The organism is Burkholderia paludis, assembly GCF_000732615.1.
GTDB classification, from domain to species: Bacteria; Pseudomonadota; Gammaproteobacteria; order Burkholderiales; family Burkholderiaceae; genus Burkholderia; species Burkholderia paludis.
Genome location: NZ_JPGL01000007.1, coordinates 113,812 through 171,482 on the forward strand (window position 1 = coordinate 113,812; position 57,671 = coordinate 171,482).

The following is a 57,671-nucleotide window of genomic DNA, read 5'->3' on the forward strand; positions in this document are numbered from 1 at the left end:
CGTCGCATGGACGGCCGGGCTGGCCGAAGCCGCCGTGCGCCCGGATGCGCCGTCTTCGGCCTCCCGCTGCTGCCGGCTGATCGTCGACCTTCGGCGCCAGCTCGCCGCGCTGCCGCGGGTCGCCGTGCGCCTGCGCAGCCGGCCGCCCGCCGACCGCGTCGCGGCGCAGGCAGCGGCCGTCCGCGCCGCGTATCGACGCGGCGACGTCGCCGCGGCGCTGGCGCTCGCCCGCGGCTAGGTTCGCGACGGCCCGCCGGCCGTCGCCGTCACGGCTCACTCGACGTTGTCCGACACGTCCGTCATGCGGATCATGTGCGGCCGCACGCCGTCGTCGTCCACCGCCGCCTCCTTCGGATGGATCAACGCTTCGAGCCGCGCCTTGGTCGCGACGAATTCGGGCGTATTGACCTGCGACGCATCGCGCGGCCGCGGCACCGGCACCTCGATCAGTTCCTGCACCGCGCCCGGATTCGCCTTCAGCACGAGAATCCGGTCCGCCAGCAGGATCGCCTCGTCGAGATCGTGCGTGATGAACAGGATCGTCACGTCGATATTGCGCCAGATGTCGAGCAGATGCGCCTGCATCCTCGCCCGCGTCTGCGCGTCGAGCGCGCCGAACGGCTCGTCCATCAGCAGGATGCGCGGACGGTTCGCGAGCGCGCGGGCGATCGCCACGCGCTGCTTCATCCCGCCCGACAACTGGTGCGGATACACGTCCGCGAAACGCGTCAGCCCGACGAGATCGAGCCACTGCAGCGCTTCGCGCTCGGATTCGCCGCTGCCGCTGCCGTTCATCCGCAGGCCGAACATCACGTTCTTCTTCACGGTGAGCCACGGGAACAGCGTATAGCCCTGGAACACCATCCCGCGATCGGCGCCCGGCCCCTGCACGGGCTTGCCGTCCAGCAGCACCTCGCCGCTCGTCTGCGCGTCGAGCCCGGCAAGGATCCGGATCAACGTCGACTTGCCGCAACCGGACGGGCCGATCACGCACACGAACTCGCGCCGGTACGTACGGAAACTGATGTCGTCGAGTGCGACACATTCGCCCTGCGGCGACCGGAAACGCTTGCCGACATGGCGCACGTCGAGTATCACGTCGCGGCTTTTCAGCCGCGCGAAGCGCTCGCGCACCGCGTCGGATTGCATCAGGTAATCGGGAACGGCTTGCGGGTTCTGCATGATGGTCTCCGCGGAAATCGGTCGATGGGGGCGGGTCAACGGGCGTCACGCTTTCAGCGTGCGGTCCCACGGAAACAGCTTGCGGCCGAGCAGCGCGAGCACGATGTCGGTGCCCAGCCCGATGATTCCGATCATCAGGATCGCCGCATAGACGTTGTCGAAATGCTGGTAGCGCGCCTGCTGGCTGATGTACCACGTGATGCCCGAGCTCGTGCCGACCAGTTCGGCGACGATCAGGTAGGTCCACGCCCAGCCGAGCAGGATCCGCTGGTCGCGATACAGGTCCGGCAGCACGCCGGGGATCACCACGTGGGTGAGCAGCTTCAGTCGCTTCGTGCCGAGCGTCATCGCGGCCTCGAACAGCCCGTATTCGAGCTTGCGCGTCGTGTTCGCGACGATCAGCACCTGCTGGAACAGCGTCCCGATCACGATGATCGCGACCTTCGGCGCGTCGTAGATGCCGAGCACCGCGACCATCAGCGCGCCGAACGCCGGCGCGGGCAGGTAGCGGAAAAACTCCAGGAACGGCTCCTGCAGCCTGGCGAGCGCACTGAAGGTGCCGCAGACGATGCCGAGCGGCACGCCGATCGCGGACGAGATCGCGAAGCCCCAGAAGATGATCCGGATGCTGTGCCACAGGCTTTCGTGCAGCCATACGCCGTCGCGCGATGCCGGCGGCGTCGTGAACGCCGTGTAGAACGCGCGCAGCACCTGATGCGGCGCAGGCAGGTAGACCGGGTTCGCGCGCACGCCTTCGGGCACGGCGGCATGCGTCGCGCGCGCATGCGCGAGCTCGTCGTCGAACACGTCGCGGTCGATCTGCATGCCGGGCTGGAAATAGTCGACGCTTCCCGGGTTCGTGATGCGCATTTGCGGATGCCAGACGAACGGCACATAGCTGATCAGGCACCAGACGGCGAACGGCAGCAGGAAGGACGCCGCGCCGAGCGTCCATTTGCCGCGCGTCGTCAGCTCGCGGCGCACCGCGAGCCATCCGGTCGTGTTGCGGGTCATTGACATGGGAATCTCCGTATCGTTTCGGTTGCCGGTCGCGCGGATGCCGACAGGCCGCGCGACCGGGTGTGCATTGCAGTGCGCCGGTCGCGCCGGTCGCGCCGCCCGTGGCGGTCGCGCGGCAACGCCGCCGGGCGCCGCAGCAGGGTCGAACGCGCCGTCGTGCTCATGCGACCGCCTCGGCGGCGCCGGTCGTCATCACCATCAGCCGCTGGCCGGCCACCACCGCCGCGCCCGGCGCGCAGTCGATCGTCTCGATCGTGCCGTCGTCCGCCGCCGTCACCGTGACCTCCATCTTCATCGACTCGACGATCGCGACGGCCTGCCCCGCGCTCACGCGCTCGCCGGCTTCGACCAGCACCTTCCATACGCTGCCGGACACGTCCGCCGCAATCGCGCGCTGCGTATCGGCGAGCACCCCGGCGTCGCGCGCGGCTTCCGGATCGCCCGACGTCGCGTCGCCGACGTATTCGGCATGGCCGGCCGCCCGCCACCGTTCGCGTTCCGCTTCGAACGCCGCCTGCTGCGACGCCTTGAACGCGGCGATCGAATCCGCCTCGTCGCGCAGGAAGCGGTTGTACTCGCCGAGATCGAACACCGATTCCTCGATCTCCAGCCCCGCCCGGCCCGCGATGAAATCCGCGCGCAGCGCCGCCAGCTCGGCCTCGCTCACCTCGTGAAAGCGGATCTCGTCGAAGAAGCGCAGCAGCCAGGGCTTGCCGGCTTCGAACTCGCGCGTGGTCCGGTGACGGTTCCACATCTGGACGGTGCGGCCGACGAACTGGTAGCCGCCGGGCCCCTCCATCCCGTACACGCACAGGTAGGCGCCGCCGATACCCACCGCGTTCTCCGGCGTCCAGGTCCGCGCCGGGTTGTATTTCGTCGTCACGAGCCGGTGACGCGGATCGAGCGGCGTCGCGACCGGCGCGCCGAGATACACGTCGCCGAGGCCCATCACCAGATAACGCGCGTCGAACACGATGCGCTTCACGTCGTCGATGCTGTCGAGACCGTTGATCCGGCGGATGAATTCGATATTGCTCGGACACCACGGCGCATCGGGCCGCACCGACTGCATGTAGCGCTCGATCGCGATGCGCGTCGACGGGTCGTCCCACGACAGCGGCAGGTGCACGATGCGGTTCGGCACGCGCATGTCGGCCACGTCGGGCAGTTCGCGCTCGGCCGCCTGCAGGTGCGCGAGCAGCGCGGCGAGCGGCAGCGCCCGGGCGTCGAACTGCACCTGCAGCGACCGGATGCCCGGCGTCAGGTCGAGCATGCCGGGCAGCCGGTGCGCGTCGAGCCAGCACATCAGCGCATGCACGCGAAAGCGCAGGTTCAGGTCGAGCGCGAGCGGCCCGTATTCGATCAGCACGTTCCGGTCGCCCGAGCGCCGGTAGACGACGCCGATGCCGCCCCCGGCCGACGGGTCGCGATCCAGCACGCAATCGTCCGGCGCGGCGCCGGCCGCATGCGGGAGCGCGTCGACGGCCGTCCCGGCCGACACGCGGGCGCGGACGAACTGCACGGTATCGCCCGGCCGCAGTTGGCCGAGCTTCCACAGCTCGTCGCGCACGACCGTCACGGGGCACACGAAGCCGCCGAGGCTCGGGCCGTCCGGGCCGAGGATCACCGGCATGTCGCCGGTGAAGTCGACCGCGCCGATCGCATACGCGTTGTCGTGAATGTTGGACGGGTGCAGGCCGGCCTCGCCGCCGTCCGCCCGCGCCCACTGCGGCTTCGGGCCGAGCAGCCGGACGCCGGTCCGGCTCGAGTTGTAATGGACCGTCCACTGCGTGCGGTACAGCATCGCGATGTCGTCGCTCGTGAAGAAATCCGGCGCGCCGTGCGGGCCGTCGAGCACGCCGAGCGTCCATGCGTGCGTCAGCGCGGGGATGTCGGCCGTGGCCAGTGTCGCGCCGGCGTCGCCGCGCCCCGCATCGGCATCCAGATGCAGCACGTCGCCCTTGCGCAGCGCGCGCCCCGCATGGCCGCCGAACTGGCCGAGCGTGAAGGTCGCCTTGCTGCCGAGCGTGTCGGGCACCTGCAGCCCGCCTTTCACGGCCAGGCACGCGCGCACGCCGGCGCCCGTCACGCCGCCCAGCTTCAGCACCGCGCCCGGCCGCGCACGCAGCACCTGCCAGAACGGTGCGGGCTCGCCGTCGAGCGTGGCCGCGAGCGGCGCGCCGCCGAGCACGAACAGCGCCCCGGTATTGAAGCGCAGCGTCGCGCCGACCATCGTGAACTCCAGCCCGGCCGCGTCGCGCGCATTGCCGAGCAACGCGTTCGCGAGATCGAACGCGCGATCGTCCATCGGCCCGGACGGCGGCACGCCGACGCTCCAGTAGCCAACCCGCCCGGGCGTCTGCTGCACGGTGGTCTGCACGCCGCCGTCGAGCACGTCGATCGTGTGAGGCGCGAACGCGAAACGGGACAGGAAGGCCGTGGTCGCCGCGCCGCGCGCGAACGTGTCCGAGCCGGCGATCGCGCGCAGATAGTCGAGATTCGTCTCGATCCCGTACAGCCGGGTGCGCGCCAGCGCGTCCTGCAGCGCGGCCAGCGCATCGCGCCGGGTATCGCCGCGCACGATCAGCTTCGCGAGCAGCGGATCGTAATGCGCGCTGATCTCGGTGCCCGCGTCGATCCATCCGTCGACCCGCACGTCGTCCGGAAACGCGACGTGCGTCAGCAGCCCCGCGCTCGGCAGGAACTGCTTGTGCGGATCCTCGGCGTAAAGCCGTACCTGGATGCTCGCGCCGCGCGGCGCGACGGCGAGCGTGTCGAGCGGCGGCAGATCGCCCTCGGCCTGCAGGATCATCCATTCCACGAGGTCGATGCCCGTCACCGCTTCGGTCACGCAATGCTCGACCTGCAGCCGCGTGTTCACCTCGAGGAAGTAGAACCGGCGCGCCTGCGCGTCGAACACGAATTCGACCGTGCCGGCCGACGCGTAGCCGACCGCGCGGGCAAGCCCGACCGCGCTCGCGTGCAGCGCATCGCGCTCCGCGTCGGTCAGGCCCGGCGCGGGCGTTTCCTCGATCACCTTCTGGTTGCGCCGCTGCACCGAGCAGTCGCGTTCGCCGAGCGCGATCGCGCCGCCCCGGCCGTCGCCGAAGATCTGCACTTCGATGTGGCGCGCATGCTCGACGAACTTCTCCAGATACACGCCGGCATGCGCGAAATTCGCGCGGCCGAGCCGCACCACCGATTCGAACGCGGCGTCGAGTTGCGCGGCGTCGCGACACAGGGACATGCCGATCCCGCCGCCGCCCGCGGTGCTTTTCAGCATCACCGGATAGCCGATCGCGTCGGCTTGCGCGCGCGCCGCCATTGCGTCGTCGAGCAGGCCCGTGCCCGGCAGCAGCGCGACGCCCTGTGCGGCGGCGAGTTCGCGCGCGGTGTGCTTGAGGCCGAACGCGCGCATCTGGTCGCCGCGCGGCCCGATGAAACGCAAGCCCGCGGCTTCGCATGCGTCGGCGAAGCCGGCATGCTCGGACAGGAAGCCGTAGCCCGGATGCACGGCTTGCGCGCCCGTCCCGCGCGCGGCGGCGAGGATCGCCGCGACGTTCAGGTAGCTGTCCGCCGCCGGCGCGGGGCCGACCCGCACGGCTTCGTCGGCGAGCGTCACGTGACGGGCGTCGCGGTCGGCGTCCGAGTAGATCGCGACCGACGCGATCCCGAGCCGCTTCAGCGTGCGGATCACGCGGCACGCGATTTCGCCGCGGTTCGCGACGAGGACCTTGGCGAATCTCATGCGGCCTCCCAGATCGTGAGGCGCACGGGCGTCGGGCGGTAGCCGTTGCACGGATTGTTGAGCTGCGGGCAGTTCGAGATCAGCACCGTCACGTCCATCTCCGCGCGCAGCTCGACGTACTTGCCGGGGGCGGAAATGCCGTCCTCGAACGTCAGCCCGCCGAGCGGCGTGACGGGCACGTTCATGAAGAAGTTGACGTTGCCGACGAGGTCGCGCTTGGTGAGCCGCGCGCCCGCGCCGCACGTGCAATGCACGATCGCGTTGAGGAAGCTGTCGCGGCAGTTGTGCATGTGGCGCGTATCGGGCGCGTAGCGCACGGTGTTGCTCTCGGCCGCGCAGGCGCCGCCGAGCGTATCGTGGCGGCCGCAGGTATCGGCAACGATCGTCGCCATCGGGTTGCCCCGGTTCGACAGCAGCACGCTGCCCGCGCTCAGGTACAGGTTGCGCTGCGCGCGGATGGTGTCCTGGGCGCTGTAACGCTCCCCGGTGTCGTCGGACCGGTAGAACAGCGTGTCGACGGCCTGGTTGCCCTCCAGATCGAGGATGCGGAACACCTGCCCGCGCTTCAGGTCGTGCAGCCACGGTTCGCCGGCGTTCAGCGTGGTGTCGTGGATCGCGTCGCGCGTGTCGAGACGGCTTTCGATGATCGGCATGGCCAGGCTCCTCATGCGAACAGGCGGTCGGTGTTCGCGAAGCCGCGCGTGTTCTCCGCGCAGGCGCGGCGGCACGGGTCGTCGCCGGGCGCGGCGCCGTCGGCCGGATACGCGCGGTACGCGATCAGCTTCACGGCCCCGGGCGCATAGTCCGGGCGCGGATCGAGCGGATGCGGCGCGGTCGAGAACGCCGCGAGCGTGTTCATCTCGAAGCGCAGGTCGACGGCGCTGCCCGCCGGCGAATGTCCGGCGACGAAATCCAGCGTGCCGTCGTCGCGCGTGTCGAGCCGGCTGAAGAAGTTGACGTTGGCGGCGAGATCGCGCGCCGACAGCCCGTATTTCGCGAGTTCGAGCACGAGGCTGTCGCGGCCGTTGCGGATCATCGCGTTGCGATCGGCCTGGTAGGACGTCGTGCCGTACTTGTGCGCGAACAGCCGCGCGTCGCCGACGCCGCCGAGCGGGTCGTGCCAGCCGAGCGTGTCGGCCGTGATCGACGCGATCACGCGCCCCATGTCGGTGTACAGCGCATGGCCGCGCGTGAGATGCGCGGTGTGCTGCGCCTTCAGCGTATCGGCCATGTTGTAGCGCTCGAGCGGGTCTTCGTGGCGATGAAACACGGCGGACAGGTTCGCGCCGCCGTCGACGTCGACGACGCGCAGCGCGAGACCGCGGCGCAGGATGCCGGACCAGTGGGTTCCGGCGGGGATCAGCGTTTCCCACACGACGTGCGGCGGCGGGGCAAGGACGGCTTGGGGGCTCGGCGACATGGCGGCTCCGTGGATCGGTTGGACAAAAGGCGTGAGAGGGCGACCGAACGACATCGCGACCTCCCGGGCTTTTATCCCTCCGTGGAGCCTCGCCGTTTCCTCGCAGCGAGGAAGGGGCAAGACCGGATTGCTCTCGGACCAGCCGTCGCGCGACGCGAACGCCGCACGACCGGAACCCTAGCGATCCTGAAGATGATGCAAATTGCTTCGCACCTCTCGGGCAACCACCAAGCGAGTTGCGTGCCAGCTATCGCTCGACGGCTGCTCGACGGCTGCGCCGTGGCGCGCACACGCGGGCCGCGCCCGTCGCGCACGGCCACCGCCTGCCCTCGCGGCGGGCGTGCGGCGCACCACGCAAACGCGCTCGCGCACCGGCGCAGTGCGCACCGCGCCCGCCTGCGCGGCACGATCCGTCGTGGCACGGGCATTGCTGGATGCACGCACCTTCACTTGAGGCCCCCCAGTCATGAACAAGCTCGACCTGCTCCGGCGTGCGCTGAGCGCGCTCTTTTCCGTCCGTTTCATCGAACTGCAGCGCGCCGTGCGCCGCCGCTGAACCACGCCGTCGCGCGCCGTTGGCACGCTTCTCGCTCGGCATGACGCCGAGAGGTGCGGCGGCGTCGCATCTTAGGGGTGCTAGGGTTCCGGTTCATCGAACGTCTGGTCCGAGAGCAGCCCGGCGCGGCTTCGTCCGATCGCGAGACCGGATGCGCACGTGCTACACGGCGGGACAAAAGCCCGGGAGACTGGCGATGGCAACGGCCGTCGCGCCTCTCCGTGGCCGCCCTGTTCGTTCCGCTTCCGCAGGAACCGGCCACGCGGCCGGACCGTGCATGGGCACGGTCCGTATCGACGATCCCGATCCCGGTCTCCTGGAGAACAACGATGACCCGTCCCGCCCCGGCCCCTCGCCACCTGCTGTCCTTCCGTTTCGTCCGTCACGTACTGGGGGCCGCCGCCGCGGCCGCCACCCTGCTGGCGACGCCCGCCGCGCACGCGGCCGCGCCGCTCAGGATCGGCTACAGCGACTGGCCCGGCTGGGTCGCCTTCCAGGTCGCGCTCGACAAGGGCTGGTTCAGGGAAGCCGGCGTCGACGTCGATTTCGAATGGTTCGATTACTCGGCGTCGCTCGACGCGTTTTCCGCCGGCAAGCTCGACGCGGTTGCGGCGACGAACGGCGACGCCCTCGTGACGGGCGCGGCGGGCGCGAAGAACGTGATGATCCTGCTCACCGACTATTCCGCCGGCAACGACATGATCGTCGCCAAGCCGCCGCTGCGCAGCGTCGAGGCGCTCAAGGGCCGCAAGGTCGGCGTCGAACTCGGCCTGGTCGATCATCTGCTGCTCGAAACCGCGCTGCAGAAACACGGGCTGAAGGACGGCGACGTCACGCTCGTGAATGCGAAAACCAACGAACTGCCGCAGGTGCTCGGTTCGTCGGCCGACATCGCCGCGGTGGCGGCGTGGCAGCCGAACGCCGGCGAGGCGTTGAAACGCGCGCCGGGCGCACGCGCGATCTTCACGTCGGCGGATGCGCCGGGGTTGATCTACGACGCGATCACGGTCGCGCCGGCGAGCCTCGCCGCGCGCCGGGCCGACTGGGGCAAGGTGATCAAGGTCTGGTATCGCTGCGTCGCGTACATCAACGATCCGAAGACGCAGGCCGATGCGGTCAGGATCATGTCCGCGCGTGTCGGGCTGCCGCCGGAACAATATCTCCCGCTGCTGAAGGGCACCCACCTGCTCGACGAGGCTGCCGCGAAGCGCACGTTCCGCAAGGGCGACGGGCTCGATTCGATCTACGGCTCGACGCGCAACGCGAATGCGTTCAACGTGCGCAACGGCGTCTACAAGCAGTCGCAGGACGTCGACGCGTATATCGATCCGCGCCTGGTCGCGCCGCATTGACCGGCGCCGGGCCGCGCGTCGGGCGCCGGCCCGGCTGACGAAGGCGCACGCGCCGGCTCCCGTCGCCGCATCCCGGGTGCGCGTCGACGCCCGGGTGCGGCCGGCGGCGATCGCCGCCGCACCGTCGCGACGGCCCGCCGGACACGACACGGCCCGATCGGCATCGCCCGTTCGATCGCGCCCCTCCCGCCCTCTTTGCGTCCGATTGCCGGCCGAACGACGGCCGGTTGCCGCTGCGCGATTCCATGCGAATCCGCAGAGGACCTTTCCTGTGCAACGCCTTAATCGAACTCCGCACGATCTCCAATAATGGCCGCTCGATCCGCCGGCCACCGGGCCCGGAGGAAAAACGATAAAAACTCCTATGCATTCCTACAAAATGAACAAGCACGCCACCACTCACGCCGCGGGGACCGCCATTGCCGCCTGCCTGACCGCCTTCGCGCCGGGGGGCGCACAGGCACAGAGCAGCGTGACGCTGTACGGCCTGATCGACACGTCCATCACGTACGCAACGAACCAGCGCACGCATGGCGCAGGCTCGCCGGGCAGCGGCACGGTCGCGATGACGAGCGGCGCACTGAACGCGTCGCGCTGGGGGCTGCGCGGCCGCGAGGATCTCGGCGGCGGGATGGCCGCGGTGTTTACGCTCGAGAACGGCTTCTCCGGCACCACCGGCGGGCTGTCGCAGAAAGGCGTCGACATGTTCGGCCGCCAGGCATGGGTGGGCGTGAGCTCGAAGACGGCCGGCACGCTCACGTTCGGCCGCCAGTACGACCTGATCCTCGATTTCGTGACGCCGCTCGGCGCGTCCGGCCCCGGCTGGGGCGGCAACCTCGCGGTGCATCCGTACGACAACGACGATTCGAACCGCAACCTGCGCATCAACCAGGCGGTGAAGTACACGAGCCCGACGTACCGCGGACTGACGTTCGGCGCGATGTACGGGTTCTCGAACACCGCCGGCCAGTTCTCCAACAATGCGGCCTGGAGTGCCGGGGTGTCGTACGCGAACGGGCCGCTCAAACTCGGCGCGGGCTACCTGAAGATCAGCCGCGATCGCAACTCGCCGAACCCGAACGGCGCGCTCAGCACGGTCGACGGTTCGGCGACGATCACGGGCGGCAACCAGCAGATCTGGGCCGCGGCCGGCCGTTATGCCTTCGGGCCGCATTCGGTCGGCGCCGCGTGGTCGCACTCGACCACCGACGGCGTGACGGGCGTGCTCCAGGGCGGCAGCATCGCCCCGCTGAAGGGCGAATCGCTGGTGTTCGACAACTTCACGGTCGACGGCCGCTTCTTCGTCACGCGCGCGTTGAGCCTCTCGGCCGCGTACACGTACACGATGGGCCGCTTCGACACGCGCACGGGCCAGACGCGCCCGAAATGGAACCAGGTCGTCGCGCAGGCCGACTACGCGCTGTCGAAGCGCACGGACGCGTACCTCGAAGGCGTCTACCAGAGCGTGAGCGGCGGCAACGGCAATCCCGCGTTCAACGCAACCGTCTGGACGCTGACGCCGTCGGCGAACAGCAACCAGGTCGTCGTCGCGCTGGGGCTGCGCCACAAGTTCTGATCGTGCAGCCTGCGCGCGGACGCCATCCGTTCCGCGTGCAGGCCGATCGCTGCCCGCATCCGGAAGTCATCGGCGTGCCCTGGCCCCTGAGCCCGCGCACGCCGAAACCTCGCTTTCGGACGGGTTGGCAACCGCCCGGCGACTGGCCGGGCGGTTGCCCTCGGGCCCGCGCCATCCCACGGCTCGGCCCACGATCTTGCAAGGCGCTCGTTCCGGAACAAGCGCCCCGTGATGCAGAACCGCTACGCGCCGCGCGACACGCTCACGTCGCCGCAAGCACGCGCGACCGGTCGCGCCCCGCGCCGCAACATGCGGCGCGACGACCCGCGCCCGCCGCGCCGGCGTCGTACCCGCTACACCCGCTCGGGAGCAGGAATGCCCTCCCGATCATCGCGCCGACGCAAAAAATGCGAAGCAACTGGTCACGTTGCGACATTTTTCCTAATCTGATTGCAGCGACGCCGTGCTTCGGCGTTCCGGCCGCAACATGCTTTCATCCGGCTTGTCGCACATCGCCGGCAGACGAACCCGCATCACGCCGGCGAGGCCCGACCGTTCGCGCCGTCGCGGCCGGCGCGCGTGCGCGGGTCACACGCGCCCCGCCATGAACGCAGTCAATCGCTGGAGACGAACGATGAGCAAATTGAACCGATTTGCGGTCCTGGCAGCCTTCGTACTGCTTGCCGGCTGCCATCACGCGGCGAAAACCCCCGAGAATGCCGGCATGGCGCAGACGCCGTCGCGCGAAGCCGTCGCAACGGTGATGGCCGACGATCTCGACAATCCGAACAGCCCGCTCGCGAAGCGCAGCATCTACTTCGATTTCGACCAGTACTCCGTCAAGCCCGAATACCAGTCGCTGCTGCAGGCGCATGCCGACTACCTGCGCAGCCATCCGTCGCGGCACGTGCTGATCCAGGGCAACACGGACGAGCGCGGCACGTCCGAATACAACCTCGCGCTCGGCGAGCGCCGTTCGCAGGCGGTGGCGAGTGTGCTTGAAACGCTCGGCGTGCCGGCCGCGCAACTCGAGGCGGTCAGCCTCGGCAAGGAAAAGCCGGTCGGGCTCGGTCACGACGAGGAGTCGTGGGCCCAGAATCGCCGGGCCGATCTCGTCTATCGCTGATCGCGCGCGGCTGTACGCCGGCGGCCCGGGAGGATGAGGCGGCGGCGACTGAAAAGCCGCCGCGCGAGGTCGGGCGGCACATCGCGCGCGAGCGCCGGACACCGGCCGCCTCGCGCGCGCTGCCCGCTCCGGGCGCGACTTAACGCATGGCCTTCACGTCGGCCGGCGTGACGCTCGCGGGCTGGCCGCCCCACGTCGCGCGCAGGTAGTTCGCGAGCTGCGCGAGTTCGTCGTCGCTCAGCGTGTGCGCGAAACCCGGCATCGGCTGCAGGTTTTCGAAGCCCGCAAACTTCTGCTCGCCGATGCCGTCGAGCATCGCGACCAGCAGGTTGCGCGGGTCGCCCTGGCGCACTGTCGAATTGCCGTTCATCGGCACCGCCACGTGCGGCTTGCCTTCGCCGTTGAAGCCGTGACAGCCGGCGCAGACCGCGAGATAGACCGAGCGTCCGGCCGCGAGCTGCGCGGCGTCGGCCGACACCGGCTTCACCGGTTGCGGCGCGGGCGGCGTATCGCCGAGCAGGTACACGGACAGCCCGCGCAGGTCGTCCTTCGTCAGGTACTGCGTGCTCAGGTGCACGACCGGGTACATCTCGCCGAACGCCGAGCCTTGCGGCGCGATGCCGACGCCGAAGAACGTCTGCAGGTCGGTGCCCGTCCAGCCGCGCGCGGCGAGACCGGCCGGCGTGATGTCCGGCGCGGCCACGCGGCCGAGCGCGGCGCCCGCGAACGGCTTCGCGCCGTCGAGCTGGCCCGTGAACGCGCGCGGCGTATGGCATTCCGCGCAGTGCCCGAGCGCGCCCGCCAGGTAGCGGCCGCGCTGCCAGTCGGCGGACTGGCCGGCCGATGCGTCGGGCAGGCTGTCCTTCAGGAACAGCATGTCCCAGAAGACCATCCCGAAGCGCAGGTTGTAGGGGAACTTCAGCTCGTGTTCGCGGTTCTCCTGCGCGACCGGCGTGACGGTCTTCAGGTAGGCGTACATCGCGTCGGAATCGGCGCGTGTGAGCTGCCGGTACGACGTGTACGGCATCGACGGATACAGCCGCTTGCCCGGCGCCTTGCCGTCATGCAGCGCCGCGTAGAAATCGTCCGCGCTCCAGTTGCCGATCCCGTGATCCTTGTCGGGCGTGATGTTCGAGCCGTAGAACGTGCCGAACGGCGATTCGAGCGCCGCGCCGCCGGCGAACGGCGCGCCGTCCTTCGCGGTGTGGCAGGCCGCGCAGTCGGCGGCCTTGACGAGATAGCGGCCGCGCGCGACCGGGTCGGCGCCGGGTGCGCCGGACGCCGCGCTCGAGGCCGGCGCGTCATGGCCGCCGCAGGCGGCGAGCAGCAGCGCGCTGGCGGCCGCGAGCGCGGGCAGGCCCGCGGCCCGCGCGACACGATGGGCGAATGTGCGTTTCATGCGGCGTCCTTCACGAGTCCCGGCGTCGTCAGCACCACATCCTTGACGGCTTCGTAGTAGCGGACATAGCCCGTGCAGCGGCAGATGTGTGCATCGAGCGCCGCGGTGATCGTGCGCTCGACGTCGGCCTTCGCGATCGGCTCGCGCATCAGGCGCTCGATCAGCACGGTCGCCGCGTTGACGAAGCCCGGCGTGCAGTAGCCGCACTGGAAGCTGAAATGCTCGAGGAACTTCTGCTGGATCGGCGACAGCTCGACCACTTCGCCCGCGTCGTTGCGCTTCGCGTGCCCTTCGATCGTGCGGATCGAGCGGCCGTGGAAGAAGTGCGCGCCGGTGATGCAGGTGCGCATTTCCTCGCTCGTGCCGTCCGGCTTGTCGACGATCACGACGCATGCGTGGCAGATGCCCTGCCCGCAGCCGAGCCGCGAGCCGGTGAGGCCCGCATATTCGTGCAGGAACTCGATCATCATCAGCCCCTCGGGCACCTGCATCGGGCCGACGGACTTGCCGTTGATATTGACCGACAGCGGCTTCTGCTGGAAGCGGACGAGCGGACGCTCGACCGCGGCCGGCGCCGGCGCCGGCGCCGATGCCGATGCCGATGCCGATGCCGATGCCGATGCCGGTACGGCGGACGCCGGCATGGCCGGCGCGGATGCCGGAGCGGCCGAAGCCGCGCCCGGCGCGGCGGCGGCGCTCGCCGCCGACGCTGCGGTTTGGGCGGTCGTCATGCGAGCACCTCCTGAATTTTTTGCGGGGTCACCGGCAGATCGGTGAAACGATGGCCGATCGCGTGCGCGATCCCGTTCACGATCGCGCCGACGACGGGAATCATCACCACTTCGGCGACGCCCTTCGGCGGATCGGTCTCGGACAGCGGCGGCAGCACGTCGCCCGTCTGGGTCCAGACGGCGACATCGGACGCGCGCGGCAACTGGTATCGGTTGAAGTTCCACGTGCCGTTGCCGGGGCCGTCCTCGTAGAGCGGCAGGTATTCGTGCAGCGCGTGGCCGATACCCATCGCGAGGCCGCCCTGCAACTGGCCCGACACGAGTTGCGGCGAAATCTGGTTGCCGCATTCCATGATCGAGTGGTGCGTGAGCAGTTCGACCTTGCCGGTCGCTTCGTGCACGGCCAGCTCGACCAGCGTGCCGACCGCCGTGTAGTACGTGACGGCCGCGTTGTTGCGGCTCGTCGGCGGAATGAACACGCGCTTGCGGTCCAGCACGCGATAGCCGTTCGCGGTCTGCGCGAGCGAGCCGCGCATCGCGGTCGCGCCGGCGGGCGCGGCGGTGCCGGGCACCGGGCCGTTGTCGCCCGTCCTCGGTGCGCCGACGCGCAGCGACAGCCCGTCGATCGGCAGGCGTTCGATTGCGCCGCCCACGTCGAACTCGGCGTCGGTCCACTGCCAGCGGTTGAACACGTGCACGACGGCGCCGGTCGGCAGGCCGAGCGCGTGCGCCTGCTTCGCGAGCTGTTCGAACGTCAGCGGCTCGAGGCCGTCGGCGGTCAGCTTGCCGTCGACCCAGCGCGCATCCTCGATACGGATCGTGTACGGCGCAGCCTGGCCGCCGCCGAGGCCGCGCGACCAGATCGACATCGCGGCCGGCCACAGCCCGTAGCGGAACACCGCGCGCGCGGCTTCGCGCGTGCTGTGCGTGAAGTAGTACGCCGAGTTCGTCGCGCTCGACGGCGACGCATAGCCCGGCGACCAGCGCGGGTTCGCGCTCAGGCGATCCTGGTCGGCCTGCGACATGAGGTAAGGGTCGCCGCTCGTCTCGACCGGCAGGTCCGGCCACTCGGTCACGGCGACCTGTACGTCGGTCGCCGGGCGGCCGAGCCATTTCGCGACCGCGACGGCCTGCGACGTCGACATCCCGGTGCCGATCTCGGCCGCGGTGTGCCGCAGCGACACCTTGCCGTTCTCGTCGAACTCGACCTTCGCGAACGACGCTTCCGCGCCCGTGCCGAAATCCTTCTGCACGCACGCGAAGCCGACGCCGTAGCGCCTGCCCGGGTTCGCCGCCTCGAATTCGGCCTTGCGCGCGGCGCGGCGCGTCCACAGCGGATGCTGTTTCGCGCGCTCCAGCACTTCGTCGACGCGCAGCGCGCCGGCGGGAATCGCGCCCTGCGTGTTCTTCATCCCCGAACGCAGCGCATTGCGCAGCCGGAAATCGATCGGGTCGATGTTCAGTTGCGCGGCGATCTCGTCGACCGCCATCTCGGTCGCCGCCATGCTCTGCAGCGTGCCGTAGCCGCGCGCGGAACCGGCGTCGATCGCGCGCGACGCGATCGCGACCGCGGCCAGGTCGCTCTTCGGGAAGTAGTAGATCGACTGCGCGGCCGTCGCGCCGACCATCGCGACCGACGGCGAGAAGTTGCAGCGCCCGCCGCCGTTCGCCTCGAAGTCGCCCTTGAACGACTGCAGCAGGCCCGTGTTGCGGTCGACCGCGATCCGGTAATGCATCTTGAACGCGTGACGCTTCAGCGACGTCTGGAACTGCTCGTAGCGGTCGTTCGCGAAGCGCACCGGACGGCCGTCCGCGTACAGCGCGCAGACGAGGCCGTAGAACGGCACGTTGAAGTGATCCTTGGAGCCGTAGCCGACCGTGTAGCACGGATGCACGAACAGCTTCTTCACCGGGAAGCGGCATTTCGCGACCATCGCGGCCGCGTTCTCCGCCACTTCGAGCGGCGACTGGGTCGGCACGACGAGGTGCAGCGACTGCGTCGCGGCGTCGTACCAGCAGTTCGCGTTGTCGGGTTCGAGCGCGGACGTGTCGACCGACTGCGTGTTGTACTCGCGGTCGAACACCAGCCAGTCGGCCGACGGACGGTCGAGCTCGGCGGCGATCTGCCCCGCGAGGAACATGCCCTGCTCGTCGAGCTTGCCGTGCTCCTTGCCGTCCGGCCACACCGGCAGGTGCTTGCGCATCATGCTCGGGAAGATCGGCGCGTCCTTCAGGCTCGAATAGACGTCGTCGTCGTAGGCCGTCTTGCCGCCCACGCGCACGTAGCGGAACGTGCCCCACGGATCGCGCTCGAGCGGGCCCGTGACCGCGCCGTAGCGGATCACGTCGTCGCGGAACTTGAGCGCGTTCTTCGCGAAGCGGAAGCGCGCGAAGTCGTGGTAGATGAGGATCGCGACCGCCTGGCCCAGATACGCGGGCGTCTTGCCGGCAGGCAGCAGCATGTCGTCGCCGTAGAACGCGGGGAACGCGATGCCGTCGCGCGCGAGATCGTCGGCCGTGACCACGCGGTCCGGCTGCAGGTCGTCGCCGAGCAACGCGAGGTCGAAGCCCGCGTACGCGCGGTCGGCCTGCGTGACGCGCAGGATCAGCGCATGCGACTGCTGCTGCGGCCAGTGCGGCATGTCGGCTGCGCGCACGTCACGGGCGAACACTTTCGAGCCCGTGACCTTCGCGATGCCGTCGATGCGGAATTGAGGGATGCCGGTGACGCTATCCCATTTGACGGGAGTGAGGAGTTTTTCTTCGAAGAGCGCCGCGAATGCGCGGCTGCCCAGGGGCGCGACGTACACTGCAACGCCCGCCAGCACGCTGGCTTTCAGAAACCCCCGCCGTGACAGGCCGTGGTTTTTCATTGGGGGGAACCTCCTGATACGGCTCGGACGGCGATCGGATGTCGCGACGTTCGGAGCGGCGCGCATTCTGGCATTGTTCTCGATATATCGCCTATAGTATTTCTCGCATGAAATACTTATTGGATTACTTATAACGGTGCGCAGCCGGGCTGCGACAGCCGGTCGCGGGGCGGAATTCTTCGACGCGCCTCGGGTTCGCCGCCGTTTCGACGGTGCCGGACACGCACTGCACGCATACCCGCCACGCACTGCGGCGGGTTCCGCCGTCGCCGAAACCCGCGCCGTTCCCGACGATGCCGCGAGCGCGCCGACGCCTGCGCAAGCCGCTCGCGGGCGCGGTTCGCGACGGCGGCCGGCGGCGCTCCCGCTCCGCATTTGTTTCATGGTAATGTCGTGCGCATCCGGCTTGGGCGGGCTTCCGTCATGCGCCATGCGGGCGCCGCCAGCCATCGCGACATCGTGTCGAGGTCAAAAACCATGGCAGTCAGGGCGTCTCTCCTGCACTCCGTTCTCGCCACTCCCCCCTCCGGCAATCACCGCGTGACGGCCGCGCTGCGCCCGTCGATGCTCGTCACCCTGTTCGAGGACGTCCGCCCGATGGCGCTGTCCGGGCTCGCGAGCAATTTCGTCGCGGCCGTCGCGCTGATCCGGCTGCAGCAGCTCTGGTGCCTCGCGTGGCTGATCGCCGACGTCGGCCTGCTCGCCGCGCGGCTCACGATCGCGCGCACCTACGCGGCCCGGCGCGACGCCGGCGACGACCGCCCCGAATACTGGGCGATGCGCTATGCGCCCGTGTCGCTCGTCGCGTGCTTCGTGCTCGGCCTCGGCGTGATGGGCTGTCTGCAGGCCGTCGACGTCGAACTCGGCACGCTGTCGGTGATGGTCGCGGGCGGCGTGTTCGGCGGGATCGCGTCGCGCAATTCGGCGCTGCCCCGGCTCGCGATGACGCAGGTCACGCTCGGCGTGCTGCCGATCGGCGCGGGCGCGCTGCTGGCCCACCGGGCCGGCGCGTGGCTGCTGCTGCCGCCGCTCGCGATCTATCTCGCGGCGCTGCGCACGGTCGTCCAGCGTCACTATCGCGTGCTCGTCGCGCTGATCGCCGCGCGCCAGCGCAATGCCGAACTCGTCGCGCGCTTCGACGCGGCGCTCACCTACATGCCGCACGGCCTGTGCGTGATCGACGGCGAGCACCGCGTGATCGTCGCGAACCGGCGCACCGCGCAACTGTTCGGCTCGCCGCGCGAGATCATGCTCGATACGCCGCTGCCGGAGGTCGTCGCGGCGCTCGGCCCGACCGCCGCGACCGATCCGGGCGCTATCGCCCTCGCCGCGCAGTGCGGGATCTGGCTGGCCTGCGACGAGCCCGTGCCGCTCGAGATCGCGCTTCCGGACGGCCGCCAGCTCGAACTGACCCGCCACCGCGTGCCGGACGGCAACGCGGTGATCATCGTCGAGGACGTCACCGCGCGCCGCCGGACCGAGCAGCACATCCGCCATCTCGCGCGACACGATGCGCTGACCGGCTTGCCGAACCGCCACGAGCTGCACGCCGGGCTCAAGCGGATGCTCGCCCGCCGGCCGCGCATGCCCGGCCCCTCGCTCGCCGTCATGTATCTCGACCTCGACGGCTTCAAGACGATCAACGACCGCTTCGGCCACCAGGCCGGCGACGACGTGCTCACGCAGGTCGCCGAGCGGCTCGGCAAGACGCTGCCGCACGGCGAGCTGGCCGCGCGCATCGGCGGCGACGAATTCGTCGTCGCGATCGACGACACGACGATGCAGGCGTGCTCGATTCTCGCGGCGCGCATCATCCGGCAGATCTCGGCGCCGTACACGCTGTCGGTCGGCGAGCGCGTCAGCCTCGGCATCAGCATCGGCATCGCGCTCGACGACGGTCACGGCTCCCCCGACGAACTGATCCGGCAGGCCGATAGCGCGCTGTACGACGCGAAGTCGGCCGGCAAGGGCATCTACCGCTTCTATTCGAGCGGCAGCCACCCCGTCGCGCCCGTCGCCGCGCGCTGAACCCGCCGCGCAAGCGCCCCGTCGACCGGCGTTGGCCGCCGGCCGCCGCCGCTCACGATGATTCAATTCTGAAACGTCCGGCGCGACCGCGCGCGTGTCACGTGACATGTTCCGTAACATCGCCACGCCAGGTCGACGAAATTGAACGAAGATAGGCGCGGGATCAACGGAATTTCCGGAAATCCTCGACTGGCATCCTTATTGCTCCTTGATGGGGAAAGAACACCTCAGGGAGCCCAACATGAACACCGTCGAAGTCCTCAGCCGTGCCGAAACGATCGATGAGATGGAAGTCATCGACGGCGCATCGCTGATCCGCCGGCTCGTTTCCGAGCGCCGCCTGCCGCCCGCCCGCGAGGCCGCGTGCGTCGACAATCCGCCGCTGACGCTGTACGGCGCGTTTCGCCAGGGCGTCGCCGATCACGGCGCGCGGCGTGCGAATCCGTATCGCGCCGGCAGCCGCTTCTGGGCGCTGTGGGAAGAAGGACGTCTCGAAGCTGAAACATCGGGCCGCTAAGCCGGCGAACAGGCGCCGGCCCTGTCGCGGCAGGACGCCGGCGCGAAACATGGCGCGAACGCGGCCGGCCGGCGCACCGGCCCGCGTTCATGGCTGAAACATCGTGCGAGGCGCCGCGTGCCTTCCGCAACCGCGGCGCATCCGTGCACATCCCGGTTGACGTCGCTCGACGCTGCGCACACCCGGCCCGGCGCGCGGCGGGTGTTTCCCGATAAGATGGCGGCTTCCGTTCAGCGAACGATGCCGCCATGACCGTCTCCTCCTCACACCGAAACCCCATCCACTGCGAGATCGATCTCGACGCGCAAGGCAAGCACGCGGGATACCTGCGGCTGCCGCATTCCGTGCACCGCTCGGCCTACGGCTGGCTGCCGATCCCGATCGCGTCGATCCGCAACGGCGACGGGCCGGTCGCGCTCGTGATGGCCGGCAACCACGGCGACGAATACGAAGGCCAGATCATCGTGTCGCAGCTGATGCGCGAGATCGAGCCCGAGATGGTCAGCGGGCAGTTGATCCTGTTGCCGATGGCGAATTTCCCGGCGGCGGACGCGGGCCTGCGCGTGTCGCCGCTCGACGAAGGCAACCTGAACCGCAGCTTTCCCGGCGATCCGGCGGGCACGCCGACGCAGATGATCGCCCACTACATCGAGCATGTGCTGCTGTCGCGCGCGCAGTATCTGGTCGACCTGCATTCGGGCGGCAGTTCGCTGCTGTACCAGGGCGGCAACATGCTCGCGATCGATCCGCTCGACGCCGACGAAGCCGCGAAGCTCAACGGGCTGCTGGTCGCATTCGGTTTGCCGAATGCGTTGCTGCATGCGCCGAACCCGGTGCATTCGGCGTCGGCCGCGCGCCGGCAAGGCGCGATCTCGATCGTCACCGAACTCGGCGGCGCGGGCATGGCCGATCCGTCGCTGATCCGGCTCGGCCGCCACGGGCTGCTGAACTACCTCGGCCATATCGGCCTGCTGAGCGGCGCGCTCGTGCCGGACGCGCCGCCGACCGTCACGCGCTTCATGCGCGTCGACGGCGACCGTCACTTCGTCTATGCGTACGAGCGCGGGCTGTACGAGCCGCTCGTCGAGCTTGGCGAGCAGGTCAAGGCCGGCCAGCCGGCCGCGTGGGTGCACTTCCCCGATACGCCGCTGCGCGAGCCGATGCTGCACCGGTTCAAGGGCGACGGCGAAGTGGTGTGCAAGCGCGTGCCCGCGCAGGTCAGGCGCGGCGATTGCCTGTTCCAGCTGGCGGAATTGTCGGCGGCGCCGAGCGTCGTCGGGCCGTGAGCCGGAGCGTGCCGTTCGATGCGTCGCGACGTTGAAATGCGCGGCGCGTGGTACGGCACGACTGATCGGCGCGACTGGTGACATTCCTGATACTTTTCAGGATTCGGGATCGATCCGCGGTCGCGCCGGATGTAGAGGGTGACTTCTTCCCGGCCTACGTCGAATCCGTCCCGGATTCACGAACACCATCCGACGCAGCGAAGCTGTCGACCGCTTCGCGCGGTGCATCGGCCCGCCGACGTTACAGGCACGCCTCGTCCGGCCTCTTGAGTCCCGCAACGGGTATTTCAGCGAAACGGTCGACGGGATTCGACGAACAGCGGCGTACCGACCTGGTTCGCTGATTCAAAAGAACAGAACGACCCGATCGCATTCCGCCTATGGCGATCCGCCGGCTGCACGGCGGGCGTCGTATCGGACATCGAATCCGCACCGCAGGCGGCACGCTAATTGCAAGCGACTCTCATTTCCAATAGCATCCGGTCGAGCACCTGAAACCAACATCATCGACACATATTCCATAGGAATGCTTGTCAATGAGAGAGCTGAACGCAAGTGAAATTTCAGCGGTTGCTGGAGCGGGACTTGTCGGTACCGTCGCAGGAAGTATTGCCGGGACTGCCGTGGGCCCCGAAGTCGGCGCTGGAATCGGTGCGGTCGTAGGTTCCGTCGTTCCTGGTATCGGCACAGTCGGTGGAGCCATCGTTGGCGCTGGCATTGGCTCGGTCTACGGATCGATGGTTGGGGGCGCGCCGGGGGCATACGTGCCGAGCAAGATCCAGGATGAAGGTTGGGCCGCTTTTTTCGGACCCTCTTTTCGCCCTCGATTTGAAGGCATGTGGGGACTGTCGGACTGGCTTCGAAGTCATTTCTGACCCATCGCCCCAATCAAGAGCGCGGGCTCGATCCCATTCAGTGATCGAGAAAACACCCGGCCCATCCCCACACTGACGGGATGGGTCAATTTTGCGCTCCCGATTCAAGCGTCTTGAAAAATCGCCCGACTCTCGTTACCCGACAAGATCACGATTTCCAATCGGCATGCCGCCTTGCAGAGCCATACACGCGACCAATCCCGGAGTCATCGAACCGATACGGCCATGAAAGAAAACGCTCCCCGAGAACAATTCCTGATCGCCTACCTCGTCGCCGGAACGGCTCTGGTTGCGCTGACATCGACAATCTTCGCGATCTGCGAACCTGCGTTCCTCAGCGACTATCTGGGCGGATCGGCAATGTGTCTTGCAGCGTGTTTCCTCGCCCGAAAATTCATCCAGTCAACACGCGGACGTTTTATCGACATCAGCAGGTATACGACTTCAGCATCGATGGGGGCCGTCGGCCTTGCCGTCATCATGTCGGCCGCCGGAATTCTATTGAAGCTTGCCAGCGGAACACCGGTGTTTCTGTTTGTCGTGCCGGCCACCCTTGGAGCGGTGATCCACGATATCGGAAGCCTGCGACGATATCCGTGATCGACGGTCATCCGCGATATCGCCGGCAATTTCCGCCCGGCCCGACGAGAGTCCGTCCATGACATCGACAATTCGCGCCTTGAGTACGCTTGGCGTGCGACCCTCGACGCAAGCCCTTTCCGCCCCACCCCACTCCCGCTGCAAGCCTTCTGACGCTCGCCGCGAAATCCTTATCGAAATTGCTTCGTTCGCCTTTGCCGGCCGCGCCGCTAACGTGTTCGAAACGGCGGCGGCCCGCCACCTGCACCGCAGGATGCGCACCCGCCTCCGCCACCACGACAACCGCGCCGCGATAACGGAACAGACCGGACGGGCCGCGTGCCCGCAACCGGCAACGAACGTCCGCATCGCGCGCCCTTCGCGATGCCCATGGCCACGAACGACCGCCTCATCGACACGACGCCGCTCGATCTCCGCGCGCAGCCGCTGATCGACGCGCTGATCGACGAGTATTCGACCCGCTACCACGCATACCGCCCCGACAGCCGCGCGTCCGCGCGCGACGAACTCGCCCGCTATCCGGCCGAACTGTTCGCCCCGCCCGACGGCGCGTTCGTGCTGCTGCTGCGCGACGGCGAAACCGTCGGCGGCGGCGCATTCAAGCGCTACGACGCGCAGACCGCCGAGCTGAAACGCATCTGGACCCGTACGGACCTGCGCCGCCAGGGCCTCGCGCGGCTGATCGTCGACGCGCTCGAACTGCGCGCCGCGCAACAGGGCTATCGCCGCATCTACCTGACCACCGGCTTCCGCCAGCCCGAAGCATGGTCGCTGTACGACCGCACCGGCTACACGCGGTTGTTCGATTCGGCGATCGAGCCCGAAGCGTATTTTCATTTGCCGTTCGGCAAGGACCTCGCCGATCCCGCGCGCACGTCCACGCTCGCCGATCTGTGGGCGCCGTTGCCCGAACCCGTGTCGCCGCGCTGACCGCGCGACCGCGCTGACTTTCCCGGATTCCGCTCTCCACGACAGGACGTTCCCATGCAACGAGCCGTATCGCTCTCTTCCCGCGCCGCACGCACGCTGGCCGCCACGCTGATCGGCCTGACCGCGTTCGCCGCGGCCGCCGCCACGTTCGACCTGAGCCCCGAGCAGCGCGGCCGTCCGCGCGGCATCGCCGATGCGGCCGTCGAACGCGCGGTGCCCGCGTCGTTCAGGTTCGCCGAGCCTGACACGCTGACGATCGGCATCGCGCCGAGCCTGCCGCCGATCAGCTCGTATGCGACCGACGCGCGCACGGTGATCGGCTTCGACGCCGACGTCGGCCAGCTCGTGTCCGACAGCCTCGGCCGCAAGTTGAAGATCGTCCCGCTCGCGTGGGCCGACTGGCCGCTCGCGCTCGAATCGGGGAAGGTCGACGCGGTGATCTCAAACGTGACCGTCACCGAGGAGCGCAAGCAGAAGTTCGACTTCTCGTCGTACCGGCGCGACCTGGTGGGCTTCTACGTGCGCAACGACAGCAAGATCCAGGCGATCCGCGAGCCGAAGGACGTCGCGGGGCTGCGCGTCGTGACCGACGCCGGCACCAACCAGGAAAAGATCCTGCTCGCGTGGGATCGCGAGAACGTCGCGCACGGGCTGAAACCCGTGCAGATCCAGTATTACGACGATCAGGCGATGCGCATCGTCGCCGTGCAGTCGGGCCGCGCCGACGTCGTGTTCAGCGTGAACTCGGTGCTCGCGTACCAGAGCGCGCAGCAAGGCAAGACGCGGCTCGTCGGCGCGATCAGCGGCGGCTGGCCGCGCACGGCCGACATCGCGATCGCGACGCGTCGCGGCAGCGGGCTTGCCGAACCGCTGACCGTCGCGCTGAACGGGCTGATCAGGAACGGCCGCTACCAGCAGGTGCTCGACCGCTGGAACCTCGCGTCGGAAGCGATCGACCAGTCGCGCACGAATCCGCCGGGGCTGCCGAAAAGCTGAGCGCCGCCCCGCCCATCCACGCCATACGCAGGACGCCGCCCACCATGTCTTATTCGCTTTCGTTGCTGGACAAGAGCCCGATCGCCGACGGCGCAAGCGCCGCCGACGCGCTGCGCTTCACGACGACGCTCGCGCAGCGCGCGGAACAGCTCGGCTACGCGCGCTTCTGGGTCGCCGAGCATCACGGCGCGCCGGGCTTCGCAAGCTCGGCGCCGGAAATCGTCGTCGCCCACCTGCTAGCGCATACGTCACGCATCCGGGTCGGCTCCGGCGGCGTGATGCTGCAGCACTACAGCCCGTTCAAGGTCGCCGAGTCGTTCAAGCTGCTGGCCGCGCTCGCGCCGGGCCGCGTCGATCTCGGCGTCGGCAAGGCGCCCGGCGGGCTGCCGCTGACCACGCGCGCGCTGCAGTGGTTCCACGACAAGGCGCGCAAGCCGGGCTTCGAGGGCCAGCTCGCGGAACTCGACGCGTTTCTCGGCTGGGGCGTCGCCGAGGATCATCCGCTTGCCGGCGCGGTGGCGCTGCCCGTGCCGCCGCAAGCGCCCGAGCGCATCCTGCTCGGCGCCTCGCCGGACAGCGGCGCGCTCGCCGCGCGCCACGGCTGGCGGTTCTGCTACGCGGGGCACTTCAACGGCGACGACGCGAATCTCGAACGCTCGCTCGAGGCCTACCGCAACGCAGGCGGCACCCGGTCGCTCGTCGCGCTGTACGCGGTCGCCGCGCCGACGCGCGACGAAGCCGAACGGCTGATCGGTCCGATGAAGATCTTCAAGCTGCAGCTCGCGGGAGGCCCGAGCTTCAACCTCGCCAGCGCGCAGGCGGCCGCCGAATTCGCGCGGCAAAGCGGCGCGTCCGACTACCGGATCGACGAGCTGCGACCCACGGTTCTGGCCGATACGCCCGAGCGCGTGCACCGCGCGCTCGACGCGTTGAGCCGGCGGCTCGACGTCGACGCGTTCGTGATCGACTCGCCGGTGACCGATTACGCGGCGCGGCTCGCGTCGGCCGAATGGCTCGGCGGCGCGCAGTCGGCCACGCCGTTGCAGGCGGCCCTCGCGGCCGACAATTCCCTCAGCCCTGACCAGAACGCGTGACACGCCCATGACCACCCGACGATCGATCCCCTTCGGCCTGATGCTGCAAGGCGCAGGCAGCCACATGAATGCCTGGCGGCACCCGAGCAACCCGCCGGACGCGAGCATCAACCTCGATTTCGCGATCGGCGTCGCGCGCAAGGCGGAAGCCGCCGGCATCGCGTTCGCGTTCGTCGCGGACGGCCTCTACATCAACGAGAAGTCGATCCCGCACTTCCTGAACCGCTTCGAGCCGCTGACCGTGCTGTCGGCGCTCGCGGTCGCGACGAAGAAGATCGGTCTCGCCGGCACGATCTCGACGTCGTACAGCGAACCGTTCACGGTCGCGCGCCAGCTCGCGTCGCTCGACGCGATCAGCGGCGGGCGCGCGGGCTGGAACGTCGTGACGACGCCGCTCGAAGGCACCGCGAAGAATTTCGGCAAGACGCATCCCGATCACGCACTGCGCTACGAGATCGCCGACGAATACCTCGACGTCGTGCAGGGCCTGTGGGACAGCTGGGACGACGATGCCTTCGTGCGCGACCGCGCAACCGGCCGCTTCTTCGATCGCGACAAACTCCACACGCTCGATCACCACGGCCGCTTCTTCCAGGTGGCGGGCCCGCTGAACATCCAGCGCTCGCCGCAGGGGCAGCCGGTGATCTTCCAGGCCGGCTCGTCCGACACCGGCATCGGGCTCGCGGGCAAGTACGCGGATGCGGTGTTCACCCATTCGCCGTCGCTCGACGAGACGGCCGAGTTCACGCGGCGCGTGAAGCAGAGCGCGATCGAGCACGGGCGGCAGGCCGGCGACGTGAAGATCTTCCCCGGCATCGGCCCGATCGTCGGTCGCACGGCCGCCGAGGCCGAGGACAAATACCAGGCGATCCGCGACCTGTTGACGATCGACGAAGCGCTCGCGTATCTCGGCCGCTATTTCGATCATCACGATTTCACGCAGTACGCGCTCGACGCGCCGTTCCCGGAACTCGGCGAAATCGGCCGCAACAGCTTCCGCTCGACCACCGACCGGATCAAGGCCGACGCGAAGCAGCAAGGCCTGTCGCTGCGCGAAACGGCCCTCGCCGTGGCCACGCCGCGCCCGAACTTCATCGGCACGGCCGAGCATGTCGCCGACGAGCTGATCCGCTGGCACGACGCGGGCGCCGGCGACGGCTTCATCCTCGGCTTCGCGGTCCAGGCGCAGGGCGTCGACGATTTCGTCGAGCTCGTGATTCCGGTGCTCGAGGCGCGCGGGCGCTACAGCCGCGACCTCCCCGGCGCGACGCTGCGCGACCACCTCGGGCTGCCGCGCAAGGCCAGCCGCCACGCGACGCCCGGCGCGCCGCACGAAACGGCGGCCGAAGCGCACGCCTGACGCCGCCGCGCCGCCCGTGCGCGACGCGCCCGCCGCCCGACCGACTCGAGGACTTCCACCGACATGAGCGACACGACCCACCTCGGCGGCGCGCTGCCGCCGCTCTCTCCCCCCGGCGCGCATGACGCCGCCACGCGTTTCCGGATCGTCCCCGCGCGCCACCGGTCGCGCACGGCCGGCACCGTGCTCGCCGTCGCGCTGATCGCGATCGTGCTGCACTCGATCCTCGGCAACCCGCAGTGGGGCTGGCCAGTCTTTGCGGAATGGTTCCTGTCGCCGCCGGTGCTGTCGGGGCTGGCGCGCACGCTGGTGCTGACGCTGCTGGGCGCGGCGTTCGGCCTCGTGCTCGGCGCGTTCGTCGCGCTGGCCCGGCTGTCGCGTTCGCGGCTGCTGTCCGCGAGCGCGTGGATCTTCGTGTGGCTGTTCCGCTCGATTCCGCTGATCGTGCTGCTGCTGATCCTGAACAACCTCGGCTACCTGTACGAGCATGTGCGGCTCGGCGTGCCGTTCACCGACATCGTGTGGTTCGACACGCCGACCACCGACCTGATCAGCCCGTTCTTCGCGGCCGTTCTGGGCCTCTCGCTGCATCACGCGGCGTTTTCCGCGGAGGTGATCCGCGGCGGCATTCTCGCGGTCGACCAGGGCCAGCTCGAAGCCGCTGCCGCGCTCGGGCTGCCGCGCGGCCGCCAGACCGCGCGGATCGTGCTGCCGCAGGCGATGCGCGCGATCCTGCCCACCGCGTTCAACGACCTGATCATGCTCGCGAAAGGCACGTCGATGGTGTACGTGCTCGCGATGCCCGAGCTGTTCTACACGGTGCAGGTGATCTATCGCCGCAATCTCGAAGTGATTCCGCTGCTGATGGTGGCCACCGTCTGGTACCTGATCATCCTGACCGTGCTGTCGGCGATCCAGGTGCAGGTCGAGCGCCACTATGCCCGCGGCGCGCTGCGCAATCCGCCGCCGTCCGTGCTCACCTTCGCGCTCGCGCGCATCGGCGCGCTGTGGCGGCGTGTCGCGTCACGCCGCGCGGCGCCCGCCGCGCAGGCCTCCGGCGACGCCGACTCGGTTGCCGCCGCGCCGCGCAGCGGCGGCGAGGTGGGCGTGCATCACGTCTCGAAGCAGTTCGGCATGCAGCGCGTGCTCGACAACGTGTCGTTCGTCGCGCCGCGCGGCAGCGTGACCGTGATCGTCGGGCCGTCGGGCTCGGGCAAGTCGACGCTGCTGCGCACGATCAACCATCTCGAACGCGTCGACGACGGCTTCATCGACATCGACGGCGAACTGATCGGCTATCGCCGCGACGGCGACGTGCTCCACGAGCTGAAGGAGCGCGAGGTCCTGAAGCGCCGCACGGCCGTCGGGATGGTGTTCCAGAATTTCAACCTGTTCCCGCACCTGACGGTGCTCGAGAACCTCATCGAGGCGCCGGTCGTCGTCGGCGGCGTCACGCGCGACGCCGCCGAACGCATCGCCCGCACGCTGCTGGCGCGTGTCGGTCTCGCCGACAAGGCCGACGCGTATCCGCGCCAGCTGTCCGGCGGCCAGCAGCAGCGCGTCGCGATCGCGCGGGCGCTCGCGCTGCGCCCCAAGGTGCTGCTGTTCGACGAGCCCACGTCGGCGCTCGATCCGGAACTCGTCAACGAGGTGCTCGACGTGATCAAGGAGCTTGCGCGCTCGGGCACGACGCTCGTGATCGTCACGCACGAGATCGGCTTCGCGCGCGAAGTCGCGGACAACGTGCTGTTCATGGAGCGCGGGCGCATCGTCGAGGCCGGGCCGCCGGCCGTCGTGCTCGACGCGCCGACGCATCCGCGCACGCGCGCGTTCCTGTCGCGGGTGCTGTGATGCGTGCCGCGCCCGACCTGCGAGGTATCGCACGATGACCGACCGACGACGCTTCATGACCGCCGCGCTGGTCGCGGCAACGGGCCTGCCATGGCGTGCGGCGCATGCGGCCGCCGCCACCGCCGACCTCGATCCGCGCCAGGCCGGCCGCGTGCGCGCCGAACGCGACGACGCGGCGATCCGCGCGGCAGCCGGCTACCGATGGGTGCGCGACGGCGCGTTCACGGTCGCGATTTCACCGCACGCGCCGCCCGTGTCGACCTACGCGACCGACGCGCGCACCGTGGTCGGCGCCGATCCCGACTATGCGCAACTCGTCGCCGACGCGCTCGGCCGCACGCTCGTGCTGTTGCCGATCGCATGGGCCGACTGGCCGCTCGGGCTGACGTCGGGCAAGTACGACGCGGTGATCTCGAACGTCGGCGTGACCGAGAAGCGCAAGGAAAAATACGATTTCACGACCTACCGGCTCGGGCTGCACGGCTTCTACGTGCGCACCGGCAGCCCGATCGCGAAGATCGCCGAGCCGAAGGACATCGCCGGCCTGCGCATCATCACGGGCGCCGGAACCAGCCAGGAGCACATCCTGCTCGAATGGAACCGGCGCAACGTCGCGCAGGGGCTGAAGCCGGCCGAACTGCTCTATTTCGACGACGATGCGGCCTCGCGCGTCGCGCTGCTGTCGGGGCGCGCCGATGCGGAGCTGAACCCGAACGCGACGCTCGCGTACGAGGCCGCGCGCACCGGCAAGATTCGCCGCGTCGGCGTCGTCAACGCGGGCTGGCCGGCCAATGCCGACGTCGCGATCGCGACGCGGCGCGGCAGCGGGCTCGCGCCCGCGCTGACGCAAGCGACGAATGCGCTGATCGGCAGCGGCCGCTACGGACAGGCGCTCGCGCGCTGGGGTTTGCAGAGCGAGGCGATCGCGCGTGCGGAAACCAATCCGCCGGGATTGCCGTCGTTTTGAACGCAGGGGCCGGGGGACGCCGCGACGGGCGCCCGGAAGGCCGGAATGCCGGCGACAGCCCGTGTCAGCGCCGGGCGCAGTCGTGCGAGAACTGCCGGATCAGCGCGGCGAGATCGCGCGGAATCTCGACGATCATCGCATGCGTCGCGTCGACGTACTCGACGCGCGTACCGGCCTGCCCGGCCATCGCGTCCAGTTGCTGACGAAGCCCCTCCGCATAGGCCGCCAGCAACGGCGGCAGCCACTCGATCCCGCGATCCACGGGATTCGGCCGGGTTCCGCGCACGATCAGCAGCGGGCACGACAGCGATCGATAGAGGCCGAGCACGTCGGTCTCGTCCAGGCTTGCCTGGATCTCCCGCTGCGCGGCCTCGCCGGGCCTGAAGCCCACCCGGCCGCCGCCCAGGTCCTGCATGCCGCGCCGCAGGCTTTCCTCCAGCAGCTCGGGCGCCACGCCCATGCGCGCGGCGGCGCCGAGGGCCTGCTGCACCATCGCGTTCGCCTCCGCGTCGGACAGCGTTCTGCCGGCCAGGGCCACCTCGAACGCCCGAAGCTGCTGCAGTCGCTCGAGCACGACGTCCCTGTCGATCCCGATGTAATACTCCGGCCGCCCTTTGCCGAAACCGTCGAGATTGACGACGCCCGCCGTTTCCGGATGCTCGTGCGCGTAACGCGCGGCCACGATGCCGCCCAGCGAGTGGCCGACGATCGTCGCGTGCTCCGCCGCACAGCGGGTCAGCACCGCATGAACGTCGTCCAGCACGGCCGGCCATGTCCACGCGCCCGCGCCGGAGCGGCCATGGCTTCTCAGGTCCATCGCGATCAGCCGGTAGTCGTCCGCGAGCAGCGGGAGGATCTTCGACCAGTCCAGCAACGAGCGCCCGAGCCCGTGCAGGAACAGCAAAGGCGCACCGGCGCCTTGTGTATCCCTCACGGCAATGTCGACGTCGCCGTTGGCGACACGGAATTCCTTCACGTTGCACTCCTCGAGGCCCGCCCGCGATCGACGGGAAGCGGCGACCGGCAGCGGCCGGCCGTTCGCGGATCAGATGAAGCGCTGGCGTCGCGATCTGGTCCGTGCATCGCGCGCGGCGACCGTAACGAAGCGGCCCGCCCACCCGGAACGACCGCACGGCCGCACGCCCGCGCACGATTGCCGGCGCACGCCAGCATCGTCCGCCGGATCGTACGCGATCGAGGCCGCCCGCGTTACTGACAAAACTGACCGGTGCGCCGCGGGCAGGCCGGGCCGGCCCGCGCTACGCCGCCGCGTGATGCCGGTCGAGTTCCGCGACGTGCGCGTGAATCGCCGGAATCAGGTCGCGCCCGTAGGCGAGCGCGTCGTCGAGCGGATCGAACCCGCGAATCAGGAACGTCGACACGCCGAGCCGGTAATACGCGCCGAGCGCACGCGCGACCTGTTCGGGCGTGCCGACCAGCGCGGTCGAATTCCAGCGCGCGCCGGTCAGGTTCGCGACGCCCATCCACAGCCGTTCGTCGAGCACGTCGCCCTGCGCGGCGGCGGCCATCAGCCGCTGCGAGCCCGCATTCTGCGGCGCGTGGCCGGCAACCGGCTGGCCGTTCGCGACGCGTGCCGCGCGCACGCGTTCGCGGATCGCCTCGGCCTTCGCCCATGCGGCCGCCTCGGTATCCGCGACGATCGGCCGGAACGACACGCTGATGCGCGGCGCGCGCCCGAACGGCGCGGCGGCGGCCCGCACGCGTGCGATCTGTTCGCGCACCGACGCGAGCGGCTCGCCCCACGTCATGTAGACGTCGGCGTGCTCGCCCGCGACCGCCAGCGCGGCCGGCGACGATCCGCCGAAATAGATCGGCACGTGCGGCCGCTGCGCGCCCCTCACGAGCGGCGACGCGCCGCGCAGCCGGTAGAACGGGCCGTCGTGGTCGACCGGCGCATCGGCCAGCCAGATCCGCTTCAGCACGTCGAGGTATTCGCCGGTGCGGCGGTAGCGCGCATCGTGCGGCACGAAATCGCCGTCGCGCTGCAGGTCCGTATCGTCGCCGCCGGACACGACGTTCAGCGCGAGCCGGCCGCCGCTGAACACGTCGAGCGTCGCGATCTGCCGCGCGGCCGCCGACGGCACGATCACGCCCGGCCGGTGCGCGAGCAGGATGCGGATGCGTTCGGTCGCGGCGGCCGCGAACGACGCGACGATGAAGCCGTCCGCCGCGTTGCTGAAATGGCCGACCAGGATCTGGTCGAATCCGGCGGCCTCGTGCGCCTGCGCGAAGCGGCGCACGTATTCGGGCTGGACGGCCGCGCCGCCCGGTACGTCGACCTCCGCGCCGGGCGTCGCGGTGATCATGCCGATGATGTCGACGGGCATGTCGGGATGTCCTTGAAGTACGGGATCGGGAATCGGGCTGACGGCCGTGCGGTCACTGCGCGGCGGCCGTCTTTTGCGCGGGCGCCGCGAATGCGCCCGCATACGAGTGGTCGAGCAGTTTCGACGTGTCGTACGCGGCCGGAATCACGCCGGCCTTGTAAAGGAAGTCGGCCGTGTTCTGCGCGTCCTTCGCGGCCGTCGCGTCGACCGGCCCCACGCGCTGCTTCGCGTGGTTGAGCCAGCGGTACGCGACGTCGGGTTCGAGCTTCGCGCGCTTCGCCCACAGGTCCGCGTACTCGCGCGGATGGCTGTCGACCCACTGGCGCGCCGCGACGACGCGCCGCAGGAAATCGGTGATCTCGGCGCGCTTGTCCGATGCGGCCTGCTCGTTCGCGGCGACGAAGCTCAGCGCCGGCATCAGCCCTTGCGCGGTGGCGACGGGCCGCGCGCCCTGCCGCAATGCGAGCGTGCTGACGAACGGCTCCCACAGCGACACCGCGTCGACCGAGCCGTTCGCGAGCGCGTTGGTCGCATCGATCGGCATCAGGTACGCATACTTGACCGAATCCGCGCGCAGGCCGGCGTGTTCGAGCGCGCGCAGCACGAGCTGCTGGCTCCACGCGCCGCGCCACACGGCCACGGTCTTGCCCTGCAGGTCGGCCACGGTGCGCACCGGCGAGTCCTTCGGCACCAGGATCGCGACGCCGTCGAGGCTCTGCCGCGACACCGCGACGACCTTGACCGGCGCACCGCGCGCGGCGAGCGTCAGCAGCGCGGAATCGCCGAGGAAGCCGACGTCGATCGCGTTGCCGTTCAGGCTTTCGGCCACCGGCGCGGCAGCCTGGAAATGTTTCCACTCGATCGTGTAAGGCAGGTCCTTCAGCACGCCGGACGCCTCCATCGACGCCTGGATGTTGAAGTAGTTCTGTTCACCGACGCGCAGCGTGACGGTGTCTTTCGCGATGCCCGGCTGGGCGGCAAGCGCCAGCATGAGCGCCGTGACGATTCGGCTCAGCAACGTGATCTCCCGGAGGGTTGGCGGGCCGCCGCGCAACGGCGGCGGCCCGTTGTCCGCCGTGCGCGACGTCCGGCGGAACGGATGGAACCGGTGACGATACGTCGATCCGCTTCATGAGACAAACGCAATATTCTGCTATGCAAAGATGCAAATATTTTATGAATCGACGGCGTCGGCGGTCGCCGTCGCCCGCCCTTCGCGAAACCGGGTTCGAACGACTCTTCGACATATATTTCGCACGCGAAATAAATTGCGTACTATATTTCGCATACGAAATATCATCCCGGAGCGAGGCCCCCATGACTGCCCAACCGATCGAGTTTTCCGCCGCCGACGGCTACACGCTGCACGGTACGCTGTGGTCGCCGGACACCGAGCCGCGCGCGCTGGTGCTGATCCATCCGGCGACGGCCGTGCCGGAGCGGCTCTATGCGGGGTTCGCCCGCTTCCTGACCGGGCGCGGCTTCGCGGCGCTGACCTACAACTACCGCGGCATCGGCACGTCCCGCCCCGCACGCCTGGCCGCGCTGCGGGCCCGGATGCGCGACTGGATGGAACTCGACGTGGGCGGCGCGACCGCGTGGGCGCGGCAGACGTACGAAGGGCTGCCGCTGCTGGCGGTCGGGCACAGCGTCGGCGGGCATGCGATCGGGCTGTCCGCGAGCACGACGCACCTGCGCGCGGCCGTGCTGGTCGCCGCGCATGCGGGCAGCACGCGACTGATCACGCAGGCGGCCGAGCGCCTGAAGGTGCGGCTGATCCTGCGCGTGGTCGGCCCGCTGATGTCCGCGCTGCTCGGCTACGTGCCCGGCAAGCAGCTCGGGCTCGGCGAGGATCTGCCCGCCGGCGTGTTCCGCGAATGGAGCCGCTGGACGACGCTGCCGCACTATTTCTTCGACGATCCGACGCTCGGCGCGGCCGAGCGCTACGCGAAGCAGCAGTTGCCGATCCTCGCGCTCGGCTTCGACGACGATCCGTGGGCGAACCCGGGCGCGATCGGGCTGCTGGTAAGCTATCTGACCCGCGCGGCGGTCGAACGGCGCCAGATCGATCCGCACGCGGCGGGCAGCGGCCCGGTCGGGCACATGGGCTTCTTCCGCAGCCGCCCCGGCACGGTGCTGTGGCCCGACGTGGCCGACTGGCTCGCGCGGGCGATCGAACCGCCTCGCGGCGCGAGCCGCCCCTCCCTCTCCATTGCAGCCGGGAACCCAGCTTGAGCGAAGACCGACGACTGTTTTTCATGTTGAACATCGGCCAGCGGCGCGTGCAGCGCTGGATCGACCGCAAGGCGGAAACGGAGACGCGCGCAAGCGCCGCACAGGCCGGCGCGCTGTTCTGTCTCGCGAAGCAGGACGGCGCGCTGATCGGCGAGATCGGCGCCGCGCTGCAGCTTGCGCCGTCCGCGATGACGGGGCTCGCCGACCGGATGGCGAAAGGCGGCCTGATCACGCGTCACGCCGATTCGGACGACGGCCGGGCGACCCGCCTGTACCTGACCGACGAAGGCCATGCGGCGCTCAAGCGGGCGCGCGTGCTGCTGCGCGAGCTGAACGGCAAGCTGTGCGACGGCTTCTCGGACGAGGAACTCGATACCGTCGCGCGCTGGCTGCACGCGTTGCAGGACCGGTTTCCGGCGGAACGCTGAACGGCGCCGCCGCGGGGCCGCCGGTTCCTCGACGGCCCCGCGGCGCGTCATTGCATGTCGGTCAGCACGATGCGCCCGTCGACCTTGCCTTCGCGCAACTTCGCGAAGATGTCGTTGATGTTTCCCAGCCGGTCGCGATGGATATGGGCGCGCACCAGCCCGTCGGCGGCGAAATCGAGCGACTCCTGCAGGTCGCGCCGCGTCCCGACGATCGAGCCGCGCACCGTAATGCCGTTCAGCACGGTCGAGAAGATCGGCAACGGGAAATCGCCGGGCGGCAGGCCGTTGAGCGCGACCGTGCCGCCGCGCCGCACCATCCCGAGCGCCTGCGCGAACGCGCCGCGCGAGACGGCCGTGACGAGCACGCCGTGCGCGCCGCCGATCTCCTTCTGGATCACGCTGGCCGGATCGTCGATCGATGCATCGATCGTCAGTTGCGCGCCGAGCTGCCGCGCCAGCGCAAGCTTGTCGGGCGAAATGTCGATCGCCGCGACGTGCAGGCCCATCGCGCGCGCATATTGCACGGCGACGTGCCCGAGCCCGCCGATGCCCGAGATCGCGAGCCACTGGCCCGGACGCGTGTCGGTGACGCGAATGCCCTTGTAGACGGTCACGCCCGCGCACAGGATCGGCGCGATCTCGTCGAACGCAACCTGCGCCGGCAGATGGCCGACGTAGTCGGGATCGGCCAGCACGTATTCGGCGTAGCTGCCGTTCACCGAATAACCGGTGTTCTGCTGGCCGTGGCACAGCGTCTCCCAGCCGGTGTGGCAGTACTCGCAATGGCCGCAGGCCGTATAGAGCCACGGCACGCCCACGCGGTCGCCCTCGCGTACGTGCGTGACGCCCGCGCCGACCGCCGCGACGATGCCGACACCCTCGTGCCCCGGAATGAACGGCAGCGACGGCTTGACCGGCCAGTCGCCGTCGGCCGCATGCAGGTCGGTATGGCAGACGCCGGATGCCTTGATGTTGACGAGAATCTGGCCGGGCCCCGGCGTCGGCACGGGCACCTCCTCGATGCGCAGCGGTTCGCCGAAGGCGTGCACTACGGCCGCTTTCATGGTCTGGGTCATGCGTCGCTCCTGCCTGGTCGATGAGCGATCCAGTATCCGGCTCCGGAATCGGGCGACGTTGATGCGCATCAACGCGCGGGACAATGCGCGGCGGCGGCCCGTGCTTCACGGCGTCGCACCGCGGCGTGCTGCCCGGTCGCCTGGTCGCCTGATCGCCGGATCGGGCCCGCCACCATTTCACTCATCCGACGGAAACCCGACAGATTCCCGTCATCCAGCTTGGAATTTGAAATGATATAACATATCATTTCAACGGCTTGCCCGCCCGGCGCCGTTGCGCCGTGGGGAGGCAAGCCACGTCGAGCCATGTTCCAACGGGTCACTGCGCGCCGATAACGCAACAATATATCGTATCAAGCGGTTGCCCGCATCGCTCGTCATCCGAACTCATTCCAACCGATTCACCGACCATGCGCGACCTCCCTCGTTTACCGCTTCGCCCGCTGTCCCCCCTTTCGCTGATGCTGCTCGCCGCCGTCGTGCACGCGCAGACCGATGCGCCCGCCACGTCCGGCACGCCGTCGTCCGCCCCGCTCGCGCCGATCTTCGTGACTGCGAACCCGCTCGGCGATACCGACCTGATCGCGCCGACCGCCCAGCTTTCCGGCGATGCGCTGACGCGTCGCCAGGCCGATTCGCTCGGCGAGACGCTCAACGGGCTGCCCGGCGTGTCGACCACCACCTACGGGCCGATGGTCGGCCGCCCGATCATCCGCGGGATGGACGGCGACCGGATCCGGCTGCTGCAGAACGGCGTCGCGGCCTACGACGCGTCGTCGCTGTCGTACGACCATGCGGTGCCGCAGGATCCGCTGTCGATCGAACGCGTCGAGATCGTGCGCGGCCCGGCCGCGCTGCTGTACGGCGGCAACGCGGTAGGCGGCGTCGTCAACACGATCGACAACCGGATTCCGCGCGAAGCGATCGAAGGCGTGACGGGCGCGCTCGACGCGCGCTACGGCGGCGCGAACTCGGCGCGCGCGGGCGCCGCGCAGGTCGAAGGCGGCAACGGCCGCTTCGCGTTCCACGTCGACGCGTTCGACCGCGAAACGAGCGCCCTGCGGATTCCCGGCTACGCGCGCAGCAGCGCGCAACGCGCGAGCGACGGCCCCGACACGCCGCAACCGTACGGCAGCGTGCCGAACAGCGACGGCCGCGTGCACGGCGGCGCGGTCGGCGCGTCGTACACGTGGGCGGACGGCTTCGCCGGGCTCTCGTACAGCGGCTACGAATCGAACTACGGCTCCGTCGCGGAAAGCGACGTGCGGCTGCGCATGCGCCAGGAACGCCTCGCGTTCGCGTCCGAGGTGCGCAACCTGAGCGGGCCGTTCACGTCATTGAAATTCGACTTCGCGACCACCGACTACCGGCACAAGGAAGTCGACAACGGCGAGACCGCGACCACCTTCCGCAATCGCGGCTACGAGGCGCGCATCGAGGCGCGGCATCGCCGGATCGGGCCGCTCGAAGGCGCGATCGGCGTGCAGTTCGGCCGGAACACGTTCTCCGCGCTCGGCGACGAAATGCTCGTGCCGTCCACGCGCACGAACAGCGTCGCGCTGTTCGGCCTCGAGGAGTGGCAGGTCGTGCCGGCGCTCAAGCTGAGCTTCGGCGGACGCTTCGAGCATGTGAAGGTCGATCCCGATCCGGCCGGCGTCGAGAAGTTCGCGGGCGCGCAGCCGCGCGAGTTCAACGCGGGCAGCCTCTCGGCGGGCGCCCTGTTCTCGCTGACGCCGGTGTGGTCGGTGGCGGCCAACGTCGCGTACACCGAACGCGCGCCGACCTTCTACGAGCTGTATTCGAACGGTCCGCACGATGCGACCGGCCAGTTCCTGATCGGCAACCCGAACGCGGCGAAGGAGAAGGCCGTCTCGACCGACCTGTCGCTGCGGTATGCGAGCGGCCCGAACCGCGGCAGCGTCGGCGTGTTCTACAACCGCTTCTCGAACTACCTGACCGAGTACAACACGGGCCGCGTCGTCGACGACGACGGCGAGCCCGTCGCGCCCGGCGCCGACGGCGCGCTCAACGAGGCGATCTATCGCGGCGTGCGCGCCGAGTTCTACGGCGTCGAGCTGGACGGCAAGTGGCGCGCGTTCGCGACACGCGGCCACACGGTCGACCTGGAACTGACGGCCGACTACACGCACGCGCGCAACGTCGACACCGGCCAGCCGCTGCCGCGCATCGCGCCGCTGCGCGCGACGCTCGCGGCCGACTACGGCTACGGCCCGTTCGGCGCGCGTGCGCAGGTCACGCACGCGTGGTCGCAGCATCGCGTGCCCGACAACGATTTTTCGACGGACGGCTACACGTCCCTCGGCGTGATGTTGACCTACAAGTTCCGCGTCGGCGCGACGCACTGGCTCGCGTACCTGCGCGGCGACAACCTGACGAACCAGGACATCCGCTACGCGACGTCGGTGGTGCGCGGCTTCGCGCCGGAAGGCGGCCGCAGCGCGATGGCCGGGTTACGCACGACGTTCTGACCCTTGCATGGCCCGCGGCGCCCGCCGCGGGCCGTTTTTCCGGCGGCCCCGCTCCGCCGCGAATTTCCGTTTATCCGCCATTACCGTCATTCGGGCAACGCGCTCCGAAAACCCGTCACGGTTCCCTCCCCGATTTCACCGCAAGTGCATTCCGCGATTCATCCATAAATCCCGGAAAATTCATCAGACGATTATTAACAACAAGACATTTGTGCGCCGCCCAATAAAACCGGTTTCAAATTCCACGTATAAACCTTTAAATCACGGGCGCTCCGGGGTTTATTGATCAAATTCCTGAACGCCCACCTGACAAGGCTTTCAGCGCTAAAAAAACTAATATCAGGGTTTTCGAAGGGTAAAGAATCACCAGACATACCCGTTAAAGCCGGCACGAGCCCGTATCTGGTCGAACAATAATTTCAATTTACCAACTACAGCACAGAGGCACACTGTGAAAATAACCAGAATGAGCATCAAAACCAAGCTCCTGGGCGGCTTCGGCCTGCTCGCCGCGGTTGTCGTGATCGTGTCGGGCATGGCGCTCAAGGCGCTATCCGATACCAATTCCGAGTTTCAGCGCTACACGACCGGGATCAACGCCCGGGCCAACCTGTCCGCGCAGATCCGCACCGCGGTCGACCGGCGCGCGATCGCCGCGCGCAATCTCGTGCTGGTGAGCAAGCCGTCCGACGTCGAAATCGAACTGGCCGAGGTGAACCAGGCGCACAAGGACGTGCAGGAGCGTCTGGCGAAGCTCAAGGACATGATGGCGAACGCGAACGACACCTCCGATCGCGCGCGCGAACTGGTGGCCGACATCGTGCGCATCGAGGGCAACTACGGGCCCGTCGCCCTGCGCATCGTCGGGCTCGCGCAGGCCGGCAAGAAGGACGAGGCGATCGCCGACATCGACGAGAACTGCCGCCCGCTGCTCGCGCAGCTGGTGCGTGCGACCGATGCGTACGCAACCTATACGCATGAACGCGAAATCTTGATCGCGCAGCAATTCGCGGATCGCTACACGACGGAGCGCAACCTGCTGGCCGGCATCTGCCTCGTCGCCGTGGCGATCGCGGCCTGCGGCGGCCTGTGGCTGACGCGCAAGATCACGCTGCCGATCGGCTCGGCCGTGGACGTCGCGCGCACCGTGGCGAACGGCGATCTCGGCAGCCGCATCCAGGTCAGCGGCAACGACGAGACGCGCGACCTGCTCGAAGCGCTGCGGACGATGAACGAACGGCTCATCGGCATCGTCGGCCGCGTGCGGGATTCGTCGAACAGCATCGCGCATGCGGTGAGCGAGATCGCGTCGGGCAACCTCGACCTGAGCCAGCGCACCGAGGAACAGGCCGCATCGCTGCAGGAAACGGCCGCGACGATGGAGGAATTCACGTCGACGGTGCGACTGAACGCGGAGAACGCGCAACAGGCGAGCACGCTCGCCGCGAATGCGTCGGACGTCGCGCAGCGCGGCAGCTCGGTGGTCGGCCGCGTGGTCGACACGATGACGGAGATCGGCCACAGCTCGTCGAAGATCGCCGACATCACCGGCATCATCGAGGGCATCGCGTTCCAGACCAACATCCTCGCGTTGAATGCGGCCGTCGAGGCGGCCCGCGCGGGCGAACAGGGCCGCGGCTTTGCGGTGGTCGCGAGCGAAGTACGCAGTCTCGCGCAGCGCTCGTCGACGGCGGCGAAGGAAATCAAGGAACTGATCTCCGCGTCGGTGCAGACGATCCAGGACGGCTCGGCACTCGCGGGCGAAGCCGGCAAGACGATGTCCGACGTCACGCAGGCCGTCGCGCGCGTGACGGACATCATGGGCGAGATCGCGGCCGCGTCGGCCGAGCAGAGCCGCGGCATCGACCAGGTGAACCTGACGATCACGCAGATGGACGAGACGACGCAGCAGAACGCGGCGCTCGTCGAGCAGGCCGCGGCCGCGTCGAAGTCGCTCGAGGCGCAAGGCCGCGAGCTGTCCGAAACGGTTGCCGCGTTCCGGATGCCGTCCGGCGGACACGCGCCGGCGCCCGGCGCGCACGCGTACGAACCCGTCGCGCCGCACTGGCAGCCGGCCACCGCGTAACGGACGCCGCCGGAAGACGACGATGCGCATGCCGCCGCGCCCTTTCGCCTGCGCGACGCCTGCGCGCGCCGCGCGATGCGCAGCCTTGCGCGGCATGCGGCACGGTCGCGTGTCGTCGTCCGGCGCGTCCCGCACGCACGCGGGACGTCGCGCGTCGCCGATCCGTGCCGCGCGTTCGCGGCACGCGTGCATGTAGCGTATCCGCCGCCGCGACCGTATCGTCGCCAGCCGGCGCGGCGTCGTGCGCGCACCTGGAAATACGCATCGTCACGACCGCTCGCGCGCCGTGCATCCGCCCTTCGTCATCGCCCTTCGTCATCGCCTTGTTCATGACGTGCGGGCAACGCCGCGCCGGCCCGCGCGTTGCGCGTCGCCGCACCGATGGCGTCGAGATCGTGCGGCATCCGCACACGCGGCGCGCGCCGTGCGCGGACTTTTAAAACGGACGAATGGCGAGTATGCTAGAAAAAGCACTCCCCGTTCGGCCGGCGAATCGCGCGCCCTGACTCCCGTCCGATCGTATTGCGGCCCCATCGCATCGATGGCGGCGTCCGCTTCCCGCGCCACGGCCGCACGAACCTTTCCCCCAACAATCGTCAGGAGAGCTGGTGAGCCGTCTCGTCGTCGTATCCAATCGCATTGCAGATCCCCGTAAAGCCGCGGCCGGCGGCCTCGCCGTCGCCGTGAAGGACAGCCTGCAGGAGTCGGGCGGCGTCTGGTTCGGCTGGAGCGGGAGGCTGCGCGGCGGCGACGATCAGCCCACGCACGGCGACGAGGTGCAGATCCAGAACGTCGGCGGCATCCAGCTCGCGACGATCGATCTCGACCCGCAGGATTACGACGCGTACTACCTCGGCTATTCGAACAACGTGCTGTGGCCGGTGTTTCACTACCGGCTCGATCTCGCGCAGTTCGACCGCCGCTTCGCGGACGGCTACCGGCGCGTCAACCAGTTGTTCGCGCGCAAGCTGCGCACGCTGCTGCGGCCCGACGACACCATCTGGGTCCACGATTACCAGCTGATTCCGCTGGCCGCCGAGTTGCGCGCGATGGGCTGCGCGAATCCGATCGGCTTCTTCCTGCACATCCCGATGCCGCCGCCGCCGATCATGGCCGCGATCCCGGAGCACGAGTGGCTGATGCGCTCGCTGTTCGCGTACGACCTGGTCGGCTTCCAGACCGAGTCGGACCTGCTCCACTTCGAGCATTACGTCGAAGCGGAGGCCGGCGCCGCGCGGCTGCCGAACGGCCGCCTGCGCGCGTTCGGCCGCACGCTGTCGGCTGGCGCATTCCCGATCGGCATCAACGTCGACGAATTCGAATCGCTCGCGCACGATCGCGACGGCACCGACATGTTCGAGCGGATGCGCGACGAATACTCGCGCCGCCAGTTGCTCGTCGGCGTCGACCGGCTCGACTACACGAAGGGCTTGCCGCAGCGCGTGCAGGCGTTCCGCCAGTTGCTCGAACAGTATCCGGAGAACCGCAACCGCGCGACGCTGATCCAGATCGCCGCGCCGAGCCGCGAGGATCTCGGCGCCTACGACGACCTGCGGCGCGAGATGGACACCCTGTGCGGCGCGATCAACGGCGATTACGGCGAACTCGAATGGATGCCGATGCGCTACATCCACCGCACCGTTGCACGCAAGCGCCTGCCGGGCCTCTATCGCGCCAGCCGCGTCGCGCTCGTCACGCCGCTGCGCGACGGCATGAATCTCGTCGCGAAGGAGTTCCTCGCCGCGCAGGACGAGGCCGACCCGGGCGTGCTCGTCCTGTCGCGCTTCGCGGGCGCGGCCGAGCAGCTGAAGTCGGCATTGCTGGTCAATCCGTACGACACGCAAGGCACCGCGCAGGCGATCCAGCGCGCGCTCGCGATGCCGCTCGAGGAGCGCCGCCAGCGTCACGCGGCGCTGATGGCGATCGTGCGCAAGACCGACGTGCACTGGTGGCGCACACGCTTTCTCGATGCACTCGCCGAAGCGGCCGAAGTCACGGCCGCAACGGAATCCTGACCCGCGTCACGCAGCCGTTTTGTCGCCGCGCAGTCGCGCGGCGCGCCGCTCACGCCGCACGAGCCGACCGACGCCGGGTTGCCCGCACGCACACGCCCCATCGGTACCCGGTACGCATCGATACGCATCGATACGCGTTGGTCGTCACGTCGGATCGCATTCAGCGATCGGGGTCGCGCGGCGGCTCGTACGCGACGAAATCGCGCTCGACCGTGGACGCCTGCTCCGTTTCGATCGCGCCGCCGCACGCGCCGGCTTCGTCGCCGGGCGCGGCTGCTGCGGGCGCCGCCTCCTCACGCCCGCCGATCAGCGTCAGCAGCGCGTCGCGTTCGAGCACCTCGCATTGCAGCAGCCGCTGCGCGATGCGTTCGAGCGCCGCGCGGCGCTCGCCGAGCGTCGCCGCGACACGCGCATGCGCGTCGGCCAGCAGCGTGCGCACCTCGTCGTCGATCATCCGCGCGGTGTGTTCGCTGCAGCGCCCGTTGCCCGGATGCCACGCGCCGGGAATGCCCTGGTGCGCGTCGCCGTCGTCGAACGTCGCGAGCCCGATCTTCCTGCTCATCCCGTACTGCATGACCATGTGCCGCGCCATTGCGGTCGCGCGTTCGAGATCGTTCTGCGCGCCCGTCGACACGTCGCCGAACACCAGTTCTTCCGCGCCCCGCCCGCCGAGCAGCGCGTCGATCCGGTCGAGCAGCTCGCTCCTGCGCAGTACGTAGCGATCCTCGGTCGGCACCTGCTGCGTATAGCCGAGCGCGGCGACGCCACGCGGAATGATCGACACCTTCTTCACCGGATCGCAATGCGCGCGGCTTTCCGCCACCAGCGCATGGCCGGCTTCGTGATAGGCGATGGTCAGCTTCTCCTGCGCGTTCATCACGCGGCTCTTGCGCTCGAGACCCGTCAGCGCGCGGTCGATCGCCTCGTCGAAGTCGGCCATGGCGATCGCCTGCTTGCCGAGTTCGGCCGCATGCAGCGCCGCTTCGTTGACGACGTTGGCGAGATCCGCGCCGACGAAGCCCGGCGTGCGCTGCGCCAGTTCGCCGAGATCGACGTCGGCGGCAAGCTTCACGCGCTTCACGTGCACGCCGAGGATCTGCCGGCGGCCGTTCACGTCGGGCCGGTCGATCGCGATGTGGCGGTCGAAGCGGCCCGGCCGCAGCAGCGCTGGATCGAGGATCTCGGGCCGGTTCGTCGCGGCCATGATGATCACGCCCGAGCCCGCCTGGAAGCCGTCCATCTCGACGAGCAACTGGTTGAGCGTCTGCTCGCGCTCGTCGTTGCCCGACATCGGGCCAACGCCGCGCACCTTGCCGAGCGCATCGAGCTCGTCGACGAACACGATGCACGGCGCCTTCTGCTGCGCCTGCTCGAACAGGTCGCGCACCCGCGCCGCGCCGACGCCGACGAACATCTCGACGAACGCCGAGCCGCTGATCGAGAAGAACGGCACGGCGGCCTCGCCGGCCACCGCGCGCGCGAGCAGCGTCTTGCCGGTGCCGGGGGCCCCGACGATCAGCACGCCTTTCGGAATCTTGCCGCCGAGCCGCTGGTAGCGGTCGGGGTTGCGCAGGAACGCGACCAGTTGCTGCAGTTCGGCCTTCGCCTCGTCGATGCCCGCGATGTCGTCGAACGTGATGCCGGTTTCCTGCTGCACGTAGACCCGCGCGCGGCTCTTGCCCATTCCGGTGAAGTCCTGCAGCCCGCCGCGCCGGCGCAGCATCATGTTCCAGACGAACACGAACATCACGAGCGGCAGCAGCCACGCCGCCAGCGACGCGATCCAGCCGGTGTCGGACGCGCCGCGATAGCGGATGCCCGCGGCGCTCAGCGTGTCGGTGAGGCGATCGTCGGTCACGCGATTGGTCGTGAAGCGCCACGGCGCGCCGGCCTGCTGCACGACCGCGGCCTCGGACGCCGGCAGCATCGCGCCGGCCTGCGGCATCTTCAGCGTGCCCGAGATCGTCGCGGGGCCCACCTCGAGATTGTCGACCAGCCGCGCGACGACGAGCCGGTGGAAATCGCTGTACGCGATCGATGCCGTTTCCGCACGCAGCATCAGCAACTGCGCGGCGAACAGCACGAAGAAACCCGCCGCGATCAGCCATCCCGGGTAGTCGAATTTCCTGTCCATGGCATCCGGCCGTAGGCGCCGCGCCGCGTGCGCTTACGCCGCCACGCGCGCGCCACCGGCGCGCGGGCCCGGCGGCCATGCGATAGCGGCCTGCATCCGCGCCATCGTCGTCTCGCTGTATCGCCTCGCTTCGTCGCATCGACGACGCCGCGGCGACGCCGTCCGGCGCCGCCCGGCAATCCTCGCCCGGGCGGCGCACCGTAGCGCGCCGCCCCTGAATCCAGTCTAGCTCGCGCGCACGCGTCGCGCATCGCGAGCCGCCTGCGGGCCGAATCGTCCGACAAACGGCTTTCGCCGACGCCGCCCGCCGCGTTATAGTCGCGTTCGTGACAGTTTCATGACAACCGCGCCGCCTGCGCTTTTGCGCAACGCAGGCCGTTGCATTCCGTCCCGCATCGCGGCAGCCTGAGCGGCATCGCCGCGCATCGAACGAAACCGAACGAAATCGCCCACCCGCCCATTCGAGGAGCCCACGACGTGAACGACACCCCCGATCGCCCCGACGATCTTCCCGCCGACCCCGACCGCCGCCGCGTGCTCGGCGGCCTCGCCGCGCTCGGAGCGGGCGTCGCGCTCGCCGGCTGTGAAACGACGGCGGCCACCGCGCCGCGCTCCGCCGCCGACCTGCGCATCGACGAGGCATTGCGCCAGCGCGTGCGCCACATCGTCGTGATCTACGCGGAGAACCGCAGCTTCGCGAACCTGTACGGCGATTTCCCGGGCGTGCGCCATCCGCTGAGCGAGGTGCGCCCCGAACACGCGCTGCAGCTCGATCGCGACGGCAAGACGCCGCTGCCCGTGCTGCCGAAGATCTGGGGCGGCCTCGTGCCGCAGGCGCAGGAAGTGGACGGCAAGCGCTACGCGATCGCCGAGCGCGACATCGACAAGCTGCCGAACGCGCCGTTCCGCGTCGCCGACGCGCAGGGCAAGCCGCTGCCGAACGGCGTGATCACGCGCGACCTGTGGCACCGCTTCTATCAGAACCAGATGCAGATCGCCGCCGGCCGCAACGACCAGTTCGCCGCGTGGGCCGATTCCGGCGGCCTCGTGATGGGGCATTACCGCAATTCGGCCGACACGCTGCGGCTGTGGAACCTCGCGCGCCAGTACACGCTGTGCGACAACTTCTTCATGGCGGCCTTCGGCGGCTCGTGGCTGAACCACATGTACCTGATTTCGGCGCAGCCGCCGCTGTATCCGGACGCGCACAAGCATCCGCATGCGGGCAAGCTGCTGTCGAAGGTCGAGGGCGACGATCCGGCCGGCACGCGGCTGAAGCTCGCCGACGATTCGCCTGCGTCCGCGCTCGACGGCCCGCCGAAGTTCGCGGGCGACGGCCCGCTGACGCCCGACGGCTACGGCGTCAACACGATGGCGCCGCCGTACCAGCCGAGCTACGTGCCGCCGGCCGACCCGGGCAACGCCGCCTATGCGGACCCGGACGATATCCGCGTGATCCCGCCGCAGGGCCATGCGACGATCGGCGACCGCCTGTCCGAGAAGAACGTCGACTGGGCGTGGTACAGCGGCGCGTGGCAGTACGCGCTCGAGCATCGCGACACGGGCACGGTGCCCGATTTCCAGTACCACCACCAGCCGTTCAACTACTTCGTGAACTACGCGCCGGGCACCGATGCGCGCCGCCGGCACCTGCGCGACGCGGGGCTCGGCGACACGCCGTCGACCAACCATCTCATCGCCGACATCGACGCGGGCCGCCTGCCGGCGGTCACGTTCTACAAGCCGCAAGGCAACCTGAACATGCACGCGGGCTACGCGGACATCGAATCGGGCGACCGCCACATCGCGACCGTGATCGACCATATCCGGCGCGGGCCGCAGTGGGAACACACCGTGATCGTCATGACCCACGACGAGAACGGCGGCTGGTGGGATCACGTCGCGCCGCCGGTCGGCGATCGCTGGGGCCCCGGTTCGCGGATTCCCGCACTGGTGATCTCGCCGTTCGCGAAGCAGGGTTTCGTCGATCACACGCTGTACGACACGAACTCGATCCTGCGCTTCATCAGCCGCGTGCACGGGCTCGCGCCGCTCGACGGCGTGGTCGCGCGCAACAACGCGTTCGCCGCGCGCGGCGCGACACCGCCGGGCGACCTGACGAACGCACTCGATCTCGGCTGACGGCCGGTCGGCCGCCTGCCGTCGACGCCCCGGGCAATCCGCAGGATCGCCCGGGGCGTTGTCGTTTCTTGCAGGGCAGTTCCTGCGCGACGAGCCAGTCGTGATGCGCGAGGCGCTCGTTCGCGTAGAGGCGCACCTTCGCCTCGTCGGCATCGCGGCCGCCGGCGAGCATCAGGTAGCGGTACAGATCCTCGGTGGCGTCGTGAAAGCCGGCCTGCCGCTGCGCGGGCGGGCCGCCGCTGCCGCCGAGGTAGATCTCGCCGCCCGACAGCGCGCTCGTGCCGCCGTAGCTCGACGCGCGTTCGACGATCAGCGTGTCCGCGCCGGCATGCGCGCGACACGGGGCGCGGCAACGTCGTGTCGTACGAGCCCGATCCGGCGGATATCGCGCTGGTGCGCTACCGGCGCGGCGACGTGCAGCGCGCGGTCGACGAAGTCGTCGCGCAATGCCTCGCGCAGTAGGCGCAGGCGAACGGCACGCGCGTGCCGCGAATGCAGAACGCCCCGCCGCCGGCGAGCGAGGCCGGCGGCGGGGCGTCAGGGTCGCTGCGATCCGTCAGGCGTCGATGCGCTGCGCGATCTTCTGCATCGTGTCGGTCATTTCGGCCGGCAGGCGCAGCTTCAGCATGTCGAAAAGCGCGGCGTGCAGCTTCAGCTCCTCGCGCCATTCGTCCGCATTCATCGACGTCACCGCGTCGAACTGCTCGCGCGTGAAGTCGAGCCCGTCCCAGTGCAGGTCGTCGTATGCGGGCGACACGCCGAACGCATGCTCGCCGCCGCCGCCCGTGCCTTCGAGGCGGTCGAGCATCCACTTCAGCACGCGCATGTTCTCGCCGAAGCCCGGCCATACGAACTTGCCGTTCGCATCCTTGCGGAACCAGTTCACGCAGTAGATCTTCGGCAACGTCGCGCCCGCGCCTTCGAGCTGCTTGCCGAGCGTCAGCCAGTGCGCGAAATAATCGCTGACGTTGTAGCCGCAGAACGGCAGCATCGCGAACGGATCGCGGCGCACGACGCCCTGCTGGCCGACCGCCGCGGCGGTCGTCTCCGAGCCCATCGTCGCGGCCATGTACACGCCCTCGACCCAGTCGCGCGCCTCGGTCACGAGCGGCACGGTCGTCGAACGGCGGCCACCGAAGATGAACGCGTCGATCGGCACGCCGGCCGGGTTCTCCCATTCGCCGTCGATCGACGGGCACTGCGCGGCCGGCGCGGTGAAGCGCGAGTTCGGATGCGCGGCCTTGCGGCCCGTTTCCTTCGCGATGTCCGGCGTCCACGGGTTGCCCTGCCAGTCGGTCAGCTTCGCGGGCGGCGTGTCGGTCAGCCCTTCCCACCACACGTCGCCGTCTTCCGTCAGCGCGACGTTCGTGAAGATCACGTTCTCCCTGAGCGTCGAGATCGCGTTCGGGTTGGTCTTCTCGCCGGTGCCCGGCGCGACGCCGAAGAAGCCGGCTTCCGGGTTGATCGCATACAGGCGGCCGTCGCGGCCCGGCTTCAGCCACGCGATGTCGTCGCCGATCGTCGTGACCTTCCAGCCGTCGAAGCCCTGCGGCGGAATCAGCATCGCGAAGTTGGTCTTGCCGCAGGCCGACGGGAACGCAGCCGCGACGTGATACTTCTTGCCCGCCGGCGACGTGACGCCGAGGATCAGCATGTGCTCGGCGAGCCAGCCCTGGTCGCGGCCCATCGTCGACGCGATGCGCAGCGCGAAGCACTTCTTGCCGAGCAGCGCGTTGCCGCCGTAGCCCGAGCCGAAGCTCCAGATCTCGCGCGTCTCGGGGAAATGCACGATGTACTTGACCGGGTTGCACGGCCACGGCACGTCCTGCTGGCCGGCTTCGAGCGGATGGCCGACGCTGTGCACGCACGGCACGAATTCGCCGCTCTCGCCGAGCACGTCGTACACGTCGCGACCCATGCGCGTCATGATCCGCATGTTCACCGCGACGTAGGGGCTGTCGGACAGTTCGACGCCGACGTGCGCGATCGGCGAGCCGAGCGGGCCCATCGAGAACGGCACGACGTACAGCGTGCGGCCGCGCATCGCACCGCGGAACAGCCCGTTGAGCGTCTCGCGCATTTCGGCGGGCTCGATCCAGTTGTTGGTCGGGCCGACGTCGTCGCGCGAAGCCGCGCAGATGAACGTGCGATCCTCGACCCGCGCGACGTCCGACGGATCGGATTGCGCCAGATACGAGTTCGGGCGCTTGGTCGGGTTCAGGCGCTTGAGCGTGCCCTGGTCGACCATCGCCTGGCACAGTGCGTCGTTTTCCTCCTGCGAACCGTCGCACCACACGACGCGCTCGGGCTCCGTGAGTGCCGCGATGCGCGACACCCACTCGATCAGCCCGCGATGTTTGACGAAGGACGGTGGAGCGATCAGCGGGCCGTGTGTGGCTTCGGCCAGATTGTTTTGCGACATGAGGATGTCTCCGGATTTATTGGGCTGGGATGGGGATGCGGGGCGAGGCCCGCAAGACGGGGAATGCGATCGGCGCGCAGGTCGCAACGACGCGCAACGCGGAGCACGCGGGCTGTGCGCGTGTCGATGCCGCGATGCGGGCGAGAGGATGTGATGTCTCGTTAGAAGATGCGAACGCGAGTTTCGCCATGCATGCAACCTGCCGTACAACTTCCATGCGGGCCAGCATACCATCGCCGTTATTCGGCCAACGTTGCGTTGCAGCAAGAAACGACGCGATCGGCGCACCGGCGCGCCGGGTGCGCGCGCGTCTTTTTTACAGTGCCGTCGCGCGCGCTTTGGGGACGAAACGGCCAGGACGGCCGTCCGGCAAGGGTTTCGCGAATGCGGAAAATCTGCCCGTTCGCGCCCGCACGCCGCCGGCGCGAACGCGCACGCCGCGAATTCACGTTTTCGCTACTCAGGCAAACCCTGAATTAGGTTGCGCACACAAACATCTGACGTGAACGTGCGACGTACGCCCCTGCTCAAAACGGCGCCCCCGGCAATCCGGGGTAATACGCGCCCGCCGCCATCCCGCCGTCGACGGCCAGCTCGGCGCCGTTGCAGTACGACGCTTCGTCGCTCGCGAGGAACAGCGTCGCGCGTGCAATCTCGTCCGACAGGCCGACGCGCTGCAGCGGCACGTTCGCGTAGTGCCTGTTGATTTCCTCGAGCGGCGCGCCGGTGGGGTTCGACATCGCGGTGTTGACGCCGCCCGGGTGGACCGAATTCACGCGCACGCCCTGGTGGCCCAGTTCGAGCGCCGCGACCTTCGTCAGTCCGCGCACGCCCCATTTGCTCGATACGTACGCGGCCAGCGCGTTCACGCCGCGCAGCCCGTCCACCGACGAGATGTTGACGATCGAGCCGCGCTTGCGCGCGATCATGTGCGGCGCGATCGTGCGGATTCCGAAGAAGGTGCCGACGAGGTTGATCGACACCGCGCGTTCGAAATCGTTTCGACAGCTCCGCGATGCCGCCGAACGTCAGCACGGCCGCGTTTGTTGACCAGCACGTCGATGCGGCCGAAAGCTCGATCGTCGCATCCGTCACGCGCGCCCAGCCCGCTTCGTCCGCGACATCGAGGTGCATGAAGCGCGCCGCGTCGCCGAGTTCGCGCGCGAGCGCTTCGCCCGGCGCGTCGAGCACGTCGCCGATCAAGACGCGCGCGCCCTCCGCGACGAACAGCCTGCATGTCGCCGCGCCCATGCCGCGTGCGCCGCCCGTGACGATTGCCACCTTGCCTTCCAGTCGGCCCATGTCGTCCTCCGTTCGATTCCGGTTTGCCAGCCGCCACGCGTTCGCGTGCGCGCCGGCGTCATGACGGGGCGCGGCCCGCGCCGCACCCCGTCGATTCGCTGCATCAGCGCCGGTGAGCCTGCCCGCCGTCGAGCGACAACGGCGCGCCCGTCACGCGCGCGACCTTGCCGTTCAGCTCGCCCATGCGCACGCTTCAGGCGACGATCGCCGGATGGGCCTGCCGGGCCACATGACGGCCTTCCCGGCAACGACGACCGTTCGCCGTCCGTGTCGCGACCGGCACGCATGCATTCCCGCCATCTTCCTCTATACTGCTGCGCGCGAGATAAACCAGGGCCACATCACGCCGGCGTCTCGCGCCAGACAGTCACCGCATGCGCGACCGACACGCCCGCAACGATCCCGGGCCGGCACGCATTTCTCTCCTGAACGATCCTTCTCTTCCGGGACAAGACGTGTTGATCCTGCTATATCAGCTCCTGATTGTTGCAACCCTGGGCATCGTGAGACTCGTTGCCCCGAAGCGGCTTGCGGCAGCCAGCCTGATCTGGTCGGCGTTGACGGTCTTCAATCTGTTCTGGCCTCCGCTGATCGCCTTGCAGCTGATCGTGATCTGGGTCGCCTATGCGTTCTTCAAATCCGGCGAAGCCTCGCCGCAACAGACCCGCCAACCGTCGCCGGCGCCCGCCGCGCCGACCGCGCCGGTAAGGCCCGCTTCCCCGCCAGCCACGAAACCGGGCGGGCGGGCGTCCGGTCCGGTCGATATTCCCGGAAAGACCCTCTTCTCGCCGGAAACGATCGACCCGGCCATCTCGATTCGCCCGGCCCCCGCGGCACCGCCGGCTGGCATGATCGACCGGCTCGCCGCGTTCGTCGGCATCGAGGCGGCGGCCCAGCAGGCCGCTGCGCCGCTGGTACGGGCATGCGGCATCGAACGGGTCTGTCTCGAGGTTTGCCTCGAAAGCGCGTCGCGCCGCCTGAAACTGGAGCGCGAGCTGGCGTCGCGCGGCGAGGCATTCCGGCAGCAGTACCGGCAAAGCTACGAGCAGCTCATCGGCTTGCTGAAGGAGCACGAGGGCGAGCCGGTGGCGGAGCCGCCGGACCCGCCGGTCGTGTGCGTGAATCTCGCACAACGGCCGATCCATCCGGACGGATCGATCGATGCGGCCATACAACGCAGAGTCGATGCGGCGGTCGACGACTACGCGCAATTCCTGGCCACGCTGTCGCAAAACCTGAAGCAACCCGGCCTGAGGGCAAGCTTCGAACAGGAAATGATCGACGCGGGCCAGACCGACCTGCTGGCGCGCGTTCAACGCTTCGAGGCGGGACTCGACTGGCGCGGCCTCGCGCCTTCCGAAACGATCGACGACACGCCCTCGCATGCACCGCTCGCACCGCACGCCGGCACCGTCGGAACCCGGCTGACGACGCCAGCGCGCCCCGTGCCGGCCAGCGCCGATGCCGGCGATCCGGTTGCGCTGCTGGACAGCGCGCCGGCCGCCGCGGCCACACCCTTCGCCGACGCATCGCGCCGCGCGATCGAGGCGCTGGCAGGCACGCTGCAGATTCCGATGCTCACGCATTTCACGCGCGCATCGAATCTCGATTCGATCCTGCGGCATGGCTTGTGTTCGCGGGTCAAAGCCGCCGAATCGGGCGTCGCGCCCGCCGTCAACGACGGCCTGCGCCTGGACGGCCGCCGCGACGGCGTCTCGCTTTCGATCGCGTTCCCCAATCACCGGATGTTCTTCAAGTACCGCCAAACGAACCCCGACGAACGCTGGGTCGTGCTCGGCATCCATCCCGCCGTCCTCTGGCAAAAGCCCTGCGGCTTTTGCCGGCGCAACGCGGCGGATCATCGGATCAGGACGCTCCCCCGTTCGCAACTGACGGGGATCGACGCCTTTCGCGGCATGTTCGAGCCGCTCGACGATCTTCCGGGCCGCGCCGATCAGAACCTGCTCGCGTTCGATCCGACCGATCCGCAGGCGGAGGTACTGGTGTTCGACGTCATCGAACCGGAATACATCGAAGCCATTGCGTTCGACAGTCACGAAACGATGCAGGCGCTGTCCGCGCTGCTCGACGGCCGCAATGTCACCCTGTTCGAACCCGATTCCGGGCCGTTCTCCTCGCGCGGCTATCAACGTAACGGAGCAAGGTAATTCCATGGCGCAGCGCCCCATTTTCATACCGAACCCCGAAGGGCCGTCGCTCGTTCGAACGGTCGACGTCGAGTTCGAATGGTTCCCCGGCCTGTCCGTCACGCAGAAGCAGCGTTCGATCGACGCGCTCCACGCCGCCGGCCGGCAGGCCGCGGGCGTCGCGGACATCCTGGAAATCTCGAGTAAATCGCGCGCGCAACTGGGCGTGGCCTTGAGCGCTTTCAATCTCGGACTCCGTGCGCCCGGACGCAACGACACGACGAGCGTGGAGTGCGCGTTTCAAGGCAGCAAGGTGTTCGAGAATGGCGGCCCGTATACGGACATGCTCGCCATGTCGTCGCTCGACGCGAAGCGCGACCGACGGCTCAGGGATTCCGGACGCCTCGTCGCTTTCCGGTTCATGAACGAGGACTGGCCGCTGGAGCCCCGTACGGCGTTCTACGACTGGCTCTTCATCACGGCCTTGATGCAGCACCCTGAACGCGCTTCCCGGCTATGCGCCTATTCCGCGTTTACCGACATCGAGTTCAATCCCGCGCGCTCGATCAATTGCCAGGCGTACTCCGCCGCGCTGTTCGTCGCGCTGCATGCGCGCGGGAAGCTCACGGCGTCCGGCCTAGACAGAAACGCGTTTCTCGCCCTACTCGCGGCTCACCCGCCCGTCGATCGCGACGCGGACGCGGGCCAGCCTTCGCTGTTCTGACGCCGCCCGCCGACGATTGCCCATCGCTGCGGAAGCCGGCGAGCACGACGCCGGGCGCGGCCGTGCGGCACGCCTGCGGATGAAGGCCCGCCCGGCGGGCGAACCGGCTTCGACCGGAGCTAGCGCCGGCTCGCCGTCGAGCCGTGCACGAACGTCGCAACGGCCTCCACGACACCGTCCGCCAGCGGCAGGTCCGGGGCCGAATACGCGGCGATGTTGTCGTGCAGATCCGCCGTGCGGACTGTCTTGAGGACGTGATTGGCATCGGCGATCAGCGCCATTTCGGCACGCGGATTGGCGCGCAGCAGAAGCTCGGCGTCCTGCACCGCAACCTGGATGTCCCGCGTCCCCTGCACGACGAGCACCGGCTTCATGCAGCCGGCCATCAGCGCGGCCGGATCGACGGTCAGCCCGCTCATCAGGAAGCGCTGGACCGACGGCCTGAACAGCGGCATGAGTGCCGGGTCGATGCCGGCCGCGTCGACCCGCTTCCCGGCTTCCAGGGAGTCGAGGATCGACATGGCATGGTCCAGGATCGGGGCATTGGCCGGGTTCGCCTGCAGTTGCTGCCTCAATACCTGCCCCAACGGGCGTCCCGGCGTGGCCACCAGGATCAGGCCGGCGATGTCGGCCGCGTGCCGCGCCGCCAGCAACGCCACCAGCCCGCCCTCGCTGTGCCCCAGCAGCCAGACGCCGGAGGCGCCCGTGCGCGCCCGGATCGCGGCAACCCACGCATGGATGTCGGCCGCGTAGTCGTCGAGCGTGACGTCATCGGCATCCGGTACGGCCGAGGCGCTGCCGTACATGCCGCGCTTGTCGATCCGGACCGACGCGATACCCCGGTCGAACAATCCTTCCGCGAGCAACCGGCAGGTCGACGCCTGCAGGCCGTTCGGCCCGTTGCCATGCCTGTCGGTCGGGCCCGAGCCCGGTACGATCAGTACGACCGGCGCGTCGCCGATGTCCGGGGACAAGAACGTGCCCTTCAGCGGGCCCGCGGGCCCCGGTGCTTCGATATCCAGTTGCATGACTTGCAAACGCCCTCCCTGACAAATGTCCATGATTCTGTCACTCCCGTTGCATGCGGGACCGTCGACGCGATTCACGATACCCGTCGCGGGCAGCGCTCGCGACGATGCGACAGGCTCACCCGCGGCGCAGCCGAAGGTCAGCGCGAGTCGCCGTCGAAGCGACGCGGCTGATAAGTGTTCCCGTTCCAGGTGAAACGCGCGGACTTGCCCGACGCAGCCTTGCCCTTCGGGCGCACCAGAAGGTCGTAGTGGCCATTGGTCGTGCGCGGGCTGAACGACAGCACGTAATGAACCTCCGCCGTGTTTTCCGCATCGCATGCATCCTGCCCGGCGTCGCCCCGCGGCTTGCCCTTTCCGGCCGCCTCCTTCATGCACTCCGCGACGCCGTCCTTGTCGTAGGTCGACCAGTCGGTGGTCGCGGTGAAGACGGGCGTCACGCGCGCGTCGGCATAGCGGTACAGGCTCAGGATCCCGGTCGTATCGCTATGCGACGTGGACGTGTAGTTGTTGTTGAAGCGCACGCCGAAAGCGGTTTCCTGCGCGCTGATCCGGTAGGGAATGACATCCATCGTCAGGAATGCATTCCACAGCATCGGGGAGGTATCGACACGCTCGCTTCGATCGCTCGCGAGCAGGCGGAATCCTTGCGCGTCGCGGGTCAGGACGCCCGTCCACAACGCCGCGTCGGCGTCGTCGGCCGGGCGCTGCACCAATGCGGCCACGACCCACAGCGGACCGGACGTCGACGGCCCGTGCGTCCACGTCGACAGCGCGACATCCTGGACACTCTCCGCCGGCGCCGGGTCGTTGCCCATCAGCGCACGCAACGCGGCCTGCTGCTGATCCTTGTCGTTCACGTCGCCCGCTGCGAACGTGCCATGCGCGGCGAGCGCCAGCACGAGCGCCAGCGCCGTTCGCACGCAAAAGCGGCCTGTCTTCCCCGTTGCGTGGCCCGGGCATTGACGCTCCGGGGATGATTCTTCACCGCATTTTTCCAGCGTGCCGATCAGCATTGCCCGTGTACTCCACGTCGAAATGTTTTTCTCAACCGGTTGCAAGGATACCAACGACGTCCTGTATCGGGCCGCCGGACAAGCGCGGCGTTGCTTGTCGTCCGTCTGCGCGTCCTCGGCGCATCAATCGGCGCAGGTCCATCGGGTTTCTTCGACATCGAAGCGGAATCGCAATGGATCGGTCGAGGGAATCGGAAAAGCGGAGGGCACGTGGCCCAGATCCGACCACCCATATCCGGACGTTCGAATATACGAACGCGGCAGGCCGGCGTGCCCGGCCGATGGATAGTCATGGCACGACCACACTCGATACATGCGCCTGTTCTCGAACAGGAAATGCGCCAGTTGTCGTTCCTCGATGTCCCGCAAGGCGACATTGAGATCGCGCCCGGCGCCGCCCGCGTCACCCGATCCGCGCTCCGACCGGACGACCTCGCCATCGACCACACGTATTTCCCAGAAGTTGCCCAGAGCCGCTTGGGCGATCGGGACGGGGCCGAAGGATATCCAGATCATGTTCGCGATGGCGCGCAGCCTTGCGAGATCGCTCGGCGCCAGCACGATGTTCGAGCGATGCGTGATCCCGGACTGCACCTCGCCTCCGCGGGACACAAGCGCGAATTCGATCACGGACAACGTGCCGATGTCGAAGTCGACGAGCGTCGTCGTCGTTCCCCCGAGCCCGCCGCTGGTCCAGATGACCCCATGACGCACCCCCTTGAACGGCCCCTCTTCCGGCGTGGAATACGACGCGCAATTCGCAACGCACGTCTGCCCGGCGGCACGCGATCCGATGGCCGTTGCGGACGCCAACGACACCGTTGCCGGCCGACGCGCGTCGACCGCACGCAAGTAGCGCTCGAACGTATCGGCCTCGGCCGAAAACTGACGCTCGATACGACTCTGCTCGAGAATCCTTCTGCCCGGATCCCCGATGCCCAATGCCATGGCGACGCGACTCGCGGCGTTCCCGGACGCGCTATTGATCTGGTAGCGGCGCTGGGCGAATTCACCATAGGTCAGCTTCCGTTGCGAGAGGCTCGCGGTCAGCCGGCGGATCTTCGCCTCGACAATACCGGCGAACGCCGCGCCCTGCAGCGTCGCCGACTGCGCCATCGGCGTCAGCTCCGGCGACGTCAGGTCGATCTCATGCTCCTGCTTGATGCACGCGTCACGCAGTGCGCTCCATTTCTCGATCAGGGGCACGTCGGCCCGCGTCGGGAAGATGTCGAGCATGGCGTAGGGATACGGCGCGGGTATCGCCGGATCGTGAAAGATCTCGATCTTGTCGCGGATCGGATTCAACTCCGGCGTGGCCAGGGTGGCCGCGCACGCGTTGCGCAATGCGTCGATCCGCGCGTTGATCCGGTTGTATCCGTCGGCAGCCCGCTCGGACGCGCGCGCGGCGGCCGAAACGGGTTGCACCGTCGACGCCTGCCCGGTTCCGGTCGCCGTTGCCGTTGCCGTTGCCGTCGACGGCGTCGCGCAGGCCGAACCGGATACGCAAACGGACAGGGATTGGGTCGATACCGGGTGAAAGGCATGGCAACCACTCAGCAGCGCGGTCACGGCCCATGTCGCGATTCGTCTTCTCATCGTGCGGTCCTTCACGCGGCCCCTCGCGGAAAGCCGGTGTATTTCAAGCGCAATCGGCCGGCACGGGCTCGCCCCGTGTCTGCCAGTCGCCCACGATCTTCGTTATCTACGGCGCTCCGGACGTCTGCGCCAGCCCGACTGCCTCTGGCCGCTCCCCGCGCAATCGCCCCGGGCAACCGGGGACGCTCGTCAGCGCAAAGGCGGCAAGAAGCAATCCGGCCGTGTACAGCGGCCGCCGCGCGGACGAACCCGTTCTTTCGCGAGACGGCTCGACACCGTCGCGATCATGCCGGCACCGATACGGACGACGTTCCGTCCCATCCGGAGCGAACGCCCGTGGCGGCATACGCATGGCAGATGCCGCACGAGACAACAGCAAGCGCGCCCCGTATCCGCACCGTCCTCGTCACGGGTTGACTCGATGGTTCCGGCTATTCGAGCGCTTGCCGAATCGCCGCGGCCAGCCCGGCCGGATTCTCCCACGCCATCGAATGCCCGGCATTTTCCACGATGGCAACGCTCACCCCGTCCATCGGAAGACGCGCGGTATCGACGTCGGGCAACGAGTGCGCGCCGAAGACGACGGTTCTCGGCATCGTCATCGAACGGAGCTGCGCGCGCCAGCCGGGCTCGCTGCCCGCGATGAGCGACACCGCGCTTCGATGCACCGCGTACGGCGCGCTGGCCGACAGCGAAGCGGCCCAGATATCGCTGCCGCCGGCCGCGGATTCGGCGATCAGCGCCGCGTGCCCGGTTTGCACGTACTCCGCCTCGGTCATCGCCGCGATCTTTCTGCTGAAAAATCCGCCGCCGGCATCCAGGTTGGGCTCGCCGAGCACGAGACGACGTACCCGCTCGCCGAGCAGCGCCGCTGCCGAGATGGCCACGGCGCCCCCGATGCTGTGCCCGAACAGGTCCAGCGACGGCAGCGCCAGATGATCGGCCAGCGCCGCGAGCGTGCTTGCGTGTTCCTGCACCGTGTAGGAAAAATCCGCC

General features: G+C 68.9%; 40 protein-coding genes, 2 pseudogenes and 2 riboswitches (2 of these 44 only partly in view). Of the genes and pseudogenes, 22 read left to right on the forward strand and 20 right to left on the reverse strand.

All coding sequences use genetic code 11. The annotated features are described in order from the left end of the window. On the forward strand, positions 1 to 238 hold the 3' end of the coding sequence (locus GQ56_RS0104420; RefSeq protein ID WP_031397502.1) for a hypothetical protein. Its footprint begins 341 nt before the window's first position; only the last 238 of its 579 coding nucleotides appear in the window; the start codon falls outside the window, past its left edge; it ends in the stop codon at positions 236 to 238. A gap of 35 nt (positions 239 to 273) precedes the next feature. Here GQ56_RS0104420 and GQ56_RS0104425 read toward each other — a convergent pair whose 3' ends face one another. From GQ56_RS0104425 to GQ56_RS0104445, 5 genes are all read right to left on the reverse strand, one after another. Next, positions 274 to 1,182 (reverse strand): ABC transporter ATP-binding protein, encoded by a 909-nt coding sequence (locus GQ56_RS0104425; protein ID WP_031397503.1) that lies wholly within the window; start codon positions 1,180 to 1,182, stop codon positions 274 to 276. A 45-nt stretch (positions 1,183 to 1,227) separates the two neighbouring features. Then, positions 1,228 to 2,202, reverse strand: coding sequence for an ABC transporter permease (locus GQ56_RS0104430; protein WP_031397504.1), 975 nt, complete (start codon positions 2,200 to 2,202; stop codon positions 1,228 to 1,230). Between the two features lie 160 nt (positions 2,203 to 2,362). Then, positions 2,363 to 5,950, reverse strand: a complete 3,588-nt coding sequence (gene uca, locus GQ56_RS0104435) for an urea carboxylase (protein ID WP_031397505.1) — start codon at positions 5,948 to 5,950, stop codon at positions 2,363 to 2,365. Next, positions 5,947 to 6,603 carry an urea amidolyase associated protein UAAP2 gene (locus GQ56_RS0104440; RefSeq protein WP_031397506.1) on the reverse strand — a complete coding sequence of 219 codons (657 nt, stop codon included), beginning with the start codon at positions 6,601 to 6,603 and terminating at the stop codon, positions 5,947 to 5,949. The genes uca and GQ56_RS0104440 overlap by 4 nt, the downstream gene beginning before the upstream one ends. An 11-nt stretch (positions 6,604 to 6,614) precedes the next feature. Beyond that, complete coding sequence (locus GQ56_RS0104445) at positions 6,615 to 7,370, reverse strand: urea amidolyase associated protein UAAP1 (protein ID WP_031397507.1); 756 nt, start codon at positions 7,368 to 7,370, stop codon at positions 6,615 to 6,617. A gap of 58 nt (positions 7,371 to 7,428) precedes the next feature. After that, a riboswitch (guanidine-I (ykkC/yxkD leader) is annotated at positions 7,429 to 7,562 on the reverse strand. A 433-nt stretch (positions 7,563 to 7,995) separates the two neighbouring features. Then, a riboswitch (guanidine-I (ykkC/yxkD leader) is annotated at positions 7,996 to 8,117 on the forward strand. 138 nt (positions 8,118 to 8,255) lie between these two features. Between GQ56_RS0104445 and GQ56_RS0104455 the strand changes: the two genes are divergently transcribed. The 3 genes from GQ56_RS0104455 (at position 8,256) to pal (ending at position 11,980) form a co-directional block, all read left to right on the forward strand. Beyond that, complete coding sequence (locus GQ56_RS0104455) at positions 8,256 to 9,278, forward strand: ABC transporter substrate-binding protein (protein WP_031397508.1); 1,023 nt, start codon at positions 8,256 to 8,258, stop codon at positions 9,276 to 9,278. Positions 9,279 to 9,642: 364 nt separating this feature from the next. Further along, positions 9,643 to 10,854, forward strand: coding sequence for a porin (locus GQ56_RS0104460; RefSeq protein ID WP_075122855.1), 1,212 nt, complete (start codon positions 9,643 to 9,645; stop codon positions 10,852 to 10,854). A gap of 634 nt (positions 10,855 to 11,488) precedes the next feature. Then, a complete protein-coding gene (gene pal, locus GQ56_RS0104465; RefSeq protein ID WP_031397510.1) occupies positions 11,489 to 11,980 on the forward strand; it encodes a peptidoglycan-associated lipoprotein Pal in 492 nt (163 codons plus the stop codon). Positions 11,981 to 12,119: 139 nt separating this feature from the next. Here pal and GQ56_RS0104470 read toward each other — a convergent pair whose 3' ends face one another. Genes GQ56_RS0104470 through GQ56_RS0104480 form a run of 3 tightly spaced genes read right to left on the reverse strand, consistent with a single transcriptional unit; the run spans position 12,120 to position 16,983 of the window. Then, positions 12,120 to 13,379, reverse strand: a complete 1,260-nt coding sequence (locus GQ56_RS0104470; protein ID WP_031397511.1) for a cytochrome c — start codon at positions 13,377 to 13,379, stop codon at positions 12,120 to 12,122. Further along, positions 13,376 to 14,110 (reverse strand): (2Fe-2S)-binding protein, encoded by a 735-nt coding sequence (locus tag GQ56_RS0104475; protein WP_031397512.1) that lies wholly within the window; start codon positions 14,108 to 14,110, stop codon positions 13,376 to 13,378. The genes GQ56_RS0104470 and GQ56_RS0104475 overlap by 4 nt, the downstream gene beginning before the upstream one ends. Next, a complete protein-coding gene (locus GQ56_RS0104480) occupies positions 14,107 to 16,983 on the reverse strand; it encodes a xanthine dehydrogenase family protein molybdopterin-binding subunit (RefSeq protein ID WP_031397513.1) in 2,877 nt (958 codons plus the stop codon). Before GQ56_RS0104480 ends, GQ56_RS0104475 begins: the two co-directional genes overlap by 4 nt. A gap of 477 nt (positions 16,984 to 17,460) precedes the next feature. Between GQ56_RS0104480 and GQ56_RS0104485 the strand changes: the two genes are divergently transcribed. The 10 genes from GQ56_RS0104485 (at position 17,461) to GQ56_RS0104535 (ending at position 29,487) form a co-directional block, all read left to right on the forward strand. Further along, positions 17,461 to 19,011, forward strand: a complete 1,551-nt coding sequence (locus GQ56_RS0104485) for a sensor domain-containing diguanylate cyclase (RefSeq protein WP_031397514.1) — start codon at positions 17,461 to 17,463, stop codon at positions 19,009 to 19,011. A 241-nt stretch (positions 19,012 to 19,252) separates the two neighbouring features. Further along, positions 19,253 to 19,528 (forward strand): hypothetical protein, encoded by a 276-nt coding sequence (locus GQ56_RS0104490; protein WP_031397515.1) that lies wholly within the window; start codon positions 19,253 to 19,255, stop codon positions 19,526 to 19,528. A gap of 248 nt (positions 19,529 to 19,776) precedes the next feature. Next, a complete protein-coding gene (locus GQ56_RS0104495) occupies positions 19,777 to 20,814 on the forward strand; it encodes a succinylglutamate desuccinylase/aspartoacylase family protein (protein ID WP_031397516.1) in 1,038 nt (345 codons plus the stop codon). A gap of 1,100 nt (positions 20,815 to 21,914) precedes the next feature. After that, positions 21,915 to 22,289 carry a hypothetical protein gene (locus tag GQ56_RS0104500; protein WP_031397517.1) on the forward strand — a complete coding sequence of 125 codons (375 nt, stop codon included), beginning with the start codon at positions 21,915 to 21,917 and terminating at the stop codon, positions 22,287 to 22,289. Positions 22,290 to 22,658: 369 nt separating this feature from the next. Then, positions 22,659 to 23,219 carry a GNAT family N-acetyltransferase gene (locus GQ56_RS0104505; protein ID WP_031397518.1) on the forward strand — a complete coding sequence of 187 codons (561 nt, stop codon included), beginning with the start codon at positions 22,659 to 22,661 and terminating at the stop codon, positions 23,217 to 23,219. 54 nt (positions 23,220 to 23,273) lie between these two features. Next, the gene (locus tag GQ56_RS0104510) at positions 23,274 to 24,215 is read left to right on the forward strand and encodes an ABC transporter substrate-binding protein (RefSeq protein ID WP_031397519.1); all 942 of its coding nucleotides are present in this window, start codon (positions 23,274 to 23,276) and stop codon (positions 24,213 to 24,215) included. A 44-nt stretch (positions 24,216 to 24,259) separates the two neighbouring features. Next, complete coding sequence (locus GQ56_RS0104515; protein ID WP_031397520.1) at positions 24,260 to 25,309, forward strand: LLM class flavin-dependent oxidoreductase; 1,050 nt, start codon at positions 24,260 to 24,262, stop codon at positions 25,307 to 25,309. A gap of 7 nt (positions 25,310 to 25,316) precedes the next feature. Beyond that, positions 25,317 to 26,669 (forward strand): LLM class flavin-dependent oxidoreductase, encoded by a 1,353-nt coding sequence (locus GQ56_RS0104520; protein WP_031397521.1) that lies wholly within the window; start codon positions 25,317 to 25,319, stop codon positions 26,667 to 26,669. 63 nt (positions 26,670 to 26,732) lie between these two features. Beyond that, the gene (locus tag GQ56_RS40350) at positions 26,733 to 28,520 is read left to right on the forward strand and encodes an amino acid ABC transporter permease/ATP-binding protein (protein WP_075122856.1); all 1,788 of its coding nucleotides are present in this window, start codon (positions 26,733 to 26,735) and stop codon (positions 28,518 to 28,520) included. A 34-nt stretch (positions 28,521 to 28,554) separates the two neighbouring features. After that, positions 28,555 to 29,487, forward strand: coding sequence for an ABC transporter substrate-binding protein (locus GQ56_RS0104535; protein ID WP_031397522.1), 933 nt, complete (start codon positions 28,555 to 28,557; stop codon positions 29,485 to 29,487). 64 nt (positions 29,488 to 29,551) lie between these two features. On the opposite strand, the gene GQ56_RS0104540 is transcribed toward GQ56_RS0104535, so the two are convergent. From GQ56_RS0104540 to GQ56_RS0104550, 3 genes are all read right to left on the reverse strand, one after another. Beyond that, on the reverse strand, positions 29,552 to 30,463 hold the full coding sequence (locus tag GQ56_RS0104540; protein WP_031397523.1) for an alpha/beta fold hydrolase: 912 nt from the start codon (positions 30,461 to 30,463) through the stop codon (positions 29,552 to 29,554). A 283-nt stretch (positions 30,464 to 30,746) separates the two neighbouring features. Beyond that, the gene (locus tag GQ56_RS0104545) at positions 30,747 to 31,835 is read right to left on the reverse strand and encodes an LLM class flavin-dependent oxidoreductase (protein WP_031397524.1); all 1,089 of its coding nucleotides are present in this window, start codon (positions 31,833 to 31,835) and stop codon (positions 30,747 to 30,749) included. 52 nt (positions 31,836 to 31,887) lie between these two features. Then, entirely contained in the window at positions 31,888 to 32,853 is a 966-nt protein-coding gene (locus GQ56_RS0104550; RefSeq protein ID WP_031397525.1) for an ABC transporter substrate-binding protein, read from the reverse strand. 299 nt (positions 32,854 to 33,152) lie between these two features. On the opposite strand from GQ56_RS0104550, the gene GQ56_RS0104555 reads away from it, so the two are divergent. Together GQ56_RS0104555 and GQ56_RS0104560 are read left to right on the forward strand one after the other, a co-directional pair. Further along, positions 33,153 to 34,070 (forward strand): alpha/beta hydrolase family protein, encoded by a 918-nt coding sequence (locus tag GQ56_RS0104555; RefSeq protein ID WP_031397526.1) that lies wholly within the window; start codon positions 33,153 to 33,155, stop codon positions 34,068 to 34,070. Next, positions 34,067 to 34,498: a MarR family winged helix-turn-helix transcriptional regulator gene (locus GQ56_RS0104560; protein WP_031397527.1), complete on the forward strand. Its 432-nt coding sequence runs from the start codon at positions 34,067 to 34,069 to the stop codon at positions 34,496 to 34,498. Before GQ56_RS0104555 ends, GQ56_RS0104560 begins: the two co-directional genes overlap by 4 nt. A gap of 47 nt (positions 34,499 to 34,545) precedes the next feature. Here the strand turns inward: GQ56_RS0104560 and adhP are convergent, their stop codons facing one another. Continuing rightward, a complete protein-coding gene (gene adhP / locus GQ56_RS0104565) occupies positions 34,546 to 35,574 on the reverse strand; it encodes an alcohol dehydrogenase AdhP (RefSeq protein WP_031397528.1) in 1,029 nt (342 codons plus the stop codon). Between the two features lie 410 nt (positions 35,575 to 35,984). Here adhP and GQ56_RS0104570 point away from each other — a divergent pair, with 410 nt between their 5' ends. From GQ56_RS0104570 to otsA, 3 genes are all read left to right on the forward strand, one after another. Next, positions 35,985 to 38,063 carry a TonB-dependent receptor gene (locus GQ56_RS0104570; RefSeq protein ID WP_235212625.1) on the forward strand — a complete coding sequence of 693 codons (2,079 nt, stop codon included), beginning with the start codon at positions 35,985 to 35,987 and terminating at the stop codon, positions 38,061 to 38,063. Positions 38,064 to 38,529: 466 nt separating this feature from the next. Beyond that, a complete protein-coding gene (locus GQ56_RS0104575) occupies positions 38,530 to 40,149 on the forward strand; it encodes a methyl-accepting chemotaxis protein (RefSeq protein WP_031397530.1) in 1,620 nt (539 codons plus the stop codon). A 608-nt stretch (positions 40,150 to 40,757) separates the two neighbouring features. Next, positions 40,758 to 42,164, forward strand: a complete 1,407-nt coding sequence (gene otsA / locus GQ56_RS0104585) for an alpha,alpha-trehalose-phosphate synthase (UDP-forming) (RefSeq protein ID WP_031397531.1) — start codon at positions 40,758 to 40,760, stop codon at positions 42,162 to 42,164. A gap of 160 nt (positions 42,165 to 42,324) precedes the next feature. On the opposite strand, the gene ftsH is transcribed toward otsA, so the two are convergent. Continuing rightward, on the reverse strand, positions 42,325 to 44,298 hold the full coding sequence (gene ftsH / locus GQ56_RS0104590) for an ATP-dependent zinc metalloprotease FtsH (RefSeq protein ID WP_031397532.1): 1,974 nt from the start codon (positions 44,296 to 44,298) through the stop codon (positions 42,325 to 42,327). 477 nt (positions 44,299 to 44,775) lie between these two features. Here ftsH and GQ56_RS0104595 point away from each other — a divergent pair, with 477 nt between their 5' ends. Beyond that, positions 44,776 to 46,440 (forward strand): acid phosphatase, encoded by a 1,665-nt coding sequence (locus GQ56_RS0104595; protein ID WP_031397533.1) that lies wholly within the window; start codon positions 44,776 to 44,778, stop codon positions 46,438 to 46,440. Here the strand turns inward: GQ56_RS0104595 and GQ56_RS46350 are convergent. The 3 genes and pseudogenes from GQ56_RS46350 to GQ56_RS39145 form a co-directional block, all read right to left on the reverse strand. Further along, positions 46,325 to 46,777, reverse strand: a pseudogene (locus GQ56_RS46350) (FAD-binding protein); the annotation flags it as partial. The gene GQ56_RS0104595 and the pseudogene GQ56_RS46350 sit on opposite strands and share 116 nt — an antisense overlap. Before the next feature lie 219 nt (positions 46,778 to 46,996). Beyond that, entirely contained in the window at positions 46,997 to 48,862 is a 1,866-nt protein-coding gene (locus GQ56_RS0104605; RefSeq protein WP_031397534.1) for a phosphoenolpyruvate carboxykinase (GTP), read from the reverse strand. A gap of 527 nt (positions 48,863 to 49,389) precedes the next feature. Beyond that, a pseudogene (locus tag GQ56_RS39145) lies at positions 49,390 to 50,164 on the reverse strand (SDR family oxidoreductase). A 374-nt stretch (positions 50,165 to 50,538) separates the two neighbouring features. On the opposite strand from GQ56_RS39145, the gene GQ56_RS46195 reads away from it, so the two are divergent. Together GQ56_RS46195 and GQ56_RS0104625 are read left to right on the forward strand one after the other, a co-directional pair. After that, complete coding sequence (locus tag GQ56_RS46195; protein WP_200877967.1) at positions 50,539 to 52,332, forward strand: DarT ssDNA thymidine ADP-ribosyltransferase family protein; 1,794 nt, start codon at positions 50,539 to 50,541, stop codon at positions 52,330 to 52,332. Between the two features lie 4 nt (positions 52,333 to 52,336). Beyond that, complete coding sequence (locus GQ56_RS0104625) at positions 52,337 to 53,035, forward strand: DarT1-associated NADAR antitoxin family protein (protein ID WP_043301086.1); 699 nt, start codon at positions 52,337 to 52,339, stop codon at positions 53,033 to 53,035. 119 nt (positions 53,036 to 53,154) lie between these two features. On the opposite strand, the gene GQ56_RS0104630 is transcribed toward GQ56_RS0104625, so the two are convergent. The 4 genes from GQ56_RS0104630 to GQ56_RS0104650 form a co-directional block, all read right to left on the reverse strand. Continuing rightward, positions 53,155 to 54,063: an alpha/beta hydrolase gene (locus GQ56_RS0104630; RefSeq protein WP_031397537.1), complete on the reverse strand. Its 909-nt coding sequence runs from the start codon at positions 54,061 to 54,063 to the stop codon at positions 53,155 to 53,157. 140 nt (positions 54,064 to 54,203) lie between these two features. After that, positions 54,204 to 54,986 carry a hypothetical protein gene (locus GQ56_RS0104635; RefSeq protein WP_031397538.1) on the reverse strand — a complete coding sequence of 261 codons (783 nt, stop codon included), beginning with the start codon at positions 54,984 to 54,986 and terminating at the stop codon, positions 54,204 to 54,206. A 216-nt stretch (positions 54,987 to 55,202) separates the two neighbouring features. Continuing rightward, on the reverse strand, positions 55,203 to 56,648 hold the full coding sequence (locus GQ56_RS0104640) for a hypothetical protein (protein WP_152601630.1): 1,446 nt from the start codon (positions 56,646 to 56,648) through the stop codon (positions 55,203 to 55,205). A gap of 458 nt (positions 56,649 to 57,106) precedes the next feature. Next, positions 57,107 to 57,671: the 3' portion of an alpha/beta fold hydrolase gene (locus tag GQ56_RS0104650; RefSeq protein WP_031397541.1), read on the reverse strand. 200 nt of this gene lie beyond the right edge of the window; 565 of the gene's 765 nt are visible here — the last part of the coding sequence; its start codon lies beyond the right edge, outside the window — the gene reads right to left on this strand; the stop codon is at positions 57,107 to 57,109.

What these genes read in the sequence shown, in the direction of transcription:
- GQ56_RS0104425 (WP_031397503.1), bottom strand. Translation starts at nt 1,182, where the DNA reads ATGCAGAACCCGCAAGCCGTTCCCGATTACCTGATGCAATCCGACGCG.
- GQ56_RS0104430 (WP_031397504.1), bottom strand. Translation starts at nt 2,202, where the DNA reads ATGTCAATGACCCGCAACACGACCGGATGGCTCGCGGTGCGCCGCGAG.
- uca (WP_031397505.1), bottom strand. Translation starts at nt 5,950, where the DNA reads ATGAGATTCGCCAAGGTCCTCGTCGCGAACCGCGGCGAAATCGCGTGC.
- GQ56_RS0104440 (WP_031397506.1), bottom strand. Translation starts at nt 6,603, where the DNA reads ATGCCGATCATCGAAAGCCGTCTCGACACGCGCGACGCGATCCACGAC.
- GQ56_RS0104445 (WP_031397507.1), bottom strand. Translation starts at nt 7,370, where the DNA reads ATGTCGCCGAGCCCCCAAGCCGTCCTTGCCCCGCCGCCGCACGTCGTG.
- GQ56_RS0104455 (WP_031397508.1), top strand. Translation starts at nt 8,256, where the DNA reads ATGACCCGTCCCGCCCCGGCCCCTCGCCACCTGCTGTCCTTCCGTTTC.
- GQ56_RS0104460 (WP_075122855.1), top strand. Translation starts at nt 9,643, where the DNA reads ATGCATTCCTACAAAATGAACAAGCACGCCACCACTCACGCCGCGGGG.
- pal (WP_031397510.1), top strand. Translation starts at nt 11,489, where the DNA reads ATGAGCAAATTGAACCGATTTGCGGTCCTGGCAGCCTTCGTACTGCTT.
- GQ56_RS0104470 (WP_031397511.1), bottom strand. Translation starts at nt 13,379, where the DNA reads ATGAAACGCACATTCGCCCATCGTGTCGCGCGGGCCGCGGGCCTGCCC.
- GQ56_RS0104475 (WP_031397512.1), bottom strand. Translation starts at nt 14,110, where the DNA reads ATGACGACCGCCCAAACCGCAGCGTCGGCGGCGAGCGCCGCCGCCGCG.
- GQ56_RS0104480 (WP_031397513.1), bottom strand. Translation starts at nt 16,983, where the DNA reads ATGAAAAACCACGGCCTGTCACGGCGGGGGTTTCTGAAAGCCAGCGTG.
- GQ56_RS0104485 (WP_031397514.1), top strand. Translation starts at nt 17,461, where the DNA reads ATGGCAGTCAGGGCGTCTCTCCTGCACTCCGTTCTCGCCACTCCCCCC.
- GQ56_RS0104490 (WP_031397515.1), top strand. Translation starts at nt 19,253, where the DNA reads ATGAACACCGTCGAAGTCCTCAGCCGTGCCGAAACGATCGATGAGATG.
- GQ56_RS0104495 (WP_031397516.1), top strand. Translation starts at nt 19,777, where the DNA reads ATGACCGTCTCCTCCTCACACCGAAACCCCATCCACTGCGAGATCGAT.
- GQ56_RS0104500 (WP_031397517.1), top strand. Translation starts at nt 21,915, where the DNA reads ATGAAAGAAAACGCTCCCCGAGAACAATTCCTGATCGCCTACCTCGTC.
- GQ56_RS0104505 (WP_031397518.1), top strand. Translation starts at nt 22,659, where the DNA reads ATGGCCACGAACGACCGCCTCATCGACACGACGCCGCTCGATCTCCGC.
- GQ56_RS0104510 (WP_031397519.1), top strand. Translation starts at nt 23,274, where the DNA reads ATGCAACGAGCCGTATCGCTCTCTTCCCGCGCCGCACGCACGCTGGCC.
- GQ56_RS0104515 (WP_031397520.1), top strand. Translation starts at nt 24,260, where the DNA reads ATGTCTTATTCGCTTTCGTTGCTGGACAAGAGCCCGATCGCCGACGGC.
- GQ56_RS0104520 (WP_031397521.1), top strand. Translation starts at nt 25,317, where the DNA reads ATGACCACCCGACGATCGATCCCCTTCGGCCTGATGCTGCAAGGCGCA.
- GQ56_RS40350 (WP_075122856.1), top strand. Translation starts at nt 26,733, where the DNA reads ATGAGCGACACGACCCACCTCGGCGGCGCGCTGCCGCCGCTCTCTCCC.
- GQ56_RS0104535 (WP_031397522.1), top strand. Translation starts at nt 28,555, where the DNA reads ATGACCGACCGACGACGCTTCATGACCGCCGCGCTGGTCGCGGCAACG.
- GQ56_RS0104545 (WP_031397524.1), bottom strand. Translation starts at nt 31,835, where the DNA reads ATGCCCGTCGACATCATCGGCATGATCACCGCGACGCCCGGCGCGGAG.
- GQ56_RS0104555 (WP_031397526.1), top strand. Translation starts at nt 33,153, where the DNA reads ATGACTGCCCAACCGATCGAGTTTTCCGCCGCCGACGGCTACACGCTG.
- adhP (WP_031397528.1), bottom strand. Translation starts at nt 35,574, where the DNA reads ATGACCCAGACCATGAAAGCGGCCGTAGTGCACGCCTTCGGCGAACCG.
- GQ56_RS0104570 (WP_235212625.1), top strand. Translation starts at nt 35,985, where the DNA reads ATGCGCGACCTCCCTCGTTTACCGCTTCGCCCGCTGTCCCCCCTTTCG.
- GQ56_RS0104575 (WP_031397530.1), top strand. Translation starts at nt 38,530, where the DNA reads ATGAGCATCAAAACCAAGCTCCTGGGCGGCTTCGGCCTGCTCGCCGCG.
- ftsH (WP_031397532.1), bottom strand. Translation starts at nt 44,298, where the DNA reads ATGGACAGGAAATTCGACTACCCGGGATGGCTGATCGCGGCGGGTTTC.
- GQ56_RS0104605 (WP_031397534.1), bottom strand. Translation starts at nt 48,862, where the DNA reads ATGTCGCAAAACAATCTGGCCGAAGCCACACACGGCCCGCTGATCGCT.
- GQ56_RS46195 (WP_200877967.1), top strand. Translation starts at nt 50,539, where the DNA reads ATGCGCGACCGACACGCCCGCAACGATCCCGGGCCGGCACGCATTTCT.
- GQ56_RS0104625 (WP_043301086.1), top strand. Translation starts at nt 52,337, where the DNA reads ATGGCGCAGCGCCCCATTTTCATACCGAACCCCGAAGGGCCGTCGCTC.
- GQ56_RS0104630 (WP_031397537.1), bottom strand. Translation starts at nt 54,063, where the DNA reads ATGCAACTGGATATCGAAGCACCGGGGCCCGCGGGCCCGCTGAAGGGC.